Here is a 41037-nt window from a genome sequence, read left to right on the forward strand (position 1 = left end):
GATATCAGAGAAACGATCCCTTGTTTCAACATGCCAATCCCCTGATCAATCAGACTGCCCCCGACAAATCCTGCCGCGATGTCCTTCCAGGTGCCTTTGAACTTCAAAAGGGAACCTTCCCCGCCGCGTATTTCGGTGAGCATGGACTGGTGCGCCTTGCGAACCTGGTCAAGCTGCTTGCGCACCTTGTCATACCCAGCAGGGTCATCGGCTTTTTTCATATTGGCCAGCTGCCGCTCGAGACCGATCATGGTCGTGCGCACTTCCTTCAAACTGGTTTTAGCTTTCTCTCCGTTGATGATCAGCTCAATGACGGCTTTCTCATTCGTCCTGCCCTTTGCCATGGCTATAAATTGATTGTAACAGTGTTGTTAAGGAGGGTTTCGGCCATTTTGATCAAGCCGATGCCGTAGCGGCTGGCCAGTATCTCAGCCAACTTCTTTTCTTCCGCCGTTTTGCGCCGTGAATACCACTTTATCGGCTTCCGAGGCACATCGGGCTTATGTATTGAATATCGCTTCCGGAGCAAGGCAGAATTCATGTTCACGCCTCGCCCTACGCCCATGTCGATGAACCGACCGTACATTGGAAATTCCATCGAGACCTTATCCATTCCGCCGGATCCCATCGAAAGACCGGTCTTCCACTCATCGTACAAGCCACGCGTTCGCTCCAACTTGTTTTTCCCGCGCGACCTGGTACGATAAACCTTCTTTTCTAATTCAGCACGGAAGCGGGTCAATGCAATTTTCAGGAACTGTTCATAAGTCCCTTTCAGATTTATCCGGGCGTTGATATCGAGCTCTTTATATTCCATCAGCGTGTACGATATCCTTCGCCATCGAGCATCGCCCAGGTGGTCCATTTGATCAATCCCCTTGGATTCCCAGCTATATGCACCAGGGCGCTCGGTTCAATGACGGTCCTATGCCCGAAGATGTAGATTGAATGCTTGGTGGATTTGGTGGTCGATATCCCGTTGACATCGTAATCGGTGACCTTTTTACGGTACTCGATCAAAAATCCCTGGGTAGTCTCAGGCTCCGTGAATAGGCCGTCTTTCCACACGTAGGCAACGATATCCCAAAATGTGGTGGTCACACTGCCGTTCTCATTCTTCTCCGTACGATGATTTTCCATACGGAGCTCCACCCAACTACCGATCAGAGCGGCATCCGTCGTACTGCGCGGCTTGACCGTTTTAGGCACCAATTGACGCCCTTCGAATTCAGCCAGCACAAACCCGTCGTTTGCCGGAAGCTCATACTTCATTTTTTCAAGCAGGTATTTACCGAGCACCTGGTTGGATAGTTTGAACCCGATCGGAGCTGACGCGCTGACCTGGTAGAGTGTCGACAGGTTCATGCGCAGGGCGAGTGTAACCTTTTTGGAATCAGCGAGGAATTGATAATACATGCGCTGATAGCGGTTCCACATATCATCAGGCTCACCTGGTTGAAGGGACAGCTCACCGATGATCCGGTACTTAGAGTCGTAGCTTACGCTGCTTGCGTAAGGATAAAGCTTCCCGGCGGTGTCTTCCCGTAGCCCCCAATAAATCAGCATACGCAACTTCCAATCATTCTTTGCTTCCGGAATCAGCTCCGGGTCGGTCGCATCGAAATAGGGAGAATAGTTTTGCGACTTTTCAAAGAATGGATCCGCCAGGTTGCCCGGCTGCTGAGCCGCCGGCAGGAGCCATTCAGGCCCGGCTGCTGTTGTGTCATTGGTGTTCTTAAAGCCATCGACACGAAGTGTACCGATCGATAGCGAAACGGGAGTTTGTTTCCCTCCGATCGCAAATGAAAATGTCTCGCGGATCTCCTTGGGCTGGATATTCTTTGAGTCAAATGGGTACGGGTGATAGCGCACATACTTGTCGCTATCATCTTTGAAGGCGGTAACCGTAAAGCCTTTTGTCTCCGATTTTTCAACGCCCTCCGTTTCGGGAATTACTGACTTTGAAAGGTCGACATAATCCGCCTGCCTGGTGAGTGCCTTATAGGTATTAAAGATCGCTTTGCGGTTGGTGACATTGATATCGATACTCACGCCGATCCACGCCCGCACCGCTTTAAAAAACTCCGAAACAGAATATGTCCCCAAGTGTCGTCCAATCTCCACGGTATAGCCGGCAGTGTCGATCGACAGGCCTGGCGTCGTCTGTGTATTGTAAATAATCAATCTGCTAAGGACTGGATCCGTAAGCAGTGATCCGGATGCAGTAAATCCCAGCTTAGAGCAGATATAACTGATCAGCCAGGTCATATAAACCATAGGTACCAGCAGCCGGTCGCCAGTCCCCAAAAGTGTATCGGAATAGACCGGACCTTCTACACCAGGATAGCACACATTGACGATCGTAGGCCTGGTAAAGCTGATCGGTGCTCCCTGGCTGTTGACTGGTTTAAATTCGGCATCCACCATTTCAGAATTGTGAAATGGCGGAAAAACGATCGGGTACCTGCCAGCCGGCGCGGTTGCCAATTTCAACATAGTCGGCGCACCTGATGTCTCGTCCGTCGACACAAAAAAGTGCTCTGTAACAAACTCCCGGACCGGCACGTTCCGGATCTTGTCGGCGATCTCACCCAGGTCGATTAACAGTGCAGCAGTAGCCACGGACCCGGAAGTTTTGAAAGTGAGCAGCGCCCCGAATTGGAATGGTCCGGATCGGACAGTGACCTTGATATCATCCTGTGGCGGGCTTTCTGGGAGGTGGGAATTACCGATGAACCTGCAATTATTTGGCGTCAGACCAAACTCGAATGGGTACGAGTATGACCCCCTGATCACGTCGTCAGTATCGAAAATTGTCGAGTTAATTTCGATGTTCAGGCGCTGATCAGCGGGGAGCTCTAATATCAACCCGTTCGGATTACGAATTTCGAGCATATTAAATGGCGGCTTTGGCAAGCGTAAATCCTGCCCAGATAATGAAAGCGAGAGATAGGATCAGGACCAGCAGTAGAGCCAGCGCGAAAAGTAAAATTTTCCACCATCGGACAGGAGCTGGCTTTACATGTGGCCAGGGACCAATAATGTATTTCCAGCAGTGATCATGATCGATCAGGTTGAGCATGCCAGTACAACCTTCTCCCATGATTGTAAGGCTGCCCATCGTCCAGTTCTTGCCCAGGGCACTACTGACCGTTTCACCGTCGACGCCAAAATGGTAGCCGCCTTTCGCAAGAAAATAAGCGTTGAAAAATGAGGCGTACGTCGCGTTGGCATACACATCAAGCCCATAAGCTCCCAGGTAATAAGAATCGGCCAATCGGGTTTTGTTGCCAAATCGTAACTGATCGATCAACGTATGAAATCTTGCGATCGGACCGAGTGCGAAGCATAGCAATTTCGCAAAGTAATACAGCAGAACACTGATTAGAAGGTTCATTTCAGTAAGCATTTGAGATTTTACACCAGATTTTTTCTCCGGCCTGGATTCGCTCCTGGATTAGGGCATCCAACCGGTTGAATGCTTTACGGCTTTCGGTGACAATCCAGTCAGCGCCCGAAGCCTGATAATTTTCACCAGGAAGTTGGCATCCGTCCGTGTCCAGGTGGGTGTTTCCAGGGTGAGCTAGAATGCCGACAAAACCCGGAACGTCTACAAAGCGCGGTAGCATTCGTTTAAACCTGGGCGACATCACATAAATGACTTGGTATCTGCCTTCCGGAATGGCAGTTTTTCCGTGCACTTTCTTTGCTTTAATTTCCTCGATAGGCATATCACTCCGAAGGCCACGGTCGACGTCTTCCAGTATGTAGCAAAAGAATTTCCCGTCGACAGACAAGGTGCTGAGTGTACTGTTGACGCCCTTTTTAATACGGATTACATTGATGTCCATGGATCGGAGGATTTGTAGTGGAAATAAAACAAGGCGTAGGATGCGACAATGGCAGAAGGATGCACGACGTCGTTACCAAAATGAACTGAGCCCGGGTGTGCATTGCTGGCCAGCATAAAGAAGGCCCCGCCCATGATTATAAATAGGGAAACCCGCTCGAACCAGAATTCGCGCAGGCCATCGGTCAAGCGAAAAAGAGCGACCAGGATGATTACCAGCAGTATCAGCTGGTTAAGGAAATTACTCGGGTTGAGTGTCAGTACTTCCATCTTGTGAAGTGTTATTGAAACGTTTGAAAATCTCGCTGCTGGTTCGCTCGATGACGGAAAAGCCTCCGACGCCGATCGCGAAAGCAACCCCTTCCAACGATTTCAAATTGGCAAATTCGGCCACGAGCTTCGTCAGGTACACCGCCGTCAGGTAATTGACCAGCACGATGGAGACGATCTCTTTCTTGTCCTTTTTCTTCCCGTTGATCAGCAATACCACTGTACCCAGAAATGCCGCAGTGGCAATGCTCCGTTCTACCGGAAAAAAAATATCCCAAATTGACATCGTAGGAGAGGTTAACGATGTGCAATTTGGGACGCGCGTCCGCTCTGTCGCTAGGACACAAAATCGAGTTTCACCCTGAGAATATCACGATATCCAGTTGAGTCCATACATGATGGAGCTGAATAAGATATCCGCGATTCTGAGGTATCCCGGGTCATTTAAATGCATTTTATCGTACGGATAAACCTGCCCATCTCGTTGCTCCGGAAAACGGAAGCCCCAATCCGTGGCTCTATTAGCTACCAAATAGGTCGGGGACAACACAACCTGAACATTGTTAGGGCTTTTATAGTTGGCAAATTCTGTTTTCAACAGTTCCAAAAATGGAATGAGTGTGGTCTTGATAAAATTGCCGTCGCTCGAATCCAAAGCTCCCATAGTCGGCATGCTCAGGATGACCAGCATGTTAGGATTGTATTCCCATGCGCTCGCCATCAAAAGTTTCAGGTTGGCAATATACTCTTCCTTAGTAAACCGGAATTCATCATTGTTGCCCAGGTGAATTGGCATAATATCGCAAGCAGGAAACGCATGAAGCGCCATATAAGCCGAGAAACTGAGCTGGCCGCCGATAAAAAATGGACTTCCGGTAGTTGTAAACATGCGCGTATCCCAGCTCGGTCTTCCTTCGTTCAACACAGTCACGCCATCCCCAGTGCTACTTACCGTGCCTATGAAGTGAGGCTTGAACGAACCATTCGAATCAAATAGCCTTTTCAATTCTCTCGTTACTAGCCCCTCTCGTTCTTTCATGTGACTGTCTCCGACAATACACATATATAAATCCGCTGTCGGGTTATAGACATTAGAAACACACCTGAGAGGGAACGATGCCGCATTTAACGTTTCACCAGAGTGCAGTTTGTTGGTCAAGGTGATATTGAACGGTGCAGGTACCGACTCGGTCGTTTGGCGTAGATATTTAAACCCTTTGAGATGACTGCTGTCTGGGCAAATATAGGTTCTAGTCCCATCATTAGCGCTAATATCCAGCCGGGTGTCTGGCTCATTAGCATAGCTTATCTTCCTGACATTCTCTTTCCAGATCGGAAACTCCCGACCCAAAGCATACGGAACGTAGAGTGGCGTTATGAACGCGGGTGCTGCTTGACCGATTGAGAATAAATCCTTGTAACGGCTTTTGTTGATTAGTGAGCGACCGACATTCTGAAATACTTTGCTAGCGAGGCCAGCAACTGTCATTTTGCTCCAATCTATGACCAGTTGAATCACGTCACCGTTGGGAGACGTGTCAATCACATATTTCTTCACGCCGGCGGGAATCCCATTTCCGAAGCTTTTATTGAAGGAAGCCAGCGTGGTATTATTGTAGAAGGAAATGATCGTAGGATTATCAGCATCTCCTTTTTGAATGTAATAAAGACTGTAAAACACTCCGTAATTCTTAGACTGAATACTGATATCACGGAGTGCCAGAATTGTCTCGATTTCAGCTGAATTAAAGGCGGCCGATGGATCTTCAAACACCTTCCGTTCGATCCATTCTGTATATAAATAATTAGCCTTGTTGAACAGCGAGCGGGCTACATCAAGAAAATATTTGGACGCCGTGCCGGCCGTCGTCATGCGGTCCCAGTCAATGACCAAATTAATCTTATCCTGATTGGTTGCCGTCAATGTATATTTTTTCACCCCTTTAACAATACCATTCGCAAGGGTGAGGTTAAAGGAGCTGGCCGTGCTATTATTGAAAACAGCAATTATGGTTGGGCTAACAGCATCTCCCTTTTGCAGATAATAAAGGCTGTAAAAAACACCTGGATTTACAGACTGCACCCATACGCTTCTTAGTGCCAGGGCTGTTTCAATTTCAGCATAGTTAAATGCGGCCGACGGATCTTCGAAAACGTCGCGTTGAAGGAATTGGAGCGTTGAATACACGTTCTTATGAAAGGTTGCTTTATTGGCAGTCACAAAAATTTGCTCGCCGGCAGTACTCGTAATCTTTGACCAATCCAGTGTGAGATAAATCTCATCGAAGTTGGTGGGGTTAACCAATTTGTATTCAACAACGCCTGCTGGAATACCCAGGCCAAAGCTTATGGGAAATGAAGTTCCTCCCTTATCAATAGTCAAACTGATACGTGTCTCGACGACGGTGCTTCCCTTGGTGATATAATTGATCCCGTATATGGTTGGTAAACCAGGATTGGTATTTCGGACGGCTGCATTCAATATCCCTCCAAGTATCTTTTTCTCATTTAGCGAGAACTGGTTAAGAGGGTTTTCAAAGATGTATGCGTTGCCTTTCTTAGGAAAGACGATATAGCATGATGAAGCAAAAACGGCCTTTGAGTTTGTCACGAAAAAATTGACATTGGTTGTCGTTATCAGCGTCCAGTCAATTGTTATCACGATTTCATCCCCATTGTCCGGGTTGACACACTTATAGATCTGTATACCACTAACAACACCGTTACCAAACGATGTTGGGAAGGAAACGCCTGAAAGGTTCTTGTCCAATGAAATCACAGTCGGGTTCGTAGCATCGCCTCTTTTGATGTAATTCAGCGCATATACGATATCTCCGTATTCAGAGTAAATTACAACGTCACGGATTGATTTGGCGACTTCTATTTCTTTCCCATTGACGTTGTTTGAAAACACAACATTTTTATCGCGCCACAAATATTTCCCCTTGTCCGCAAGTTGCTCTAACGTACTGGTTTTCTGTAAAGCCAAATCACCCTTGGGCAGTTTAACAAATGAAGTTCCTGACCAGCCAATGAAGTCTCCCGGCTCATAGCTTTCTGTCTCACCTGTGTAGGAATTCGACCCTGGTTCGGTCACATACCAAACCTTGTTTTTATCGGTATCGGTATTGCCCAGACCTAACGTAGAAAGGTTAGGAAGGCCAGTTGCTCCATCCCATGTCCTGCCGTCCCATTTAAAGGGACCAGCAGACATATCCCGATAGTCTTTGGCTTGCAAAGCATATTCTTCCGCCTGCTCCTGAATGATAAGGGTATCTCCTTTGATCGCATTTAAAGCATCAACGTAGGATTGAGCGCTTTCCAGATTCTCATACCGAGGCACAAGGTTTTCTATCGAGGTGCCGCCTTTGTACCAGTATTCTATCATTCCCTTTCCATCGTTCAGGTCGATCCAGCGAATTTTTCCGATAGCTCGATAGTCAGTCGGCGTTCCCTGGTGAGCTGCTAAAACTGAGGGCCATGGTTGACCGTTGTCCTGCAACTGAAATGCGATATCGGGACCGGGGCTGAGATTTCTAAGACCTCCCAATGTATCTATGAAGCTCATGATATTCTGAATTCGGTTGTTGTTGAAAATTGGGTTTTGAAATTTGATCGGTAAACACGCCAGCCATTCACGACGCCGATCACTTGAAAGGCCTGGCCTGGTCCAATTAGTCCCTGGTTGAGACCGGAACCATACCAAACCGTTTTTATTGGCTCGGTATCGCGTTCAGCCATGTAAAGGAACATGGGTGCGGCATTCCCAGCCCGAAAGTCAGCTGTGATCGTAGATCCGGATGCGAATTCCGCCGATCCTTGCAGGACGACAATCTGCGCTTCAACCAATAGATCGGATGTACTCATCCATCCCCACCGGGCAATCTTATTCGAAGAGAATGGCACGGTCGAAAGCGTGATTTCGATTGTGTCTTCATCGTCGCGAAAAGTGACTGAAACACTCATGATACAGTTTTTGTTATGTCGTCCGTAATTGTAAAAGCTCCCCGAACCCGCGTCTTGATTTTCCCATTTGGATAGGTTTGCTGGATATCATAGACGAAGGAGCCGGCGGGTAGCTGCTCCATATATCCCGCTGGGATCTGCAATAACAGAACACCTCCGTCCATCGTCTCTATTGAAATCCCCCCTACGGGGTTGAGACCACTGGCAATTTCCTTGATCAGGGTATTGCCATTTCGGATCTGCATCCGGTATGTGCTCGGTTGTAAATTTTCTTCGATACCGTTACGGCGGATACGAATCCACCTTTCGAAGGTGTCACCCCGATAACAATTAATATCCAGGCCGGAAGCCGGCCCGGTCGTAGATACTGCCATGGCTAATGCTTGTTGAAAAAATAGATGATGATAATTACGACAACCAGCAGGAAGATCATTAGCGCGTCCCCGGCAAGCGGCCTTCCGATCGGCGGTTTGGATTTGGAAATCAGGGCTTTCGATACGTGGTGTTCATCCTCCTTTTTCGCTAGACTCTGGCCGTTGGCTTTCACTGCCTTCCGGATTACTATTTTCGTCCGGAAGGGCTTGCTAATTTCTTTGGTGTCGCGGGTTGCCACGTGCTCAGGATAATCCAGTACTGGCGCGAAAACATCAGGATAAAGCAGGCTGGCCACACGGAAGTCTGTGGTCTCAATGGAAATTTCTTCCATCGACTGGCCCGCCCAGTTTTCAACCTGGACGGTTTTTGTAACACTGGTACTGTCGCTCTTCGAACGCTCTTTTTTGACAGAACGGCACCCGATAAACGCGCAGGCCGAAGCCATAAACACTAAAATCAATCTGGCTTTCATGGGAGAGAGGTTGGGAATTTGATAAACTTGGTTTGACGGCCATACACCCGGCCAAGGTTGACCGAAGCGCCCTGGTGGGTGATCGTCACGTTGTCTTCGAATTCCTGCGCGGACAGATAGCCGTTGTAATACACGGCCACCTTTCCCGCGCTTCCGACACCGACGATCGCCAGGCCTGCCTTCTGATCACGGGCATCCACAAATGATAGAGATCCCATATTCAAAGCACCGAAGCCGTTCAGGTGCAAACCCGTGCTACCTGGTGCAGGCGTGAAGCTTTTCCGGCTCGATGTGTATGATGCGAAATAAAGCGTCTCAGCATGATCCAGTAGCTCACGCGCGTCCTCATAGCCCAGGTGAGCATGATCGATCACGGTTGCATAAAGCAGGTCGTAGATCCCGCTTGGATCGTTCACGGGTGCACCATTCTGACCTGAAACCCAGTCTTCGCGAGATCCGCCGGAACGAGTCCAATACATAGGCTGGTTGGTCGCTTCATAGGTGCGAATTTTTGTCGTGTCCAGACCGAAGGTGTCTTCTCCCCAGATCAGTATCCCGTTGCCAATCAGGGTCGACCAGAAACCAAGCTCGTAGAATTCGCCGGCTACGGCTGCGCTGGGTGTATTGTACACCGATAGAATTTCACCATTCGAAAAAGGGATAATGTCACCTGTACGGGCTTCTTCAACCCCGATCTGCTTGCCTTCTCCATTGCGGACCAGTGTCTGACAAAGTATCGTCGAGTATACCACCCACTTCGATTCCCGGTCCTGCCCATCAAAAGTTTTTGTCCCAATCTTCCACCTTTCGTTGGCGTACACCAGTTCGTAAGGGATCATCCGAGGCAGACCATTGTACATGTAATAGCCGCACTGGACATTGCGAACGTCGATATGACCGGAATTATAGTAGTCATTGATGCCGCCCCAGGCCTGTGTAGCAGGATCCCAATCGTTATGTACCTTTTCATTGAGCGATTGAGCAACCTGCGCTTTCGTTCCCCAGGTGAAGCGGTCAGGAGTTGAATCTGCTCCATAGCTTCCATAAAGGTTTGTGTCCTTTTTGTCTAGCCCCGGAGTAGTTTCCCTGAGCTTATCGAGCGCTCCCTGGTAGGCATGCTTCATCCGGCTCAGGATGGTCGGATCAGTACCTTGCGTGTTTTCCGGAATTTCGTCGGTGATGACAGTGTCCTTAGTAAGGCCATAGTTGTCGATGAAATGCCTGAATTTTGCATACAGCTGCTCATTAGTGATCAGCGGCAGACCATCCCAATCCCATTTGAAAGTACGGTAGCTATATGGCTGGTCAATGCTTTCGTCATCGATCATCCTGGTATGTGATCCCTTCGCATGATAGATGCTGTGGGCATCGCCCAGGTTCAGCGCACCCATTGCAAAAACTTTATCGTTCCGGAAAGACTTGTTTTTTGCTCCTTGACCGAAATTCAGCCTTCTCGATGGGATTAACCATGCCGGAATTCCCGGATTGGAGGTTGTCCTGATCGCGACGGTAATCTCCGAGAGTTTCGCATTGTAAACATTGACCGCGTTAGTACCGTAGCCAGTAATTCCTGCCTTGAATGCATCCAGGTTAGGGATTTTCGAAGCATCGCAGCTGAAATGCCGGATCGTATAAAGCCCATCGCGCAGGAAGACGTTCTTCAAATCCGTGTAGATCGAAGTTGCATCGCCATTGGAAACGAAATACGAGTAGTTGATCATGTAAAAGACCGTCCGCCCGTCGATTTTGTTCGGAGTTCCCGACTGCAAACCGGGCGTCACATCAGAAAATGTCCCGTCGTTGTTGAAAGACAGCTGGAAATTCGGGGATTTCGTGAAAGTGAATTTCCTACCGCCGGCAGTTGATTGATATGTACCCAGCGGCGTAGGTTCAGTTCCGGTCCCCCCTGGTGAATTGGCCACTGCGAAAGACGCTGACCGCACGGCAGGCAAAGCCGGATTCCGGAAAATCACTTGCCTTGTCGTGCCTTTCGGGAAATTGTCGATTGAATTGTTATTCAGGATCCACACGTTGGAATAGGCTCCTTCCCCACCCCAAATGTCACCTTGCGCGCTAACGTCGCTGAACCAAGTATTACCCCCGTCTACGCTATACTCCAATTTCTTCGGCAGGCCTGCAAATGGCGCTGCCCAGACATTGTCGTTTACTACATTCTGCCCGTCGTAGAGCATTTTGCTAATCAACGGAGCATAACGGCCATTGCCCGGACCTAAATTGGTCACCTGCCCTAGAATCTCGAAGGCATGCAGGTTGAAAGTTTGCTGGTAGGTTTTCGTAACGGGTGTCGCGCTCGTATCACCCTGAAACATTTCAAAAGTGACGCGAAACTCGCCGTAGCGGTTCAACGATTTGTTTTGGAAAGAAACCACGCGAGAATCAGCTCCCAAAGCAGTGAAAAGCCTTTGCTTCGATATCATGGTCGTCGGAACCGACGATACGCCTGATTGGCCGGCATTTGGCACGTTTGTGAAAACGCCGGCAACTTTATATTCCATCCGGAGCCGATAAGCGCGACCAGCTGTGACGGTGTCGGTGGCTTCGAAAGTCCCGTTAAATCCGGATGCCGGCACCGGCCCATTGTAAGCGCCCGCCAGAAGATCAGCCAGCACCGCACCATTATATCCCGAAATTAGTTGGAAGACTTCTTTTGGCGCCGATGGCGGCGTACCAACAGTAATTTCTGCGCTTGCCGTGCCGACATTGATCCGGTATTTACTGTCCTGATACGTTCCGGATTTCCAGATTTGTATTTCTGTCGTGTTGGCGACATAGTCGTGCTCTTCAGAATATAGCTTCGTATTCTCAGGAAGTTTGATCAGCTCCGTCAGAAAACGGCCGGAAGGCTCCACCATCATCAAAAATTCGCTTACTGTCCCATTGTTGTTGAATTTTGGGTATCCTTCCGTGAAATGCACGACAGCATTTTCAGGAAAGACGATTTCCCGCCATTCCCAATTACTCTTGCACAAAACGCCACGGATTCCAAGCCAGTAGCCGCCAGCAGGTAAAGGGTCAGTTGTCACATCAAGGAATGCCAACCCTTGGTAAGGTGCCTCCTGTCCCTTTCGAATAAAATTTGCAGCATCTTGCGAAGATGAAATAACCCAATCAAGTGGATCCACGCCTTCTCCGTCGAAAGGAGCCCGAAAATGACCGTTATCAAATACCTGGATAGGCGCACCAAGCCAATGAAATGGGCCTTTGGGACAAGTTGGGCGGTTGTCTGGTTCTTCTGGCTCTTCGGTTTCTTCAATGACTTGGAGGCGAAGCGCCACGACGCCCTGATTTTTTGCCTGATCACGAACGATGAGTAAGACGTTCTCTTTCGCGCTGAGTATTTCCGACAAAGTTCCTTTGACAGACAACACCAGGCCATCGGCTGTGATATTTACACCATTTAACTTATCGGTGTTGAAAACGATTTCCACGTCTAGTTGATCAATTGGATGAAAGGAGGTTTGATAAATTGATAGGTCGAGATATTTTTCAAACGCAACGCCTTTTTCGACCACGATCGGAGGGACCTTGTCGAATGAAGGGTGCGTCATGCGTTGGATGTACCATGCAGCCATTTGGCCGCCAAGTTTTGGCACGTTAAGCCCGTTCTCGGGTGGAAGGGCTTGCAGATCATTTACTATCTTGGAAAGCCCTACCAGCGATTTCGCGTAGGTGGGCACGGTCGGGTCTTTCTCGTAGGAGTTCACTGCCTCACGCATATTGCTCAGCTTGTGTTCGCCATTGATGAATTTTCCCGGATCGCCGATCGGAAGTTTTAACTGGTAATTTTCTAGCGTACGGAACATCCCGTCGCTGCTGATAGGGTTGCGACTTCCAGGGATCGGGTAAGGATCCACGTACATATTGGAAGGTGGTGGTGGCGAGCTTGTCCCGCCTCCGGATCCAGGATTCTGAGATCCAGGCGTGATCACATTAGGCGGGATAACGTCGCTGACGTCTTCCCCCTCCATAAGCTCTTCATTGACCGAGTCGAAAACCCTGGCGAATTGATATTCGAATACCAGTGCATGTTGGTTATCGCCGTCCTGACCCTTCTGAATCGTATCACTGTTTACCTGGACCGCATACGACCTCCCATTGATTACCCGGTATTTGAGCGCACTGATGAACAGGTCGAGCCAAAGAATTAAATCTTTCCTACGCATCCATCCAGTGGCCACTTCCCGGATATCCTGGTAAGTGGTATTCCATTCGACAAATTGAGCTTCGCTGGAATCGAAGCTATACGGCAATACTTTCCTTGCAGTCTCCTTGAATACTTTCCAACTGTCTGATTCCTTGCCGTATGTCATCAGTGTTTCGATGCATCCGTAGGAATTGATGTGGGCGAAATACCGCACGTATTCAAGATGCCGATAATCGACTACAAGCCGATATCCATCAGAAACCACGCCCAGATCATCGCAGATCTGCACCGTGTATTCGGTGACGACCCGCCCCTGCCCTTCCAGTATCCAAAGCCCTAGCTGCTTGTAGCCGATCCCGAAGACAAGCTTCTCGTACTTTTCAACTGCCGTAATTACGCCTGTATTGGTCGTTTGTGAACTGCCATCAGCAAACGTAAGTGTTGCCAAGGCGTAAATCGTCCGGCCTGCGGGCCCGAAGTTTACCCAGCTCGCAAAAACTGGCTCATCAGTTCTAACCACGCGCATTGAAGTGCGCAGCTGCAAGATCTTCGATTCGCGTTCTGAAATTTTGAAGGTACCGATCAACGACTGCGGCCCTTGTTTCCACTGGACAAAACCACCCAGCAATACAACGAAATCGTCAGTCTGCTGTACTGGTCCTATGCTTGGAGTCTCACCGCCGTAAAGGGCATATCTGAGGTAATACTTCCGGCGGCTCTGGTTGCAGCGTTCGGCAATTTTGACCACCATGTCCGGAATCTCCGCGCTCAGGTTGCTGTGCAGCACCGAAGCAACGTCAAATTCGGCAATCGAATCTTTGTCAAAAGGATGCACGCCCTCATACTGTTTTTGGAACATCGACAGGTCTGGCGTTTGCATCCAGACTTCCACATAAGTGCCGTTATTGGCTACTACGCTATCGTCAGTCCCTTCGACGGTAATCGCGATTCCGCCGCCGGCAAATCTGGTGTTGACCAGGTTATAAACCGTTCCCCTATTCTTCGCTGTGAATTTGACTACCCAGAGCGTTGTACCAAACAGTGACGCCTCGTAAGCTTCAATGTCGAAGTCCCTGTCGAGAAATAGATTTTGCTGAAAATAAGGAACCAGGCTTTTGACATAAGCCTCGTGCGCAGGCGGCGAGTACGCCGGAAATGTTGGGATTTCGTTGCCGTATTCCCCGATCGTTTCCCTGGCGGTATAACGAAGTTCATTGTTTCCCCAACGGAAAATAATTTGGGTGCCATCAGGCACGGCATCGGAGATTGAAAAGTAAGCTTCCGAGGCGATGCCCGGCGTTATCCCTGCCCGGTCGTCAACGAACCGCCAAAGGATTCCATCTTTTGAATAACCAATTTCTTCGGGAGCTGTAACAACAATTGCCATGCAGCAAAAATCCGCTGCGCGTGGCCCGATCAGTAGGACATCAAGGTGCTTAAAGTGGTTTAACTAAACTACTTTAAGGCGTAGATTCTTCCCACGAATCGCGGTTGACACACACGCCAGCGGCAATTCTCCATTCGAAGTTGATCAGCCAGCCGTACAGATTGCTATCGATCGGCCCTACCCAAGTGCCGTGACTCGTGCCCACCAGGCTAACCGTTTTGCCTCCCAGCTTCAATTCCATTCTATCGGTTTTTTGCCTCATATAGGCAAAAATCTGTTCAGCTGCTGGCCGACATCTTGAATAGATAATTTTTTCAATGTTATCAGCTTTGTCCCTGGAATTTTTCTGGTCAAGAACGACGAAAGAACTATTCAATACCTTAGCCGGCGACTCGCCGTTTTCGTTGTCTTCATCGGGGAATTCAACCAAAAGGCATGGCAGGGTTAATTTATTGCGCAACGCTGAGACCAGCACAGAAGCGTTTTCAGGACCTTCCGCAAAAAAAAGGTTTACCATGCCAGGCTCACGGCCCAGCAATAGGAGCTTTCTGCTCACATCTTCAAAAAAAGATCTGAATTCAGGGTAAGTGTTCATCGCCGGTTACGAATTGCTTCTTCCTTCATTTGCTGATTGTGCTGGATCATTTCGTCGAGCACTTTGAGGACGGTATGCAAGGACGCTTTTTCCACCTCTTTGATTTTGGTCACATCCCGATCGGCCAGGCTCACCAGCGTATTGAGCCAGGCCATTGAGGATGAAGTCCGTTGTTTAGGCTTCGGTTTTGGCTCTAACTCGTCTTCGTCCTGCATTTTTGGAGGAAACACGTTCCGATACAAGGAAGGGAACCGCCGTTTCATGCCGTTGTAGTTCATTACCAGCGCTGTCTTGGTATAATCATCGACCTTTGAAAAATATCTGCCGTTACTTTCAACAAGCCCGTCTTCAAAACTGGTCCGCTGGTCCGAGTACTCGCTCCTTTCCGGCGAGCTTTTGCGGTACATCACACCGCAAAACTGGTTTAGCTGCGCTTCGTCATGGATTTGATAGTAGCGATCGAGCCTAGTTTCAGCAGCGAGAAATTCTCCAAAAGTAAAATGCTTCAACAGGTCGCCCGGGCCATAGAGCGCGATAACCTTTGACCTATCTTTTCCATGAAGCTTTTTGATCATCTGCTTGCTTGGCAACTTGTCCAGATCATAGAGAAATCCCATGGTTGACAGCAGTTCGATACGCTGAACACCGTTAAGCAACTTCAAATCCTCCTGGCTGATACGGATTAGTACCATCAACAGCAGCCACTGATCGGATGGATAAGTTTCCGCCCGCTTCAAAATGGTGATGCATTTCAAATACTGGTCTTCGGTCAGCTCTTCAAAACTCTGAGGAACCAGGAAATGTTTGGACTTTCCGTCCGGAAATTTCAGTTCTATGGGGATCATAACAGTGTTAGAAAAAGACGATGCCGCCAGACTGCGCGCCATGGTCGGTATAGGTAACTTGTTCAGGTTTGGTATAGCCGTCAGGCTCGTACTTGTTCAGGTGCTTTACTAGTGCGTCGAGCTCGATCTGACCGCTTTGTTCAAATTCTTTTGCAGACGCCTCGATCCGATCGTTTTCAAACTGGCTTACCTGGTCATCACCCGCCATAACTTTCAGACCCTCGTTGGTAAATTTGACCGTGCGCGTGATCATCGACCTGGCAGACGCCAGGTAGATCAATGCCCGTCGTGCCAAACGCAGAGCGACGGTGTCTACCTCATTGAGATCATCCTGTTTTTTGTCAATCAGAATACCATAATAGTCTTGCATGATTGGCGCGACCCTACCGTCTTCATGGTAGCGGATCGCTTCACGCATCGCCTGAAAAGTTACCCGTGGATGAAATAGGGTGAAGACGGTCTGCACAGTAGCAGCTGATGTAACAAGGCCCCGGCGCTCTGCCAGATATTCCTTGCTGTTGCTGTAAGTAGAATATTTGGAAATGTTATCTTCCAAGTGATTCATTAGGTCATCGAGCGCGTCCAGACCGTCGCTAAGAAATGAGTTTTGCAGACGCTTCTGGTCACTTTCACTAAGCACCCAGCGCTGTTCAGTACGCTGCTTATACATGCCGGAGCTATCAATAAGCACATCCCCAATTTGCACGTAATACCACATGGTAAGGTTCGCCGAAGCGCTCCGGATGTATTCGACGAGTTCCTGATGATCCTCGCTCAGAAGATTGCCTTCATATTCTGATACAAGCAGCCGGTAAAAATCCTTGCCCAATAGCGGAAGGATAAACCGGCGCTCAGCCTTGCGAATAGAAGGCTTTACCGAAACAAAATCCAAATCCCGACCGACCGGAATGTATTCCCTCAATTCGTCAATATTAGATATCAGCATGGTTTACGGCGTTAGGCTGCTTTTTTCTTTTGATCTGCCCCAGTATCGAGCGTGGTCAGGAGCGTTTGCATCGAGCGAAATTCGAGCCATGGATATTTCTTCTTCCAGCCGTTGTATTCCGCAATAAAGTTGAGTGGTTCTAGCAGCACATCACGGTAGGGCTGCAACTGAGAAAGATAAATACCCAGCGCTTCCCGCTTATCGGAGCCGCCGCTACGAGCGCCCTGTTCTTTGCTGGCAAAGCCAACCAGGGTCGGATCGATACCTAAGGCGTACATCAAGTGCGCAGTCGCTTCCATGTTGTCAGCCAAGTGAGCGCCGTCTTTCAATTTGTCCGGAAGCGCCTCTATTTTCCAGCCCTCAGTAGTCTTTCCATCCAGCGAAGAAATCCCGTACTCGGTTGCCATCGCAATCCCAGTTTTCTCGACGCCGGTCAAATGCCGACTTAGCTCTGCAATCCTATTTTTCTTAATCTGCTCTCTTTCTTCCTGGCTTGCAATTCGCCACGTCTCACCGTAATTGCTCGGCCAGTACTCGTAAGGGATTTGGATGTGATATTTGATATTCATCTGATTATCAAACAACGCCCTTTTAAGTGCAGGTACTTTTTCAAGTACATCAAGCCAACCAGATGTACGGATACCATCCCAATGAGCAAGCTGGTAAAATGTGTTGCCTGGCGTCGGGTAGCTGCTCGGATAGATGAACTTGAATTCATCCGTATGTTGGTCCCGGGTCCAGTCGGTCAAATCGTATTGGTATGGATCCAGCGTGCGGATCTTGTGGGTTTCCTTATCATCCCAGGAAGCATATGGCCAGTTTGCATTGATGTAAGTGAATTCAGAAACACCCAGGTCATTCTGCACGCCGATCCGGCAGTATGCCGCTTCGTTGGGGTGAATATGAGTGATCTTCTGCCGGTTTTTTGAAAGGATGAGCTCCGGGAAAATATTCAAAAACCAGAAAATGTCATTGGCCGCCTCACGCTGGTATCGCTTAAAATGCCGGTTGCTTATGAACTCGCGTATCTCCGGATCGTTGACCACCTCCAAAACTTCCTTTTCTCCATCGTAATGCGCCTGGTATGGGATCAGCTGAGTGCTGACCAGGTTGGATTGCCAGCGTAACGCTGCTGGAATGATGGTTGATTTCCTGCCTTTTTCCAGGATCATTTGCGGAAAGTTATTCGCTGTTCCCCAAAGCACGATTCCTTGTGTGGTAACAGTGTACGGATCCTTGACGATCGGCTGTGTTGGAGATGCACCGGGATCCGGCATGGTAACAACGACGCCGGCGGCTGAAAGAATAGCCGAGCGGCTATCTGGAAAAATAAGGCTCATAACACGAAATGGTCATTGACAGATTCGATCAGTGGGATATGCACTTTACGGATCTCATGGCTGGTTAAATTTTTTACCATAATCGGAAGCGTCTTGTCCGGGCTTCGCTTCTTTCCGTTGGTACTGGCCACCACGGAGCGAATCCGTTTTTTAGTCAGCACCGCCCTATGGAACACGATCCTTTTACCGCCGGTACCGTGTCTACGGTCGCAAGTGGTGAAGATGATCGAGAAAGGATTTGGCCGGTCTCCGGACGTTGACTCGTCCATGATCTGCAAAGCGTCAATTACTCTGATTGGTGGCTTCATTGCTCGAAAGTAGGGTCGAAAACAGGCTGACAATGGGACATCAAACCCCAGAATTGCCCGAAATCAGCCGGATTTAAACACGGTTTTGCAATATTTTTTTGACTAAAACTTTCAGGGTCAGCGATTTCAGGGGTGCCACTTTCCAAAAACGCGATTTTGCCACAAAGAAGACCCCGCCACACCCTGTCTCGTAAGGCAATTGCTTTCGGTCGACTTCGGCGATATATGACACGCCCCCCCTCAAAAATCGATGACCGATGCCACCGGCGTCCGACCCTGCCGCCTGCGCTTGATCATACCATACACCAGCAGGTCAGCAGCATCCGAGTAGTGGGGTGCATCGCGCTGATCCGCCTTCGTATCCTTCTCCATCTTCTTATTCTTTTCGAAGCCGGTCTTTCCATTCAATGTGAAGTGGGTGAAGTTCATCGCTTTCTTGAGTGTCTTGCAGTTCTCCTTGTTGAAGCGTACCTGGTAGAACTCCGATTCACTGACACGTTGACCAGTGAGCAGCGCCGTCCATAGCTTGTAGCGGTTGTAGTAGGATGGCGTGACACCGACCGGGTACTTGGTTACAGCCCAGCCCAGATCTGCAAGCGTGTCGACAAACTCGTCGATCGGGTTCTTGTCACTGACCGGGTTGCGTGGCACGTGGGTGTGATCATAGTAGACAATGACTTCTTTCTTAGGATAGTATCGGTAGTACTTATCGAACTGCCGGGCCAGGTCTGCTATCTTGTTTGGGTGCAGCACATCCATTGCGTTAACTAACGATATCGTCATCGCCATTTCCTGCCCGCATGCAAGAGTGTTAATCTTACCGCCCACATCGAGGGCTGCTTCCAGCGGCATGCTCCTATTCAAATCCAGATCTTTACGACAGTCGTTGAGTTTACCTTTCCCGTAATCAGATTCAGGCTGACCGTCGACAAAGCTGTAATCAAGTGCATTGTAGAAATGACGATCGGCCAGATCCGGATAAAATGCATTTTCACCCTTACTGGGGCGGATGTTTGCAACCGATGTTTCAAATTCAAAATCAGTAAGGTCCCGCTTTAAGTCGCGGATGTATTCTTCCCCCAGCACATCGATATTGTCCAGGGAGCTGGCCTCACTATAAAAGATCAGGTCTTTGCGCACCAGGGACAACTCCCTGTTGATAGACTCGATTTGCCGGATCTCGTTCTGAGTATATCGGCCACGCTTGGTTGCTGCCAGGCGAATATCGAACAAGATCTTCTCACCGGCCAGAATAAGCTCGTTAGCAGCTGGATCCATGTAATCCTCATATTCGTGGATCCATTTCGCACCTGGTTCAGTCGGCATATCCGTTGTGTACATTTCCGATCTGTACAAATGGCAGTCCCCAAAATAGCGACGATTACCGCGAAGCGTCGGTTTGAATTCCCGTTTCAGCTGCGTGTAATCCAGAAAGCGGGTCTCATCGCCCATCATCCAGACGTTCGACATACCGTTCGAAGATCCCGGGCGATCCTGCGAGACCATTTGCATAAGGCTCACATCATACCGGTTCACACGCATGAAAACGCAATGCTCCGGTGTTTCTGGCATTACGTAAGGCATACGGAGCCCGGCATTTTTCGGCGGAGATTTTCTAAACCAGAAGTCAACACCATCTTGCAGGCCCATTTCCTGCCAGCGTGCTTTAATCGGTGGCATAGTCCGATCCAGCAGCTGCATATAGGATTCGGCGACATTGGCACCGGTGGATCTTGGCATGAAGGACATACACCGGTGGGCGCGATGCGAAAGTGCTCCCGAGCTCTTTCCTGTACCACGCCCCCACACATGCGCCTGTATCCGGGCATCCATCAGATTAGAAACCAGTTGGGGCCGGTTCATATAAAGCGAAGTACCGGCCTGCCCCTCAGTAGTTAAATTCATAGCTATTTCCGCTGATGGTCGCGCTCGTTACGTGGCTTATCGAAAATTTCGTCGTGATCAATATCCTGAGCATCCGCCATTGCCTTTTCCTCTTTTTTCTTCCAGAAGGTCTTTTTGAGCGCTTCGAAGTTGGCAATTGGGAGAGCGCCTACGGTCGCGGGATCCGTGTTAATTGTGATATTGGCAATTACCGGTGTCGGCATAAGCGCCTTCTCACGGTCAAAGCCAAAGATTTTCAATAATGTCGCATCGCATTTAGAGGCAATCAAAAGCCCTTTTGCAGTGCCGGATTCGATTGCTTTCTTCCGGAGACGCTTGGTGCGCTCAATGAGCATGACCTTTTCGAACTCTTCGTTGGCCTGGTCGACGGTACAGAAAAAGCGCTGGCTCGCCTTTACGTCCAGGTAGGCCTGGCGCTCTGAGATCCCGTATTCCTTCATGAGAGCCCGAACCACTTGGATATCGTTGAACGGGTCGAAGTTGGTGTACCATTCACGTGCAAACCGCCAGCGGGCGAGCTGGCGCTGCTGAGTTTCTGAAATCTTGAATTTCTCGGGATCTGTGTACCATTTGAAGATGTCGTCGAAATCATCTTCAAACACATCCGGCCGCGCCGGTACTTTCTCTGGTAGGCTCATGCGTCAAGGATTCGTTGTCTTTCCATGGCCTTCTCGATGCTGATCAGCGCGCTTGACTCCCCAGTTTTTGCCAGCAGTATCAATGACTCGTTCATTTCACGCTGGAACCGGAGCCGACCGCGGTTAACCCGAATGAAAAATGGATGATGACGATCATCCATCCACCGGCGCACGTGAAATTCATCGACTTCGACCAGGATCGATATGTCTGAGAGGGAAAGCTGCGCGTATGCGCTTTGCTCCACTTCATCAAGTGCAGCTGCGCTTAAAACAGGCTCGGAAGGATAAAATTCGGCGTCCATGGCTGGTTATTTATCTGCAAGGGTAGCAGGTTTCCAGCCGGATCGATGGGACAAAGGATATTGAAAGTTGCTGTAAGTAAAAAAGCAGTTTATAGCTCGGTTTCTATCTCCGCGAGCTTATCCCGCCACTTTTGAAGGACGTCTTCCAGTTTCTTTTTTTCGGCGGGCTCCTTCGCCAGGTTGATCTTCTTAATCGTCTTGCTGATGTAGGTTCGGATGTTCAGATACGGCTTTGGAAGTTTCAGCACGTCCGGAGCGACCACAATTTCTTCCGGAACGCGGCCATGCTCACGGAAGTAATTGATCTTGGCAAAAAGCATGTCGAGCTCGTCGGTCATATCCAGGATCCTGACGGCTATCTTTCTCCGATCTTCCCTGTACTCCGGATCCGGAAGTTCGCGAAGCTGCTGCTTTAAAATCACACGCTCGTCCATCAGAAGCCTGGTCTTACGCCTCATTTCCTGAATTTCCTGTGGCTCGTTTTCAGATTTCGCCGGAACTGCTTCCGGACGCAAGTTCGCGCCGGTGAGCTCATCGAGCTTTCCTTCCAGATCTTCCACCTTTCCGCGCAAATCCGAAACCTCCCAGTCAAGATCCGAAACTTCATCCTTAACCCGGTCCAAATCCGGATGCGGCTCTGCTTTGGCCGGCTCTGGCTTAGGTTCCGGATCCGGAGCGATGACGCCTTCCATGAGCCCGGCCAGCATCTTCGCCCGGGTAAAGTCATTGGCACCGAAACAAAGCGTCCTGTAAGTGAGATTTTCCCCGTAGCGCTGTTTCCAAAGCCGGAGACCTTCGGTGTAGTCTTCGCTTTTCTGCCAGGCCATCGCTTGCAAACAATATTCTTTATCCATAGCTGTAAACAAAACATCCGGACGCGATGCACGCCCGGATGAACACTTAATATTACCCACAAAAACTAACAGGAACTACACTGGAATGATATGCGGATATTCCGCCTCGATCAGCTGCTTTGACTGCTGGTCAGTCAAATTCGCTAGATCGATCATCTCCCCGTTGAAGTGGACAGGCATATATGGTTTCATTTCCAGGCCGACAATCTCGTAAGTCCGCTCCTGCTGTGATGCCTGCCCTACTTCTGGGGTGATTTTTTTCTTGGTTGACATTACGCTGCCGGTGTTAAGGTTACCGCGCCGCTGTAAATAAGGCGCAGATTCTGCGTAGAATTTACAGTGAACTCGTACATGCCGCCTTCACCGTCATTGGTACCGGGAAGCTTTTGACCCTTAATGGTCGCATACTGGCTTTCGGTCCCGATTTGGTCATAGGAGCCATCTGCCATGTTCGCATCTTCTACCAGGAAGATCATGGGCAAAATACCATTGGCCATATTGAAGAGCACGCGCGCGGCCACGTTATTGGACGGTACGCGGAAAACGAGAGCTGCGACTTTCACACCGCTATTCTCTCCACCTTCACTATATGTCAGACCTCCCGAATTTTTAACGATCTGGATGGTCTTCCATGCCTTGGTAGCTTTGAAAGTGTGGGCTTCGGTGATTTCCGATTTGGCCGCACCTTCGGCATTCGCTGCGGGCTTTTTGATCGATGCAAAGTCGGCAACCTGAGCGTAGCGAAGCAGTAGCTTCGTACCGCCCTGGTTGGATCCGCACTGATCACCCAAAAGAACGTCTAATACGTCACACATGGTTTTAAAAAAGTTAGAGCCGTATTGGCTGAGTGATCAAATTGATTTACAGAGCAGCGAGGATCGAGCTTTTCTTCTCGACCAGCCTGGCAAGTAGCTCTTTATTCTCGTTCAAATCTTCGGCTTTGTATTCCTGGTCTTTGAGCTTGAATGCGGGAACTACAACGCGGAATTTCTTCCCTTTGTAGGTGACAATGGTGTCCTGGCCAGATTCCGCTGTTGCCTGAGCGGTCAGAGCAGTTTGCAAACCGGAAATCAGCCCTTCGGCTTCGGTAACTTCCGCTGTTTTGGCAGTCAGCTGCTCTTTGGTCTCGACGATCGTCTTATCCTTTTCGACGAGCTGCTTTTTATAATCGTCAACTAATGCAGTGAGCCGGACGATCTCGACTTCTTTTTCGGCAAGCTGCTCTGCCGTTGGTTGTGCCGTTTGTGACATAATATCAACTGGAAATTGGCACTGTGCAGGCGTTTGCTGCACAGTGCCTGGATGATCAGAATTGATTAGGCTGCGCCGTCATTAACCCAGACAAGCTCAGGGATGATAAAGCCGAAGCCCAACCACCAGTCAGTAAGCAGCTTTACCTGACGGTCCTGCTCCTGCACATTGAAAATGCCCTTAGAGTTGTTGAAGCCCTTTTTGAGCATGATCGCATTTTCCTTCGGCGTGGTGAAGATCCGGTCGTTTGCAGATCCGTTAGCCTTGAAATTCATCGAAGGAAGACCAACCAGCGACAACTGCGTATCCAGGATTTTGATACTTCCGTCTGCATTGGTCTGGAAGTCCATGTCCTTACCATACTTGGCACGATATCCACGCTTATAGCGTAACACCAATGGTTCAGGCACGTAGGTTGTCATTGGGATATTCTGGTACAGGATAGGTATACCCGCATGGTAATCCTCGAAGTACTCGACCAGCTCAACGTTGTCGGTTGGGATCGCACCCAGGACTATCGGTGTGATGCGCGAAGCGGTAATGTGATCACCGAGGATCTTCTGGATACCGTTCATGGCGGTACCAGCTGCACCAGCTGTTCCAGGAGTCGGGGCCGCATAAACACCGCGACCGGCCTCGTTAAGTTCAATGTCTTTCTGGATCTGCGGGACAATCAACTTGTCCATCCAGTATTTGACAAACGGCCATTCGGCACGCTTAACACCTGTTGATGACAGGAAGCCAAGCCAGCTGGATTTGATATCGTCCGGATACTCCGAAAGATCAGCCTTCATGTTGTACTGACGGATTTCAACAGGTTTGAATTCCGCTGATCCTGTCGGCGTAAATGCCTTCTGGAAAGGCTGCACAATGCGGGTGTGACGTGCTTCGGAAGCGCGCCAGATTGTATCATCGGTGATGATAGGAGTGAAAACCTGCTCGGTCACAAAACCCTGATACAGCTGCGTGTACAGGCTGTTCATGTTTTGGCCGTTATTCAGGTAGTAGGCACCGAACGCGGTTACAATTTCTGAAACGGTCATTGGTTATCTAATTGAAGATGAAGTGTAATTTGTTATTGGTGTCAGAAGCCCATTGCAGCAGCCTCTTTTTCAGAAGGAAGCTCGTCGATGATTTGTTGAAGCGTTTTTGACTCTGTTCCTTCCGGAATTTTGTCGCCGTCCTTTTTCAGGGTTTGTGTACCCATCGCACCAGGTTGATCGCCATATTTGTCGACTGTCGCCTGCAATTCAGTGTTCTTGGTGGTCAACGTGGTCACACTCGTCTGAGCAGCGTCGCGTTCAGTTGTCAGGGTAGCAACCTGCCCCAATGCAGTATCGCGTTCGGTGGTAGCCTGAGCGAGCTGCGCGGTCAGAGATTCTACGGTAGGCTCGTTGCCTTCTGCTTCTGGTTGTTCGTCGATGCTTTTTAAAGCAGCCATAAACGCGGCCACAAGACCCGGTTTTTTGATTGTTGACATTGTTATAGTCGATTTTTTGGAAGTAGTTACCATGTCGGAGAGCACGGAAAACGAATCGCTGGCTGGCACCAGGTCGTCAATTAATCCATTCTCGATTGATGCATCGGAAAAAAATAAGCGTCCCTTCAATGGATCGTCACCTTTCCCGGTCAGCTTTTTACCACGCCCGGCTTTGACGTCTGCCAGGAATTGATTGTTATACGCAGTCAGCATTTTCTGAGCCAATTCAGTTTGCTTTCCCTTGGAATCAATGATTTGACGGAATTCCTCATTTTTTTCCGTTGATCGGTCTGCGTAAACCGAATACATTTTGAGGCCCATACTTTCGTAGTAGGCTTCCCAATCGGCAAATGATTGATAGGTTCCAATAGAACCAATTTGGTCTGTCGGCTGCGTGGCCACGATCCGGGTACTGCCTGAAAGCTGGTGATAGCCGGCACTTGCCAAAAATCCGTCGACAGTTGTCAAAACGGGCTTTGGAAAATCCCGAACTAATTCAAAAATCTCACGGCTACCGTTTACCTGGCCACCTGGCGTATCCGTAATGACTCTGACGCCACCTACACGATCGTCAGAAGCCATGCCAGAAAGTAAACTGCCGAAGATCTTCGAACCACTGTAATAGCCGTACTTGTAGATAGGTCCGATCAGGTTAATCACGCCCAGGGCTTGCCCCTTTCCGATTGTGTCACCTTTCGCGGCAGCAGCAAACACCCCGCCTTGATCAACAAGCAGGCTGCTTGTCATTTTAGGCCAGTGGCCTTCGAGGGCTTCGCCATTATCAGCACGGACCAGCAGGTCGGCGTGTTGAAACATCCATTGAGGATCGATATGCCACTGCCCGGATAGGCAGCGGCATATCATTGTGATTAAGGCGTGAGAAGAAAGGTTTACGTCCGGCATTATCGCTTTGAATTTGCGTGGACACAAACATAGAAGGGGGTAAAAATTTCCGATGGGACACGGAAACAGGCGAAAGCTTTATGGTTGCCTAATCTGCTTTTCTTCCGCGATAGTGACAGTGCGTATCAGCTGACCGTTCTCAGCAAAATGATCATCAAACGTGATCGCAACTTCCTTTTCGAGTAATTCAGGATTTTCTTTCCGGATTTTATCACGAAGATCCCGTGCCATAGAATCCATAAATACATCCGGATAGCTTTTACTCTTTGATAGGTCGTAGGATACGTGAAATGAGTGGTCCAACATTTCAGCCTTAAATTTTGGTACCTGGCATAATATCTCAGACCAGTATTCGTAACGCTTCAAAGCTGGTTTCTCACTGCCATTATCGGCGTCCTGAATGCTATTCATGTTTTCAAGTCTATTTTACCAGGCATTCAAATTCCCATTGTGGGCCCAGAGATGTGAAGACTTTTTTAAACCTGACCAGGTGATAGAAAAAATTCCCTACCGGACGCAAATTCATTGATTTGACGATATCGAAATCTCTGCTGGCTACCGGCACATCATGACTTGAAAACGGTAGCCAAATTGGCACATTGTGGATGCGCTCGCAGGCCTCTTTTATAATTTGCTCATCGGTCTTCCCTTTCATTTTTCGCGGCTAAAAGTGCTGTAAGTGAATTTGTATCAAAAGTGTCCTCAATGGCGACAAGCCGGCCAAATGCATCACGCTTTGCGTCGACATCGCCCTGGCTAAAAGTCTTGAAGCAATCCCACCTTACCCAACAAGTATTTGAATCGCGATGAAGGAAACCCCAATGACCAGTTCTGTCGATCGCCGGCACGTAGTGAACCGTCAGGGTAATTCTTTCACTGAATTTCGGGTAGTAGGTCCAGGTCAACTTCATAAAGTCAGGATTGCAGGCTTTGCGATGAATGAGCCTGTAAAATTAAGCGTGTAGCCCTGCGCTCCAACAATTTTCGGAGGTTTAAACTGTGAGGTAGTGAGCGTCACCAGCTCATTCGGTGTACCTACTATCCGGATTTTCCCGTCATAATGCGTCACCCTGAGCGCAAACCGCATTTGCTCCATTTGCTGTACCTGGTCTGCGATGGCCTGGCTATCATTTACAACCATACAACCGATCGAAACCCGGTTGATCGCACCATGTACGGTGCCTTCTGCCGGCTGATCATATTCGAGGGAGTCCTTAAAGACCGCGATCCCGTACCAGCGGTTAAGCGGGATCGGGCGGATACCTTCCCAATGGCTGATCTCATGCCTGGGCAAAAATTCCAGCGTGTAAACGCCGGTGGGGAGCTCACAAAGCTCTGATATGATATCGTCCATCGCTAAATTTTGCCGAGTAGTTTTCCAGGGAAGAAATCAACGAATGCCGCCTGCGTGATATCTGACCGCTTTTTCCAGCGCATGTACGCTTTCCGGATCGTTTCGTCCATCAAGTATTTATCCCAAATACCGTAACGGTCGCGAAACTCATCGATGCTCGTCTGAATGTAATCAACTTCGCCTTTGAGCCTTCGAACCTCCATTTCAAAGAAGATCTCACCGTACATGAATTTCATTATCATGTTATGAAATTCGATGACCCGGCGCTTCGGGAGCACGATTTGATACTGATATCGGACCGGAGCGTTGAAACACCAGCTTTCTGTGAGTTTGGCTTCCTTGAGGGAATCCAAATCCGCACTCGAATCCGAGTACGAACGCGTCCAACTCGTTTTCTTGACCATGGCATTAATGAGCCACATCCCCAGATATTCACTTTGGTTGATCTGATAATGGTCCGGATACCACTTTTGCAGATAGTTTTTTACAGGCAGGCTCACCGGGATAGAATGCTTGATTCTCCGGCCAGCCCGAGCTTTCTCCACATACATACTATTCACTGAAAGAGGTCTAAACATTTTGTCAAACCGAAAATAGTTTGATCTACGTCTGAGGGGTTGGACAATCAGGCACATAGGTTTCGTCAGCTGCTCGCCGGTCCTGGTACGGATCCGCAGGCAGTCGATTTTCGTCCAGTTCTCGCAGCCGCTGCTGATATTCCCACTGCTCATACGCCTCCCAACTTCCATGAAGCTGGATCTCATCTGCAATCTTCTGGATTATTGTCCCCAAATGTGTCGCCGAATTGTACTTAGATTATACTAAAGTTACTTAAAGAGGCCGATTTTTTAAAGGAAATCGGTAACTATTTTGACATGCTTCCGAATGCTGCCGGTCCTGAAACCGGTTTTTTTTTTGTAACTTCTTATCCTTCACTTTATATCCTGTAAGTCACCACTTTAAACCGAAAAACCTTCGAAATAATTTCTTATTCAGGGATACAAATATTTGTATCCGGCTTCCAGAAGGGTCAAAACGGCAAAAAACACTTTTTACTTTTTGTAACTTCTTATCCTTGGGATAAGAAAATGATAAATATTTTTATCTCTCATTCTCAACACTTTAAACCATAAAAAATAAGAAAGATAAAAAGTTACAAAATTTTACAAGGTTTTAGGAAGGGGGGGTTTGGGGGCAAACTCCGCCTCCCTTCCAAGGCACAAAAAACGGGCAACCTGGCGGGTTGCCCTGGATAGCGGCCTTTGTATTTTTTTAAGAGTACGCCCGGCGATCATGATGGTACCTAATCTTGACAGTTGTTAAGAATTTTGATACCATTGCAATCAATATAATGATATCTTCATCAACAATGGGACAGCAACTAAAAAAGGGAGATGTGTTCTTCCTAGGAAAAGGCAACCGCGTAATGCACAAGAATTACAGCACTATCGTCGGCCAGGTTTACGAGCGGAAGGCCATAGATTTTTCGGAGAAACGGGTATCGCTCTATACGTTAATCGCCGATATCTTGCTCAAAAAAGGCGTGGATCATGACTTCGACGTCGTCAAGCGCTTTGTTAACTATGTTGCAAAAGATCAACCTGCAACCACATCACTATTTCCGGAAGGGCATTTCGTCGTTACTCACGTAGATTCGTCGGGAGAAACAAACCATGAAAACGTGTACTGTAAACGGCTTAATCCAGAGGCTGGCCAAGAGGCTGACGAAATTGACTTTATGCAAAACAAGTGGGGTGTCGGCGACAACCCGTATAACGCTCTCATGCATTTGCCGCCGGACAAATACTAACAAAAGAAAAACGGGAGGCATGACCTCCCGTTTTTGCTAATTCACACACAAGTTGCACTATAAGCGCTTGAAATTCACAACCCACACCCACGGATTTTTCTTCACTGCATCGTCTCCGTGAATGGAGATCCAAAGGGTAAAAAAGGAAAACACCGGGTCGCTGATTGTCTCGTAGCCTAATTTGTCCGCGCTCTTCTCATACAGCGGACCGTACAGCTGGTAACGCGGAACATCGGGAGCTTCTGGCCACGATTCATGGGCTTTGATACCCTCGCCGATCGCGTCGGCCGCGCTGATATTTTGCAACCTATCGATACGAACATCAGTAATTTCAAGCAGTACCCGCGATATCTCCCGAGGCATGTGAATCGATGGCCGCCATCCGCCACACAAATGAGCATGCCCCGCTGCTTTATAGGCGGGAGATACGGTAGTCGTCCCGTCCCAGCCTCCATTCTGCCAAGTTTCGCGAACCCAAAGGCGATCGCCTTCTTTGCCGAACGGACACTCGACGGCACTGGCCACGATCAACGGATTCACTTTGCCGCGAAATGCCGCGAGGATCTTATCGTCTTCGCCAGAAACGATCGAGGCTGACAACCAGCGGTCCGGATTTTCATTAATAAATTCCAGGCCATTGGTGCGCCGGGTCTGGTTTTTCGTATCGTCGAGCAGCGCCTGCACCATGGGCGTGCTGAATAATATTGGTTTCTCTCTCATTTGTATGCGTTTTGAAATTTAAAAAGAATGCTCTTACGATTTGGCCAGGCCGAGCTGCTGTCTCCGTGCCGATTCGTACTCGCTGTAATTATTGTAAATGGCTATACTGTCAATGCTTACCAGCACGCCGTTTGGCTCTTTAAACCAGCTGGAAACATCGTAATGAAGGTAAATTGGGTTACGGCCAGACAATACTGCGAAATGCCTGGACTCTTCGCAGAAATCCTTCACATCCGCATTCTTCAGAAGAATGTCAATCGTATGATTCGGCACCTGGTGCTTGGATTTAATCAGATCGTGCAGGGGTTTAAAGCCAGGATCTGTTTTGAATTCGGATCTGGATATCACTTTCATTGAGTTGTTAATTTGAGCGTTTGAGATTCATTTCTACGAGTCGGCAAATATTTCCAACCTTCTTTACATCATTCTCATCGGCCTCGATTTTGATGGTCGATGTATTGCCAGTGAAGGGGAAAATTTTGAAATCTTTGAATCCGTTTTTGGTCAGCTCGGCCTTGAAAGTATCAAGCTTCCAGTTGTCGGCAACGATGCCTATTGTCTTTGTCATAGCTTTGAAAATTTAAGACTCGTCAGAAAAATCGTTATGATGCCCGAAGTCAACCGGCTCAATTGCTGTGAAACCTTGACAATGCAAATGGTAACGATACTCAGCATTTTCGTTCTCCGGCCAGGCACGGATTGCATGATCCATAATTGGTTTTTGACAGCGAGAGCACAGGCAATTGCTGCCAGTATCCGGGCTATCGACAAATAAAATGTCGCTGGGTAAGATTGTGAGCGGCATGGTTCGACGCTGTTAAAGTGTTGAAAGTGGATAAAGCCCAGGTGCGGAGTATCCTGGTTTGTTTAAAGGAGATTCCCTGAGTCGCATTAGATGATGTCCGATCATGTTTTTACATTGAGGACACTGCCAGCCGTATTCACGCGGTTCCATACGACCGGAGTAGTTGCACATCATGCAGTATGGATTCCAACCTTTATACCTAATATGCTTTTCCCGAAGGTATTCAGGCATCTTTTTCATATCGTCAATACAATCCATAGGGTCCGAAGCTGTTAAAGTCATTATTAGAAATCGGTAGTTTTTTCTATCCTCACTTCTGCGCTTTGGTAATCAGAAATGTATTCCTGCCAGCGTTTCAGCTTCTTAATTTGCTTGGTGTCACTAATCAGTTTCAACTGGATTTCTGACAAGATTTTTTGGATATCCTCGCAATCCCACGCAACGGGAATTTCAATTTTGACTTTGAATGACATAGGGGTTCGACTCAGTTAAGGTGGCTAATCGGCAATAAATTCGCCCTTCATCGCGCCATGTACGGCAAGGAAGTAGGCGTCCATGTATTCTTCTTCCGAACTGGGTTCGGTATCTGCATGGACAGAGTCGGCCGCAAATGAGGGCTTAACCTGCGGGCGACCTGATCCGGGAACAATCACTTGAAACAGGAGCCAGCTTTTCATTACCGGCTGGCGGATTTCGAAAATGGTATCACCATCGATATTGTATTTAACATGTTCTGATGTTGTCATGGGTTCGAATCGTTTAAGGTTGATATTGTGGATTTGGATCTACCAAATCGTTCCGGCCGGAAAGGTCGGCTCCACAGGACGGGCACCATCGTTCGATTCCTGTTCCTTTACATTCCTCACACGGATACATATCCGTCCCTGGAAGTGAGAAATTTTCTTCGCTATCGTCGTGCCATCCGTCCTCACACCAATTTGTGCAGGTCCGAGACCTGGTTCCTTCGTGTCCGCATTCCGGGCAAATGAAATCTTCAATGTCGTAATCATCCATAGAGGTTCGACTCTGTTTAGGTTTCTAACCAAAAACGGGTAGAAAGGGGAGGTCGTCCCCTACTACCCTCATTTAGTGATTAATTACAATTTGTCGCGCAGCTCAAGACGGCTGAACCGTAATTCGTCACAGTGACGCCAGTATCGGTACATAATTTGATCGTAGACGACGCTGTAAGTGAATATTGTAAGTTAGAACTCGTAAGCACTTTGATTCGGCCCGTTCCAGTCACTTTATTGGCTGCGTCGGTGGTAATATGAGCCGCGATAAGATACCCACAATTTTCGAAAATCAGACTTCCAGGGCCGTGCAGAGTCAGTTGACCCCAATAAGGAGGCGAAAGGGGAACTACTTGGCCTACTTCACTAGTCCCGCGTTCGTAATATTTCCCCCCGTTGATAGTTAAACTAGCGGCCTTATGCGTGCCATTATTATAAATGTTCGCGCCAAAGTTGACTATCATTTGAACCTCTAGATAGCCATTATTTGTGATGTTAACAGACGCAGGAACGGTTTCGGGCGAGCTAACCTTAACGTTTGCACCGCTAGGGATGGTAATCGAGGCGGCAGTTCCTGGCGTATTTGAGTGTACCACGCTGTTGATTGTAGTGGTACCGGCTGAATATGAAAGGTGACCACCATTCCCGATATCAATCACATCGTACGCCCCAGCAGGCAGGGTAACAGCGGAAGTAATGTAGGTCGTCGTAGCTGTCCGCGCACTCCTATGATCACCTGCTGACCCGGAATCAAGCACATCGGACGAAGCATCCTTACAAGCAAAAAATGACGCGGCTGAAAGGAACAGAATAGCAGAAACTTTGAACGCAATTTTCATAAAAACTAAAAATTAAATTGAACAATTGGTTAAAAAAGAAATCGATAAATCCAAGTTTGGGGCATAGAAAGCCCAGGCGGTCCACGAATGGATCTGGCATTAAGTGCGAATTTCAAAGGTTGTTTATTTGAGAGGTGTAAGGCCTTCCAGGCTTCCAAAGCCATAGCCGGCGTGGCATTTATCGCAGTCCTTGACGTCTAGCGTTAAGGATCTTCGGGTGGATTTGACAGTTTTTTTGACAATGCCGTGGCCACAGTGCCGGCACTGAAAACGCTGAATTTGAGTTGCCATTTTGATGAAAAATAAGGTGAAGAAAAAGCTGTTTACTTCTTTCGTAATATGCCTATAATGGCCAGCAAGCCAGCATAAATGAGGCAAAGCAGGACGCAAGCCAGTTCCGGATTTTTTTGGATCCAGATCAGAAAGAACTGGAAATCGGTTTGAGGAATCATTGGTTACTGAGTTGGTTAAATCGCTTTAATTGGACTTCTGGATCACCCGATAACTGAGTTGCGTCTCCGAAATATTTCATCTTCCCTGTTTCGATATAGCTGGCCACCTCCTTGTATGGCCGTGTTACCAGCTCAAACGGGCTGATCACCAGGATCTCGACTTCCACGCAGACCAGGCTCGGACCAAAGCCTTCAAAAGCGCGCCGGTGGATAAACAGCATTCGTCCTTTTTTGTCAACCCAAAGGGTTTTTTCGCGCAGCATGCACACATCGGAAGTAGTTTTATTGCTCATGATGTTTACGGATTAGGTCTTTGCTGTGAGGGAATTCATCCACCTCGTGTGATCCAGGTTTCCCCTGGATTCACATCGAGATTGGCAGAATCATGCACACCCATAACGGTTAGTATTATACGGTGATAACTTTTAAAAGCTCATTGTGTCATCGTCACCATCATCGTCGTCATCCCGACCAATATTGAATTCGCGATCTGGGTATTTGACATCCAACGCATCGGGAGGGGCTGCTGCCGGGTTCGTTCGGAAATAAATACACTCCTGCTTTTTGTTGTCGATATCCCTGATGATCCGGCCCTGACTGTTCACCAGGTCAGCAGGGTTTAAATCGAAGCCGTGGTACTGCGCATACTTCGTCAGATACTCGGTAAACTTTTGAGTGCTCAAATCCCGGATACCTTCACTACGCATGTATTCATCTTTCGCGTAGGCCTTACAAACGGCAACATTCAACCGGTCGCTATCCGGAGAGAAATAACTTTCAGCCCATTCAAAGAACCGGTTGCCCATCGAGCTGAGCAGGTTTCGTTTCTGGATATTATTCATTGGGGGTTTGATTTTAACCGGGCAACTCAAATAGAAGGCCAGACACTGAGCGAAAAAATTAAAGAACCGATTCCAGTCGTCTGGCGTGAAGTCGTAGAACAGACGGCGATCGCTGAAATCATCCGACGGTTGCCGGGTCTCACGATAAGCGCCATTATTTTCATGATAGTAGTCCGAGAAACTAGTCACTAACTTCCTGCGCTGAGTCGACTCTGAGAAATCCCTGTCACCAAAATTGCTGTCAAACCAAAATTTGGGGCTATCGTCGAACGGGATTGAATAGGATTGGGCGTTTTTCGGGTTGGGGTTCATCGCGCCCGTGATATCGCCATAGAAGTAACCAAAATCCAAATGTTCATAGCAGTCGTCAATGGTGATCATGTCGGTTAGCTTCGTGACCTTGTCATAGATGTGCGGGTTTTTGGTCAGGTTAGGATTTCTACCAGAAAAGGAAACCGAACTTTTCCAGATATACATAAGCGCCTTCCCTGTCAATGACTTTCCAGACCCGCCGTTACTTTTCGCCCCGTCGCCCATGCCCTCTGATAGCTTGTTATCCATTGCCCATACCGCCCAGGATTTAGCGGGATCCTTGTATCGGTGCAACATATAACCGATAGTGTAGATCCGGTTGATTAAATGTAGCTTCTGCTCTGTTCGTTCTATGTCAGTAAGCAGCTGGCCAGCTATTTGGAAGCGGTTCGCTTCCTTGTAATCGTCCTGCTCCTTCTCGCTGCGCGTTTTAAAAAACAACTCTTCTTCCTCCTTGGTAAGACCAAACTCTGCCACATATTCCTGACGTTTTTTGGGGCTTGAATGAGTCATCCAAAGTTCCTGCCTGTATTCGAGCTCCTTGCGCCAGTGAACCCTTGCTGTATTGATCATGAACCGGAAAAACATACACTCATTGTTAAGCACATTGATATCGAAACTTCCGTCCTCTTTCCGGGTGATATCGAACATCTTGTCCAGCTTTTTCACTTTCGTTTTCTGGTTATCCTTTGTCGGGTAACTGATCAGCTTATCCTCCCACACAAACTTGTTGGCCACCGGCCCATTAGATTCCTCAATTCCTGCTGCGGTTACCTTAAATGTGGTATTAGGAAAGAACATGTACTGGAAATCCGGCCCATAGCTTTTAAAATCCGGATCGATTAACGGCAGGTTCGAAAGGTTAGAAATGCTAAGCTGGTTGGTAGTAAACATAGCATTGAGCAGGTCCTGTGTAATCGAGTCGTCAATCAGCCAGCGCTCATTCAGGAAATTGTGGAGAAACCCTTTGATTTCCTGAGCGTCGATTTTCCTAACAGTGCTGCCTTCTACCTGTACGTAAAAATAACCTTCCTTGTCCCGCTCCGACTTGTACCGGGCAAACCCATTTCGGGCAAGAAAATTATAGGCCTGAACGTGGTTGAATTTGTACTGGATCAGCGGCCGGCCAAACTTGAATTTCTTTTTACCATCGTCATCATATTGAAATTCCTGATCCCAGAAACGGTATGGCAATGCCGTCTTTAACAACTGATCAAAATCGCGCTTGGAATGCGTTTTCAGGTAGTCCCGGAGATCTTTGGATGTCGCCTTCCCGGATTTATCAATCCTGAGTATTTTTTCTGGAAGCCAGATTGTAAGCAAATTCAAATACTTCGTCGCCAACTTGTGCCCGGTTTCTCTTCCCGTTTTGTCGATATCCGGCAGGTTATAGATTCTCTCACTGATTTTCAGTATCGCCGACATATCTTCTCCTGACAGGCTTTCGGATTCCGAATTCAACCAAATGACCCGATATCCAAGACACGCAACATTTATACCATCCGATCCACCTGAGCATGCAATGATTTCTGGAAGTTTAACCTGGACGTTCTCAATGTCCTTAGCCACTTGCTCCGGAGACGGAGTAAACTCCTCGCTGGCATCGGCAGCTTCTTTATTAAGCTTCTCCTTTTTTGCCTCTTTAATAAAATCCTGGTGCTGCTTGAGGCCGTGCACAAAATGAGCAGGCTTTTTGCCAACATACCGGAACCGTTTGTCATGTTGAGCTTTCGGCCGATATATCTTGCCGAAATCCCCTTCATCAAAATAAAAAATCGGATAGTCATCAGTACTGTAAGTGGTTAAGTGTTTTCCTTCGCGTACTGTGGAATAATGAGAAAGGCTTTTAAGATGATACAGAGCGAATATTTGCCCCGCTTTTTCCTTCCTGGTCTCTTCATTGTTACCCAGCGCATGCCAGGCGCTATCGATTAAGATGGTCCGGATCTCTGCAACCGTCAGCTCTTTGGGCACCACGGCGATCGCACCCTCCTGTTCTTCGGGTAGCGCTGCGCGTTCTTCATATTTGGCTTTTGGTTGGAAATTTTGGGTTTCATCCTGGTAGTTATAGAACTCGGCTACCGCGCGGATTGCCTGCCCATAATCGACATTGAGTTCAAGCATAGCTACTTGAATCGCATTGCGCCACTTGCTGTCGAGTCCGAAATCAGTCACACCCCATTCGCCGCTATCCATCCTTTTGAGGCTGGCGCTGGCGGTTTTCTCTTCCCTGGTCTTAAATTTTCGAAGTGTGTTCTGAAAGCTCTGTCGAGCGTCCGGATAATGTTGGAGGATGTAACGTTCCCCACCATCTTCGGCAAAAAGGCGGTCTAAATCTACTCTGGCCATGGCACTAAATTTTTCCCCGACCCGTCCGCTCTCTGGGCCAGCAAAGCCGGCCTGAGAGGCACGTAAACCCTCAATACTCTATTATTAGAGCGCGGACGGGAACGGGGAAGTGAGTGGGTTATCTGATAGATGAAAAAAGGAGTTGTATTTGGGTTGAAAGCTCGTAGGCTTCAAGAGCTGGATAGTCGGGAACGGATGCCTCCTTGTCGTGAAGCTTCATCCGGTCGGACAGTATCCCGCAGTAATTGCTATTGTATTCTCGCATAAGCCGCTTTTCTGGTTCGGTAAATTCCAATGTCACCGCTTCGCCGCCGCGTACAACATTTTTGGCGCGTTCAATTTTTAATGCGAGGGACTTATGGGTATTGGATTTGTGTCTGATGAACACGGCAGCCATTTGCACAACCACGTTGGCAAATCTGACTTGTGTGAAGTCCAGCACAACACTTTTAGTACGAAAGTTGAAATCAAAAAAGCTCATGGGAAGGGTCGTTTTCTACTGAGGGAAGTTCGGGGTTCGGGTAGTTTGGGTTTACGATCAACGATCGGTGCTTTCTTAATGTCCCATAGCATCCAGCAGGACATGGCCAGCATAAGTATTGTAGCTACCAGGGATACAATTTCAAGGATTTTCATTCGCTGGCCGGAGAATAGTGTAACAGATCAAGCAGAAGAGTGCAAAAATTAAAACCCCGACTATTGTAGCCTTGGGCTCGTGAACGGCGCGCTGAATTGACGATTCGGTTAGGATCATGGTGATCATGGCTCGCGAGTTGGGTCTATGGTGAAAAATTCCTTTAACTCGCCCGAGGTTGACTGATATTCTTCGGCGATGTCCTGAAACATAAACCGGTCAACCTGGTTGAACAGTTTATTGATTGCGGCATTCCCTTCGCGTTCGGGCATGCCGGCGATCGTATCAATCACTAGGGCCAGCATCTTGCCGCATGCATGCATAAATGTGCGCTTCATTTCCTTGTAGCGGTCCGCCGGCATAGTCGCCCGGTCGATCCCCATTTGAACCAGGTAAGTGTGGAATTTCTCTTCCAGGTCAAATGGGTTGGCCTCGGTCTGGGTAGTTGTGTCGAGCATAGCTATAATTGGTTTGATTGGTATTTGTTGCTTCTTGTCATCCACGAATGATCACAATCGATTAATTTCAGGTGTTTTTAACCCCTTTATAGTTGACATATATGTTGTTATTTGTTGATCAAGTCCAGCCTTACGGCGGTGGATTTACTCGGGACTTTCGGAGAGTTGAGTTTAATCTGTTGACGTTGGCTTCAAGTGTTAGCGAACTCGCAGCGAAAGCAAAACCTAATGCCCACCCTCTCGCGTTTTTTCTTGCTGGTAAATACATTGTAGCCTGTCAACTGTTTCAGGATCTCACCAGCGGCCAAATGCTAATAATTCCGTCAGATATGACCATTGAGGACAATCCGGATCCATATCTTGAAGCGTTTAAAGCAGATCCCAAACGACTGATACATATTCAGCGACTTCAAGAAAAAGCTGCGTCCCTCCCGGAGGATCACTTCGGCATATATGATATATCCGATGATCAGCTTCTTTTTGAATTCATGTATTCTCGGAAATAATTGACGGGCATTACCCTTTGCGCGCACACCCTCATGGAATTTGTGAAAGGGTAAATAATGCGAGCAATCACTGATAACCAGCACATCTGGTTTTTGGCTGCATTCGAGCTGAATTACGCCTGCATTTGTAGAGCACTTTCCTTCATCCCGCCTCATAACGCTTCTGCTTTAAGATTTGGGTGATTGAACAGGTGTGCGGTATCGGGAAGCTCGTTTACAATAATGTCGCGGACAAACGCGGGCACTTTGTGGGCTTCTGCCGAAGACAACAGACGCTTCCATTGGTTTTCCGTAAACCCTGCGTCTTTAAGCTCAGACTTAATTTTTGAACGGCGCCAGGTCGGAAGGGCGGCTAACGCGGCTCCCAACGCTTCTCTCTTGATATTTGTATCGGGCTTCATGAATCTATTAGTGGATGATTGAAAAACCTTCTTTGATTATTTATCCACTTCAAAGGTACCTGAAGAATACTGGCATTGTCAACACTTTGCCAGTATATTTTTTTCTCATTGACTTTAATAATTTGATTGTCAGAATTTTAAATAAAAAATATATGCTGGACAAAAATTATACATGCAACACTAAAGATGAAAAAAAGGTCTAAATGGCTTGAAAAAATGTTCAACGGTTTGATTTTTGTACAGATATGGATCATATTTGCACATCCATAGTTGAAAAAGAATCCTGACATTGTAAACAATACTGTTATGACAAAATCCAGAATGCCCATTGGGGCGGTGATAAAAGAGATCATCAAGGAGAAGCGAATTCCGATGAAGGAAATTATGGCAAAGACCTCCCTCTCAAGAACAGGCATCTACGCGAACTATTCTAAAACCGAGATGGCAGATGCCGAAATACAGAAATGGGCGAAAGCTCTCGGAGTAACTAAGGAAGAGATGTTAAAGCGCCGGTCGCTATCCGATGCCGATTCTGGGGATAACTCCAACTACCTAATGGAGCACCTTGCCGGACTTGAAGAACAATTCAAAGCTTTCAAGGAGCAATTGCAGGTGAAGGATATGCAGATCGCTAGTTTACAGCGGATGCTTGAAATGACCTTGGGAAAGTCTGAGGGCGTAATCAAATTGAAGACCACTCTTGTAAGAGATATGTATCCAGAAGCGGGCGCTCTGGAAGCATAAGATTACGGAGTCGATTGCGTCGCCGTTATGAAAGTTCATAACATGGTCAGTACTAGCTTTTAATGAAAATGGTTTCTAGTACCTCTCTCTCTGCAGGACATGATGTCAAAACATTCAAAAACCCCGTTTAAACGCTTTAAACGGGGTTTTTGCGTTTTTCGGGCTTATCAAAAAATGCAAGAATTCCCAATGAAAATGTAGGGTATCGTGGAAGTTGTCAATCTGAAAAAAAACTTCCATAGCACTCAAATTAACTGGCTGATCAAAAGATGTTTACGTGCTAAACATCTTTACTTTCAAGTGTAACAATTCGATTTTTGTTCATCTTAAACATTTTTTACTATGTTGGAAACAAGCTTCGGGTTGATTTTCTTTTTGAAAAAGCCCAAACCAGAATTAGCGGATGGAATGCGGTATCTGTACTGCCGGGTCACCGTCAACGGCGTTCCCAAGGACATCTCTACAAAACGCATCTGGCATCCGTCGAAGTGGAGCGTCGCCGCTGGCCGGGCGACAGGAAACAAGGAAGACACTAAGACATTAAATGCCTACCTCGATACACTGACCTCCAAGATTTACGAGGCAAAACGGTCCCTTATTGAGGCGAATAAAGAGGTAACTTCGGAAGCGATCAAGAATATTCTTCTCGGCAGAACCGAAGGAGAGAAAACTATCATGCCCATCTTTCGCGAGCACAACGATCAAATCGCTGCTTTAATCGGAGCTGATTTCGCACCTGGTACATTGGAGCGGTATGAGACTTGCATGAAACACACACGTGACTTCATCAAATGGAAATACCAGACAGACGACATTGAAATCAGGAAGCTGGACTACGAATTCATATCACAATATGAATTTTGGCTTAAAGCAGTTAAGAAGATCAGCCATAACACTACGATGAAGTATTTGGCGAACTTTAAGAAGATCGTTCTTCTGTGTGTCAAAAGAGGATGGCTCCTACGTGATCCGTTCTATGCTTTCAAATTTTCGAAGCGAGAGGTCGATCGGCAAGCATTGACTGAAGCCGAGTTGAAAAAAGTTTGGGACAAGGATTTGGGTGACGGTCGGCTTGGTCTTGTTAAGGATATCTTTCTTTTCTGCTGCTACACGGGACTTGCCTATGCGGATATCTACAAATTGAAGCGAACGGAAATTGCAGAAGGAATTGATGGCGGAAAGTGGATCACAACTAAGCGACAGAAGACGGACACTCCATCCCGAATCCCTATTCTACCGATGGCGCTGGAAATTATGGAAAAGTATGAGAATCATCCGCAATGTGAGAATGAGAACAGGGTGCTGCCGGTGCTCTCCAATCAGAAGATGAATTCCTACTTGAAGGAGATTGCGGATTTGTGTGGTATCATGAAGAATATCACGTTTCACTTGGCTCGACATACATTTGCGACCACGGTGACTTTGACTAATGGGGTGCCAATTGAGAGTGTTTCTAAAATGCTGGGGCATCGGAATATCAAGACCACTCAGCAGTATGCTAAGATTGTGGATAGGAAGATTAGTGATGATATGGCGAAGTTGAAGGAGATATTGTCAAAATAGCTGATTTCGAGTCGGGCAACAGAAATTAAAATCCTGTGGGCCGAAACGCCCTTACGGGTTCGATTCCCGGCCCCGTTACCGATTATGAGGGAGTTACGAGTAATCGCAGCTCCTTTTTCTTTTCTTAGATTAGATTGCCAGCGCCAAACTGCCTTTGCCGGATCGATTGGAATATTTCATAGAGGAAACTGCTCGCATGGATTCGATCAAGGCGGCAAAAATCAAGAACAACTAGGTTTTTCTAACATTAATGACCGTCTATGAACGGGCAAAGGCGATCAAATTAACTGTGATGGTTCATAACATTCGCTACAATTGCAGTCATTTCTGATCCTTCAAAAAGTCACATTTGGCTCATCGATTAGTTCCAGAAAGTCGTTACA

The 41037-nt window shown here is 47.9% G+C and carries 47 protein-coding genes (1 of these 47 cut by a window edge); 3 read left to right on the forward strand and 44 right to left on the reverse strand.

Translation table 11 applies throughout. The features are described from left to right. The 30 genes from LZD49_RS12380 to LZD49_RS12525 form a co-directional block, all read right to left on the reverse strand. Window positions 1-344, reverse strand: the start of a protein-coding gene (locus LZD49_RS12380) for a phage tail tape measure protein (protein WP_234667664.1). The gene continues 2974 nt to the left of window position 1, outside the view; 344 of the gene's 3318 nt are visible here — the first part of the coding sequence; its start codon is at window positions 342-344; the stop codon falls past the left edge of the window. A gap of 2 nt (window positions 345-346) precedes the next feature. Continuing rightward, entirely contained in the window at window positions 347-817 is a 471-nt protein-coding gene (locus LZD49_RS12385; RefSeq protein WP_234667665.1) for a hypothetical protein, read from the reverse strand. After that, on the reverse strand, window positions 817-2895 hold the full coding sequence (locus LZD49_RS12390; RefSeq protein ID WP_234667666.1) for a hypothetical protein: 2079 nt from the start codon (window positions 2893-2895) through the stop codon (window positions 817-819). The genes LZD49_RS12385 and LZD49_RS12390 overlap by 1 nt, the downstream gene beginning before the upstream one ends. Before the next feature lies 1 nt (window position 2896). Continuing rightward, window positions 2897-3397 (reverse strand): hypothetical protein, encoded by a 501-nt coding sequence (locus LZD49_RS12395; protein WP_234667667.1) that lies wholly within the window; start codon window positions 3395-3397, stop codon window positions 2897-2899. Window position 3398: 1 nt separating this feature from the next. Then, window positions 3399-3851, reverse strand: a complete 453-nt coding sequence (locus LZD49_RS12400; RefSeq protein WP_234667668.1) for a DUF5675 family protein — start codon at window positions 3849-3851, stop codon at window positions 3399-3401. Beyond that, a complete protein-coding gene (locus LZD49_RS12405; RefSeq protein ID WP_234667669.1) occupies window positions 3836-4120 on the reverse strand; it encodes a hypothetical protein in 285 nt (94 codons plus the stop codon). Before LZD49_RS12405 ends, LZD49_RS12400 begins: the two co-directional genes overlap by 16 nt. After that, entirely contained in the window at window positions 4092-4406 is a 315-nt protein-coding gene (locus tag LZD49_RS12410) for a hypothetical protein (RefSeq protein WP_234667670.1), read from the reverse strand. The genes LZD49_RS12405 and LZD49_RS12410 overlap by 29 nt, the downstream gene beginning before the upstream one ends. 84 nt (window positions 4407-4490) lie before the next feature. Next, window positions 4491-7688: a hypothetical protein gene (locus LZD49_RS12415; protein WP_234667671.1), complete on the reverse strand. Its 3198-nt coding sequence runs from the start codon at window positions 7686-7688 to the stop codon at window positions 4491-4493. After that, window positions 7685-8086, reverse strand: a complete 402-nt coding sequence (locus tag LZD49_RS12420; RefSeq protein WP_234667672.1) for a hypothetical protein — start codon at window positions 8084-8086, stop codon at window positions 7685-7687. The genes LZD49_RS12415 and LZD49_RS12420 overlap by 4 nt, the downstream gene beginning before the upstream one ends. Next, window positions 8083-8460 (reverse strand): hypothetical protein, encoded by a 378-nt coding sequence (locus LZD49_RS12425; RefSeq protein WP_234667673.1) that lies wholly within the window; start codon window positions 8458-8460, stop codon window positions 8083-8085. Before LZD49_RS12425 ends, LZD49_RS12420 begins: the two co-directional genes overlap by 4 nt. Window positions 8461-8462: 2 nt before the next feature. Beyond that, the gene (locus LZD49_RS12430; protein WP_234667674.1) at window positions 8463-8933 is read right to left on the reverse strand and encodes a hypothetical protein; all 471 of its coding nucleotides are present in this window, start codon (window positions 8931-8933) and stop codon (window positions 8463-8465) included. Further along, window positions 8930-14485, reverse strand: a complete 5556-nt coding sequence (locus LZD49_RS12435; protein WP_234667675.1) for a hypothetical protein — start codon at window positions 14483-14485, stop codon at window positions 8930-8932. The genes LZD49_RS12430 and LZD49_RS12435 overlap by 4 nt, the downstream gene beginning before the upstream one ends. Window positions 14486-14558: 73 nt before the next feature. After that, window positions 14559-15080 (reverse strand): hypothetical protein, encoded by a 522-nt coding sequence (locus LZD49_RS12440; RefSeq protein WP_234667676.1) that lies wholly within the window; start codon window positions 15078-15080, stop codon window positions 14559-14561. Further along, complete coding sequence (locus LZD49_RS12445) at window positions 15077-15925, reverse strand: hypothetical protein (RefSeq protein WP_234667677.1); 849 nt, start codon at window positions 15923-15925, stop codon at window positions 15077-15079. Before LZD49_RS12445 ends, LZD49_RS12440 begins: the two co-directional genes overlap by 4 nt. 7 nt (window positions 15926-15932) lie before the next feature. Then, window positions 15933-16871 (reverse strand): DUF6712 family protein, encoded by a 939-nt coding sequence (locus tag LZD49_RS12450; RefSeq protein ID WP_234667678.1) that lies wholly within the window; start codon window positions 16869-16871, stop codon window positions 15933-15935. Between the two features lie 11 nt (window positions 16872-16882). Next, entirely contained in the window at window positions 16883-18211 is a 1329-nt protein-coding gene (locus LZD49_RS12455; RefSeq protein ID WP_234667679.1) for a hypothetical protein, read from the reverse strand. Further along, window positions 18208-18519, reverse strand: coding sequence for a hypothetical protein (locus LZD49_RS12460; protein ID WP_234667680.1), 312 nt, complete (start codon window positions 18517-18519; stop codon window positions 18208-18210). Before LZD49_RS12460 ends, LZD49_RS12455 begins: the two co-directional genes overlap by 4 nt. Before the next feature lie 240 nt (window positions 18520-18759). Beyond that, window positions 18760-20424 (reverse strand): hypothetical protein, encoded by a 1665-nt coding sequence (locus LZD49_RS12465; protein ID WP_234667681.1) that lies wholly within the window; start codon window positions 20422-20424, stop codon window positions 18760-18762. Window positions 20425-20426: 2 nt separating this feature from the next. Continuing rightward, window positions 20427-21062, reverse strand: a complete 636-nt coding sequence (locus LZD49_RS12470) for a hypothetical protein (protein WP_234667682.1) — start codon at window positions 21060-21062, stop codon at window positions 20427-20429. After that, window positions 21059-21364: a hypothetical protein gene (locus LZD49_RS12475; protein ID WP_234667683.1), complete on the reverse strand. Its 306-nt coding sequence runs from the start codon at window positions 21362-21364 to the stop codon at window positions 21059-21061. The genes LZD49_RS12470 and LZD49_RS12475 overlap by 4 nt, the downstream gene beginning before the upstream one ends. 89 nt (window positions 21365-21453) lie before the next feature. Further along, window positions 21454-22218, reverse strand: coding sequence for a hypothetical protein (locus LZD49_RS12480; protein WP_234667684.1), 765 nt, complete (start codon window positions 22216-22218; stop codon window positions 21454-21456). 75 nt (window positions 22219-22293) lie between these two features. Continuing rightward, complete coding sequence (locus LZD49_RS12485; RefSeq protein ID WP_234667685.1) at window positions 22294-22491, reverse strand: hypothetical protein; 198 nt, start codon at window positions 22489-22491, stop codon at window positions 22294-22296. After that, the gene (locus LZD49_RS12490; protein ID WP_234667686.1) at window positions 22491-23033 is read right to left on the reverse strand and encodes a hypothetical protein; all 543 of its coding nucleotides are present in this window, start codon (window positions 23031-23033) and stop codon (window positions 22491-22493) included. The genes LZD49_RS12485 and LZD49_RS12490 overlap by 1 nt, the downstream gene beginning before the upstream one ends. A 46-nt stretch (window positions 23034-23079) precedes the next feature. After that, window positions 23080-23469: a hypothetical protein gene (locus LZD49_RS12495; protein WP_234667687.1), complete on the reverse strand. Its 390-nt coding sequence runs from the start codon at window positions 23467-23469 to the stop codon at window positions 23080-23082. A gap of 65 nt (window positions 23470-23534) precedes the next feature. Further along, the gene (locus tag LZD49_RS12500; protein ID WP_234667688.1) at window positions 23535-24512 is read right to left on the reverse strand and encodes a hypothetical protein; all 978 of its coding nucleotides are present in this window, start codon (window positions 24510-24512) and stop codon (window positions 23535-23537) included. Window positions 24513-24553: 41 nt separating this feature from the next. After that, window positions 24554-25813, reverse strand: coding sequence for a S49 family peptidase (locus LZD49_RS12505; RefSeq protein ID WP_234667689.1), 1260 nt, complete (start codon window positions 25811-25813; stop codon window positions 24554-24556). Between the two features lie 117 nt (window positions 25814-25930). Continuing rightward, a complete protein-coding gene (locus LZD49_RS12510) occupies window positions 25931-26263 on the reverse strand; it encodes a hypothetical protein (RefSeq protein ID WP_234667690.1) in 333 nt (110 codons plus the stop codon). 10 nt (window positions 26264-26273) lie between these two features. After that, a complete protein-coding gene (locus LZD49_RS12515) occupies window positions 26274-26507 on the reverse strand; it encodes a hypothetical protein (RefSeq protein ID WP_234667691.1) in 234 nt (77 codons plus the stop codon). Window positions 26508-26759: 252 nt separating this feature from the next. After that, the gene (locus LZD49_RS12520; protein ID WP_234667693.1) at window positions 26760-27206 is read right to left on the reverse strand and encodes a hypothetical protein; all 447 of its coding nucleotides are present in this window, start codon (window positions 27204-27206) and stop codon (window positions 26760-26762) included. Between the two features lie 2 nt (window positions 27207-27208). Then, entirely contained in the window at window positions 27209-27970 is a 762-nt protein-coding gene (locus LZD49_RS12525) for a hypothetical protein (RefSeq protein ID WP_234667696.1), read from the reverse strand. 605 nt (window positions 27971-28575) lie between these two features. Here LZD49_RS12525 and LZD49_RS12530 point away from each other — a divergent pair. Next, window positions 28576-29016, forward strand: coding sequence for a hypothetical protein (locus tag LZD49_RS12530; protein WP_234667698.1), 441 nt, complete (start codon window positions 28576-28578; stop codon window positions 29014-29016). Window positions 29017-29073: 57 nt separating this feature from the next. On the opposite strand, the gene LZD49_RS12535 is transcribed toward LZD49_RS12530, so the two are convergent. The 14 genes from LZD49_RS12535 to LZD49_RS12595 all read right to left on the reverse strand — a co-directional run bounded on the left by LZD49_RS12535 (window position 29074) and on the right by LZD49_RS12595 (window position 38347). Beyond that, the gene (locus tag LZD49_RS12535; RefSeq protein WP_234667700.1) at window positions 29074-29736 is read right to left on the reverse strand and encodes a hypothetical protein; all 663 of its coding nucleotides are present in this window, start codon (window positions 29734-29736) and stop codon (window positions 29074-29076) included. Window positions 29737-29769: 33 nt separating this feature from the next. Further along, entirely contained in the window at window positions 29770-30090 is a 321-nt protein-coding gene (locus LZD49_RS12540; RefSeq protein WP_234667702.1) for a hypothetical protein, read from the reverse strand. A gap of 7 nt (window positions 30091-30097) precedes the next feature. Continuing rightward, window positions 30098-30304, reverse strand: coding sequence for a hypothetical protein (locus LZD49_RS12545; RefSeq protein WP_234667704.1), 207 nt, complete (start codon window positions 30302-30304; stop codon window positions 30098-30100). Between the two features lie 521 nt (window positions 30305-30825). Continuing rightward, entirely contained in the window at window positions 30826-31014 is a 189-nt protein-coding gene (locus tag LZD49_RS12550) for a hypothetical protein (RefSeq protein ID WP_234667707.1), read from the reverse strand. A gap of 24 nt (window positions 31015-31038) precedes the next feature. Then, window positions 31039-31287, reverse strand: a complete 249-nt coding sequence (locus LZD49_RS12555) for a hypothetical protein (protein ID WP_234667709.1) — start codon at window positions 31285-31287, stop codon at window positions 31039-31041. Window positions 31288-31326: 39 nt separating this feature from the next. Further along, complete coding sequence (locus LZD49_RS12560) at window positions 31327-31551, reverse strand: hypothetical protein (protein WP_234667712.1); 225 nt, start codon at window positions 31549-31551, stop codon at window positions 31327-31329. Window positions 31552-31634: 83 nt separating this feature from the next. Then, complete coding sequence (locus tag LZD49_RS12565) at window positions 31635-32393, reverse strand: hypothetical protein (protein WP_234667713.1); 759 nt, start codon at window positions 32391-32393, stop codon at window positions 31635-31637. A gap of 323 nt (window positions 32394-32716) precedes the next feature. Continuing rightward, window positions 32717-32845: a hypothetical protein gene (locus LZD49_RS35540; protein WP_255720996.1), complete on the reverse strand. Its 129-nt coding sequence runs from the start codon at window positions 32843-32845 to the stop codon at window positions 32717-32719. Further along, the gene (locus tag LZD49_RS12570; RefSeq protein ID WP_234667715.1) at window positions 32842-33138 is read right to left on the reverse strand and encodes a hypothetical protein; all 297 of its coding nucleotides are present in this window, start codon (window positions 33136-33138) and stop codon (window positions 32842-32844) included. Before LZD49_RS12570 ends, LZD49_RS35540 begins: the two co-directional genes overlap by 4 nt. A 132-nt stretch (window positions 33139-33270) precedes the next feature. Then, complete coding sequence (locus LZD49_RS12575) at window positions 33271-36348, reverse strand: hypothetical protein (protein ID WP_234667718.1); 3078 nt, start codon at window positions 36346-36348, stop codon at window positions 33271-33273. A gap of 118 nt (window positions 36349-36466) precedes the next feature. After that, window positions 36467-36829, reverse strand: coding sequence for a hypothetical protein (locus LZD49_RS12580; protein WP_234667720.1), 363 nt, complete (start codon window positions 36827-36829; stop codon window positions 36467-36469). A gap of 278 nt (window positions 36830-37107) precedes the next feature. Continuing rightward, a complete protein-coding gene (locus LZD49_RS12585) occupies window positions 37108-37440 on the reverse strand; it encodes a hypothetical protein (protein WP_234667722.1) in 333 nt (110 codons plus the stop codon). 323 nt (window positions 37441-37763) lie between these two features. Next, a complete protein-coding gene (locus tag LZD49_RS12590; RefSeq protein ID WP_234667725.1) occupies window positions 37764-38102 on the reverse strand; it encodes a hypothetical protein in 339 nt (112 codons plus the stop codon). Next, window positions 38099-38347 carry a hypothetical protein gene (locus tag LZD49_RS12595; protein ID WP_234667727.1) on the reverse strand — a complete coding sequence of 83 codons (249 nt, stop codon included), beginning with the start codon at window positions 38345-38347 and terminating at the stop codon, window positions 38099-38101. The genes LZD49_RS12590 and LZD49_RS12595 overlap by 4 nt, the downstream gene beginning before the upstream one ends. A gap of 306 nt (window positions 38348-38653) precedes the next feature. Between LZD49_RS12595 and LZD49_RS12600 the strand changes: the two genes are divergently transcribed. Both LZD49_RS12600 and LZD49_RS12605 read left to right on the forward strand, forming a co-directional pair. Next, window positions 38654-39091 (forward strand): hypothetical protein, encoded by a 438-nt coding sequence (locus LZD49_RS12600; RefSeq protein ID WP_234667729.1) that lies wholly within the window; start codon window positions 38654-38656, stop codon window positions 39089-39091. A gap of 342 nt (window positions 39092-39433) precedes the next feature. Next, window positions 39434-40654, forward strand: a complete 1221-nt coding sequence (locus LZD49_RS12605) for a site-specific integrase (RefSeq protein WP_234667731.1) — start codon at window positions 39434-39436, stop codon at window positions 40652-40654. Window positions 40655-41037: the final 383 nt, after the last annotated feature.

Origin of the sequence: Dyadobacter sp. CY261 (genome assembly GCF_021440085.1) — a bacterium.
Classification (GTDB): Bacteria; Bacteroidota; Bacteroidia; order Cytophagales; family Spirosomataceae; genus Dyadobacter.

Excerpts from the sequence above, each read along its gene's own strand:
- LZD49_RS12490 (WP_234667686.1), bottom strand. The coding sequence starts at position 23,033 with ATGTGTGACGTATTAGACGTTCTTTTGGGTGATCAGTGCGGATCCAAC.
- LZD49_RS12515 (WP_234667691.1), bottom strand. The coding sequence starts at position 26,507 with ATGAAAGGGAAGACCGATGAGCAAATTATAAAAGAGGCCTGCGAGCGC.
- LZD49_RS12460 (WP_234667680.1), bottom strand. The coding sequence starts at position 18,519 with ATGAAGCCACCAATCAGAGTAATTGACGCTTTGCAGATCATGGACGAG.
- LZD49_RS12425 (WP_234667673.1), bottom strand. The coding sequence starts at position 8,460 with ATGGCAGTATCTACGACCGGGCCGGCTTCCGGCCTGGATATTAATTGT.
- LZD49_RS12575 (WP_234667718.1), bottom strand. The coding sequence starts at position 36,348 with ATGGCCAGAGTAGATTTAGACCGCCTTTTTGCCGAAGATGGTGGGGAA.
- LZD49_RS12570 (WP_234667715.1), bottom strand. The coding sequence starts at position 33,138 with ATGAGCAATAAAACTACTTCCGATGTGTGCATGCTGCGCGAAAAAACC.
- LZD49_RS12605 (WP_234667731.1), top strand. The coding sequence starts at position 39,434 with ATGTTGGAAACAAGCTTCGGGTTGATTTTCTTTTTGAAAAAGCCCAAA.
- LZD49_RS12540 (WP_234667702.1), bottom strand. The coding sequence starts at position 30,090 with ATGAAAGTGATATCCAGATCCGAATTCAAAACAGATCCTGGCTTTAAA.
- LZD49_RS12485 (WP_234667685.1), bottom strand. The coding sequence starts at position 22,491 with ATGTCAACCAAGAAAAAAATCACCCCAGAAGTAGGGCAGGCATCACAG.
- LZD49_RS12525 (WP_234667696.1), bottom strand. The coding sequence starts at position 27,970 with ATGAGATCCAGCTTCATGGAAGTTGGGAGGCGTATGAGCAGTGGGAAT.
- LZD49_RS12445 (WP_234667677.1), bottom strand. The coding sequence starts at position 15,925 with ATGATCCCCATAGAACTGAAATTTCCGGACGGAAAGTCCAAACATTTC.
- LZD49_RS12595 (WP_234667727.1), bottom strand. The coding sequence starts at position 38,347 with ATGAAGCCCGATACAAATATCAAGAGAGAAGCGTTGGGAGCCGCGTTA.
- LZD49_RS12470 (WP_234667682.1), bottom strand. The coding sequence starts at position 21,062 with ATGAGCCTACCAGAGAAAGTACCGGCGCGGCCGGATGTGTTTGAAGAT.
- LZD49_RS12500 (WP_234667688.1), bottom strand. The coding sequence starts at position 24,512 with ATGACCGTTTCAGAAATTGTAACCGCGTTCGGTGCCTACTACCTGAAT.
- LZD49_RS12385 (WP_234667665.1), bottom strand. The coding sequence starts at position 817 with ATGGAATATAAAGAGCTCGATATCAACGCCCGGATAAATCTGAAAGGG.
- LZD49_RS12400 (WP_234667668.1), bottom strand. The coding sequence starts at position 3,851 with ATGGACATCAATGTAATCCGTATTAAAAAGGGCGTCAACAGTACACTC.
- LZD49_RS12600 (WP_234667729.1), top strand. The coding sequence starts at position 38,654 with ATGACAAAATCCAGAATGCCCATTGGGGCGGTGATAAAAGAGATCATC.
- LZD49_RS12475 (WP_234667683.1), bottom strand. The coding sequence starts at position 21,364 with ATGGACGCCGAATTTTATCCTTCCGAGCCTGTTTTAAGCGCAGCTGCA.
- LZD49_RS12405 (WP_234667669.1), bottom strand. The coding sequence starts at position 4,120 with ATGGAAGTACTGACACTCAACCCGAGTAATTTCCTTAACCAGCTGATA.
- LZD49_RS12520 (WP_234667693.1), bottom strand. The coding sequence starts at position 27,206 with ATGGACGATATCATATCAGAGCTTTGTGAGCTCCCCACCGGCGTTTAC.
- LZD49_RS12580 (WP_234667720.1), bottom strand. The coding sequence starts at position 36,829 with ATGAGCTTTTTTGATTTCAACTTTCGTACTAAAAGTGTTGTGCTGGAC.
- LZD49_RS12410 (WP_234667670.1), bottom strand. The coding sequence starts at position 4,406 with ATGTCAATTTGGGATATTTTTTTTCCGGTAGAACGGAGCATTGCCACT.
- LZD49_RS12465 (WP_234667681.1), bottom strand. The coding sequence starts at position 20,424 with ATGAATTTAACTACTGAGGGGCAGGCCGGTACTTCGCTTTATATGAAC.
- LZD49_RS12560 (WP_234667712.1), bottom strand. The coding sequence starts at position 31,551 with ATGATTACGACATTGAAGATTTCATTTGCCCGGAATGCGGACACGAAG.
- LZD49_RS12530 (WP_234667698.1), top strand. The coding sequence starts at position 28,576 with ATGGGACAGCAACTAAAAAAGGGAGATGTGTTCTTCCTAGGAAAAGGC.
- LZD49_RS12550 (WP_234667707.1), bottom strand. The coding sequence starts at position 31,014 with ATGTCATTCAAAGTCAAAATTGAAATTCCCGTTGCGTGGGATTGCGAG.
- LZD49_RS12545 (WP_234667704.1), bottom strand. The coding sequence starts at position 30,304 with ATGACAAAGACAATAGGCATCGTTGCCGACAACTGGAAGCTTGATACT.
- LZD49_RS12480 (WP_234667684.1), bottom strand. The coding sequence starts at position 22,218 with ATGGATAAAGAATATTGTTTGCAAGCGATGGCCTGGCAGAAAAGCGAA.
- LZD49_RS12555 (WP_234667709.1), bottom strand. The coding sequence starts at position 31,287 with ATGACAACATCAGAACATGTTAAATACAATATCGATGGTGATACCATT.
- LZD49_RS12510 (WP_234667690.1), bottom strand. The coding sequence starts at position 26,263 with ATGAATAGCATTCAGGACGCCGATAATGGCAGTGAGAAACCAGCTTTG.
- LZD49_RS35540 (WP_255720996.1), bottom strand. The coding sequence starts at position 32,845 with ATGATTCCTCAAACCGATTTCCAGTTCTTTCTGATCTGGATCCAAAAA.
- LZD49_RS12395 (WP_234667667.1), bottom strand. The coding sequence starts at position 3,397 with ATGAACCTTCTAATCAGTGTTCTGCTGTATTACTTTGCGAAATTGCTA.
- LZD49_RS12585 (WP_234667722.1), bottom strand. The coding sequence starts at position 37,440 with ATGCTCGACACAACTACCCAGACCGAGGCCAACCCATTTGACCTGGAA.
- LZD49_RS12565 (WP_234667713.1), bottom strand. The coding sequence starts at position 32,393 with ATGAAAATTGCGTTCAAAGTTTCTGCTATTCTGTTCCTTTCAGCCGCG.
- LZD49_RS12415 (WP_234667671.1), bottom strand. The coding sequence starts at position 7,688 with ATGAGCTTCATAGATACATTGGGAGGTCTTAGAAATCTCAGCCCCGGT.
- LZD49_RS12430 (WP_234667674.1), bottom strand. The coding sequence starts at position 8,933 with ATGAAAGCCAGATTGATTTTAGTGTTTATGGCTTCGGCCTGCGCGTTT.
- LZD49_RS12435 (WP_234667675.1), bottom strand. The coding sequence starts at position 14,485 with ATGGCAATTGTTGTTACAGCTCCCGAAGAAATTGGTTATTCAAAAGAT.
- LZD49_RS12535 (WP_234667700.1), bottom strand. The coding sequence starts at position 29,736 with ATGAGAGAGAAACCAATATTATTCAGCACGCCCATGGTGCAGGCGCTG.
- LZD49_RS12390 (WP_234667666.1), bottom strand. The coding sequence starts at position 2,895 with ATGCTCGAAATTCGTAATCCGAACGGGTTGATATTAGAGCTCCCCGCT.
- LZD49_RS12495 (WP_234667687.1), bottom strand. The coding sequence starts at position 23,469 with ATGTCACAAACGGCACAACCAACGGCAGAGCAGCTTGCCGAAAAAGAA.
- LZD49_RS12440 (WP_234667676.1), bottom strand. The coding sequence starts at position 15,080 with ATGAACACTTACCCTGAATTCAGATCTTTTTTTGAAGATGTGAGCAGA.
- LZD49_RS12450 (WP_234667678.1), bottom strand. The coding sequence starts at position 16,871 with ATGCTGATATCTAATATTGACGAATTGAGGGAATACATTCCGGTCGGT.
- LZD49_RS12590 (WP_234667725.1), bottom strand. The coding sequence starts at position 38,102 with ATGAGGCGGGATGAAGGAAAGTGCTCTACAAATGCAGGCGTAATTCAG.
- LZD49_RS12455 (WP_234667679.1), bottom strand. The coding sequence starts at position 18,211 with ATGAGCCTTATTTTTCCAGATAGCCGCTCGGCTATTCTTTCAGCCGCC.
- LZD49_RS12505 (WP_234667689.1), bottom strand. The coding sequence starts at position 25,813 with ATGATATGCCGCTGCCTATCCGGGCAGTGGCATATCGATCCTCAATGG.
- LZD49_RS12420 (WP_234667672.1), bottom strand. The coding sequence starts at position 8,086 with ATGAGTGTTTCAGTCACTTTTCGCGACGATGAAGACACAATCGAAATC.